Here is a 57,671-nt window from a genome sequence, read left to right on the forward strand (position 1 = left end):
ACAACTATTATATTCTATCAAACTAACCTCCCCTTGTCAAGAATAAAATAACCTTTTCCTCCTCTTTTTTTAAGATCGGCCGGTTTAAGCCCGCTGTTGTCGCGTTTCTAGAGATAAAAAAACAGACGAAGTCATGTCTGTTTGAAAAATATTTACCTCTTACCCTCAAGATAAACCATCAAAATGGAAATATCGGCAGGATTTACTCCTGAAATACGACTGGCTTGGCCCAAAGTCTCAGGATTTATTTTCTTAAATTTTTGTCGCGCTTCTGTCGCAATACTATCTAAGGCATCCCAATTCATATTTTTTGGTATGCGTTTAGCTTCTAAGCGATGCATTTTTTCGACTTGTTCTTTCGCTTTTTTGATGTAACCTTCATAAGTAACTTCAGTCTCAATAAGTTCAATAATAGTACGATCTAGAGCTACAGGCGACTCACCAACAAATCTTATAACGTCCAAATACTTTACTTCTGGACGTTTTAAAAATTCAAGTCCTGTCAAAGCATCCTTGATGGGACCAAATCCCATCATACCTAATTTTTCTTGTGTATCTGGGAGAGGTTTAAGTTTCTCTTTATTGAGACGCGCAATTTCTGTTTGGTAAGAATTTAGTTTTTCTTGGAAAGCCTCCCAGCGCTCATCACCAACCAATCCTATTTCACGACCAATGTGAGTTAAACGCATATCTGCATTATCATGACGTAAAATCAAACGGTATTCAGCACGTGAAGTCAGTAAACGATAAGGTTCTAAAGTTCCTTTGGTTACAAGATCATCAATCATTACACCGATATAGGCATCACTTCGTTTAAGGATAAGCTCTTCTTTACCTTGAACTTTGAGACTCGCATTGATTCCCGCAACTAACCCTTGACCTGCTGCTTCTTCATAACCAGATGTACCATTCGTTTGCCCTGCAGTGAAAAGACCAGAAACAAGTTTCGTCTCCAAGGTTGGACGAAGCTGGTGAGGCAGAACCACATCATATTCGATAGCATATCCAGTCCGCATCATTTTTGCATCTTCTAAACCTGGTATAGAACGTACTAAATCAAACTGAACATCTTCAGGTAAACTTGTGGACAAACCTTGAATATATACTTCTTCCGTGTTCCGTCCTTCGGGTTCCAAGAAAAGTTGATGCCGAGGTTTATCCGCAAAACGTACAACTTTATCTTCTATAGAAGGGCAGTAACGGGGACCAACACCTTTTACAATTCCGGAAAACATCGGAGCACGGTGTAAGTTTTCTTGGATAATCTCATGTGTCGTTTTACTTGTATATGTAAGCCAGCAAGGGATTTGTTCTCTGAGATAATCTTCGTCTTTTGACAAAAAGCTAAAGTGATTGGGCTTTTCATCCCCCGGTTGAATCTCTGTCGCATCATAATTAATACTTGAGGAAAGTACACGTGGTGGAGTTCCCGTTTTGAAACGTCCAATTTCAAAACCAAGCTTGCGTAAATTATCAGCTAAACTTATAGAAGCTAGAGAGTTGTTCGGTCCTGAAGAATATTTAAGCTCCCCAATAATAATCTCACCACGTAAGGCTGTTCCTGTAGTAACAATAACAGCTTGAGCAGCATACTTCGCTCCAGTTGTAATTTTTACTCCCGTTACTTTTTCGTCCTCCACCAGTATTTCTTCTACCATGGCTTGACGCAAGGTCAGATTTTCTTGATTTTCGACTGTATGCTTCATTTCCTGAGAATACAGCGCCTTATCTGCTTGGGCACGTAAAGCACGCACCGCTGGTCCTTTACCCGTATTCAACATCTTCATCTGAATGTAGGTTTTGTCAATATTTCGTCCCATTTCGCCACCTAAGGCATCGATTTCACGGACAACTATCCCCTTAGCTGAACCTCCAATTGACGGATTACAAGGCATAAAAGCAACCATATCTAAGTTAATCGTTAATAAAAGTGTCTTTGTTCCCATGCGGGCGGAAGCGAGTGCTGCTTCTACTCCAGCATGCCCAGCGCCAATTACTATAACATCATATTTTTCTTGGAATTCCATAATTTCTCCATTTTTTCAAAATAAAAAGTCAAAGCCAGTGAAAAATACATGCCAAAAAAGCACATATCTTCCCGAGCCTTGACCATCGAGTTTTTATGTTAGGATTATTTTAACTCTTTTCAATATTTTTTTCAAGAGTATTGGACTAAGAATTTTGATACCGTTCTTCTGTATCCCGATACAAAACCAAGGATTTCAGTTCTTCTACCGTACGTGCTGAACCTTCCATCACTATCCGATCTTTTTCTTTAAAGGTCGGATCATGTTTACCAGTATAGTCGATGCTTCCATCAGCTAACTTAACTGGAATAGCTGTTCCTTTTGGATATATTTCAAATCTTGAGCCATTTTCTGGAGCAATACCTTTAAGGTACATCCACAGGTAAACTTGTCCCGTCTGTTCATTTATACCACCATAACGAAGATTAAAGTTACGCCCATTCTTCGCCACAGCATTTTCTAAAACATGGATTTTTCGGTCAGCAATATCGCTTTCTGGATTCATCCAATACCCATGGATAGATTCAAAATTTTCTACTTGTATTTGTTCAATGTCTATTGGAGTAGTCTGTTCTTCTTTTGGGGTCATCTCTTCTGCCAAAACTGTTGGAGCTATGGCTGGACGTATATCATGGCGAACTGCAAAAATCAAAATGACCGCGGTAAGAACAAGAATAACATCGGTAATGACGAGAAGTTTTTTCATAAAGAACTCCCTTCTTTCCGGATTAAAAAATCATTATAAAATGATTATAGCAAAACAAGCTCTAAATCAATAACATTTTACTAATCCACACATTTTCAATAGACAAAAGAATCCTAGAGAATGCCCAGGATTCTTTTTCATTTTATCTCTCACTCATACCAATGCTTCTTACAAAATTTAGAAGGCAATTCCCCTGATGATCTGCGATAAGCCCAGCGTTTTTTATCAGCTGGAAGCACATGCCAATCCTCCAAAAGCATTAAACTTTGATAGCGTTGGAGATATCCTGCACATTCTTCACACCAGATTTCATCCCCTTTTTTCCAAAACGCTGCCAATAAGTCATCTTGGCTTTTGAACTCTTTGTAGTTTCTTGCCATCTTCAGCCATTCACTCTTGTATTTTTTCAAAGCTTGATAGAAGTTTTCATATTCCTCTACTGATTGAATATCTTTCTGCCAGTCTTCAAAAAACCACCAAGGTTCATCATAGCCTGACATTGTAATTACTCTATACATATTTCCTGCCCAGCTTCTTTTCTCTAATATACATCTCTTGTTATGTATTGTAGCGAAAAAATATACTTTTGAGAAATATTTTGAACTATTTTATGGACGAGTTAATATTTTTAATACAAAATTGGGCAAACTCTTCTAAACGCTCGACCTTTTTCGTTAAATGCAGAAAACCTACAACGGCTTCGAATCCCGTAGATATGCGATAAGTAACAACATCTGTGTTTTTAGCTGTGGTCTTGGAATGTGCATTACGCCCTCTCTTGAAATAAAGAAGCTCTTCTTCTGTAAGAAAGTCGGCGTCTTCCATCTTACGTATAAGCTCTGCTTGTGCCTTAGCAGACACATATTGGACTGCTTGGCGTTGAAGTTCTCTTGGTTTTGTCAAACCCTTATTCAACAAATAATCCCTAATGAAAACCTCATAAACGGCGTCTCCAATATAAGCCAAAGCAATTCCATTAAGTAGTTCGGCATCTTTTTTATTCACGATGCCACCTCACACCTTGAGCAGTATCTTCAAGAATGATACCTTCTGCTTTCAGCTTGTCACGAATCTTGTCTGCTTGAGCAAAATCTCGCGCTGCTCTTGCCGCCTGTCTCGCTTCAATCATTGTTTCAATTTCTTTATCTAATTTTTTATCCCCGTCTTCAAATCTCAAACCAAGAATCAAAAGTACATCCTCAAAAAAGGTCTTAGCTTCTGGACCGCCATTCCCCTTATTTACCCATGTGATAAAATCATAAAAGACTGTCAAGCCGTTAGCAATATTAAAGTCTTCATCCATAGCTGCTTTAAAGTCTGTTTTGAATTGTTCAAGCACGGTTAAATCAGCCGTTCCTGTCTCTTCAAGATTACGGTAGGAATTTTCTATCTTCTTTACATTGTTCGCCGCATCTTGCAAAGCGCTATCTGTAAAATTAACTGGCCGACGATAATGTGTTGTTGCCAAGAAAAAGCGGAGTACTGTTGGATTTACAACTTCAAGCATTTCATGAACAGTTTTAAAATTACCCAAGGACTTGGACATTTTTTCACCACTTACATTAACAAAACCATTATGCATCCAATAATTGACGAATTTTTTCCCAGTTTTTGCTTCAGATTGTGCGATTTCGTTTGTATGATGGGGGAATTCTAAGTCTGCTCCTCCTGCATGAATGTCCAAGGTATCCCCTAAAATATCACTACTCATAACAGAACATTCAATATGCCATCCTGGACGCCCCTGGCCCCAAGGACTCTCCCAAGAGATTTCTCCTTTTTTCGCAGCCTTCCACAACGCAAAATCAGCAGGACTTTCTTTACGCATTGTTTCTTCGTCAATACGCCCAGAGGCGCCTTGCAACAACTCTTCCAGGTTTTTATTTGCTAGTTTTGCGTAGCCTTTTGACTTTGCTACACGGAAGTAAACATCACCTGCTGCTTCATAGGCAAAACCTTTGTCTATCAAATCTTGGATGAACACAATCATTTTATCAATATAATCTGTAGCACGTGGGTTAGCACTGGCTCGTTTTACATTGAGGGCATCAATATCTTGATAAAAGGCTGATATATATTTATCAGACAACTCTAAGGGTGTTAATTGTTCTTCTGCTGCGCCTTTGATAATCTTATCATCGACATCCGTAAAGTTAGAAACATAAGTCACTTCAAAACCACGATATTCCATATACTTGCGAATAAGATCAAAGGCAACAACCGAGCGCGCATTCCCAATATGGATATAGTTATAAACAGTCGGTCCACAGACATACATCTTGACTTTATTTGGCTCAATAGGATGAAACTCCTCGACTTGTCTTGTCAACGTATTATAAATGTGAAGCATGATAGCTGGCCTCCCTTTTTTCTTCTATCGTTGAAATTTTCTCTGAGTCTTTTTTACCTTTAACTCGGACAACCTTGGCTGGAATTCCCACAACTGTAACATCAGCCGGGACATCACTGACCACAACGGCACCTGCACCGACCTTAGCATTTTCTCCGACTTCAATCGGTCCAAGCAACTGTGAATGAGCTGAAATTAAGGCACCTCTGCGTACTGTAGGATGGCGTTTGCCTTTTTCTTTTCCAGTCCCTCCCAAAGTAACACCATGATAAAGTTTCACGTCTGTTTCAACTATAGCTGTCTCTCCAATAACTAGACCAGATCCATGATCAATGAAAACACCATGTGCAATGGTTGCTCCGGGATGAATTTCTATCTGAGTCCAAAAGCGCCAAAACTGTGAGTGCATTCTGGCTAAAAGTTTTAAGTTATGCCGCCAAAGCCAATGACTGAAACGGTGGGCTGCTAAAGCCTTGACTCCGGGATAGGTCAAGAGAACTTCTAGCCCAGTTCGTGCAGCAGGATCATTTTCCTTTGTAACACGGATGGCTTCCTGCCAGAAGCCTCTCTTTTTGTTTTTCATATTTATTCATTATACCAAAAAAGCAGCAAAACTGCTTTTTCCTCAACATAAGGGTGTATCAAAACTCAAGGCATTGGGATTAGTTTACCTGCCACGTAACACGGCTGAGAGAAACTTTTTCTCCCCTTTGCTAGGTCTAGATTTTTGTTCCAATTTTCCCTATTACTCCGGTTTCGTTGTTGATAACTCTGGAAATTCTTCATCGACAACTGTCGTTTTACGTTCAGAACGTTCAAACTTGTGTTGAGTCGACTTTGCATCTTTATCCTTAGAATGTCCGCGACGACCGTGGCCGTTATTTCCTTTCCGGTGCTCACGTGACTTATGTTCCGGTGTGTTATAGTCCTTAGGTTTTTCTGTCAAAATACGCATAGAAGCATCTACACGACCTTTATCATCAATTTTAGTAACCTTGACTTTAACTGTATCTCCAATTTTGACGATGTCTTCCACCTTACTTGTCCGCTCCCATGCCAGTTCTGAAATATGAACCATGGCATCTGTGGTACCAAAGAGATGCACAAATGCACCAAATTTTTCAATTCGAACCACCTGTGCTTCATAGATGTCTCCCACCTTGGCTTCGCGTACCAGTTCTGTAATGATTGCCTTAGCACGATCAATGGCTTCCTGATCAGGCGAGAAGATAGAGCAAAGCCCGTCTTCATCAATATCGATTTTTACGCCAGTTTCTTCAATGATTTTATCAATGGTCTCTCCTCCCTTACCAATAACAATCTTGATTTTATCACTATCAATCTTAATGCTATCGATTTTAGGAGCTGATGGTGCAAGCTCTGAACGAGGCTCCGAGAGAGTTGCTTCAATCACATCTAAAATTTCAAACCGTGCGCGCTTGGCTTGTGCCAAAGCCTCTGCCAAAATCTCAGCTGTAATCCCTGCAATTTTGATATCCATTTGGAGAGCAGTAATCCCCTCTCGTGTTCCTGCCACCTTAAAGTCCATATCGCCAAAATGATCTTCCAAACCTTGGATATCTGTCAAAATGGTATAGTTAGAGCCATCAGAAATCAAGCCCATAGCAATCCCAGCCACAGGTGCCTTGATAGGCACACCACCAGCCATTAAAGCTAATGTCCCGGCGCAGATTGAAGCCTGCGACGAAGAACCGTTAGACTCTAGAACTTCAGCGACCAAACGCACAGCATAGGGAAATTCTTCTAGAGAAGGCATGACTTGCTCAAGTGCACGTTCACCAAGTGCTCCATGTCCAATTTCACGACGTCCTGGCGCCCCATAACGCCCTGTTTCACCTACAGAATATTGCGGAAAATTATAATGATGAACAAAACGTTTTTTATACTCTGGGTCTAGGCCATCAATAACTTGAGCTTCGCCCATTGGTGCCAATGTCAACGTGGATAGCGCTTGTGTTTGCCCACGAGTAAAAAGAGCAGAACCGTGCGTGATTGTATTAGGTGTGAAGTCAATTTCAGCTTCTAAAGGGCGAATCTCATCAACTTTACGTCCGTCAGGCCGAACCTTATCTTCTGTGATAAGACGGCGAACTTCTGTATGCTCCATCCCTTCCAGAATTTCAGATACGTCACGCATAATCCGTTCAAAGTCTTCATGATCAGCATATTTTTCTTCGTATTCTGCCCTCACCCGCTCTTTGACTGCTGAAGTTGCTGCCTCACGCGCAAGTTTTTCCTCTACTTGAACCGCCGCTTGCAAAGCGCCATTGTGCTCAGCAATGATGGAAGCCTTGAGTGTTTCATCTACTTGCAGGAGCTCAACCTCTGCTTTATCTTTACCCACTTTGGCCACGATTTCATTTTGAAAATCAATCAGCTCCTTGATTGCTTCGTGGCCCGCAAGCAAGGCTTCTAACATGACCTCCTCTGAAAGTTCTTTAGCTCCAGACTCGACCATATTGATAGCAGCACTATTTCCTGCCACTGCCAAATCGAGGTCTGAAGCTTGCGCTTGAGTTACATCTGGATTGATTACAACTTGACCGTTTACGTAACCTACTTCGACACCCGCAATAGGGCCATCAAATGGGATATCGGAAATAGCAAGCGCAAGTGAACTCCCAAACATAGCAGCCATACGAGCACTCGCATTTTCATCATAGGAAAGTACCGTGTTTATGACTTGAACTTCATTGCGAAAACCTTCTGCAAACATTGGACGAATCGGGCGATCAATTAAGCGAGCAGCCAGAGTGGCATAAGTCGACGGACGTGCTTCACGTTTATTGAAGCCCCCTGGAAACTTCCCAGCAGCATACATTTTTTCTTCATAGTTGACTTGCAAGGGGAAAAAATCTCCCGTTGACATTTTTTTCGACATTGTTGCCGCAGTAAGAACAGTGGTATCTCCATAACGGACAACCACAGAACCATTAGCTTGTTTCGCGACTTGTCCTGTTTCAACAACCAGCTCACGGCCTGCAAAATTCATTTTAAAAGTTTCTTTTGTCATTTTTTCTCCCACTTTTCGAGACTTTTTGTGCCTGTCTTTTCTATCCAAAAATCAATTTTCTTTTCATAAGGAAACTCATTTTTGTATAGAATAGCACTGTGCTCATTATACTATATTTTTCATGATAAAAAAAGCTTAGAAAGACTCATGTTGCAACCTTCCACACGGCAATACTTCTGAAAAGAAGCGCTTCCTTTGACTTAGCGATTGAACAAAATTTGGTACACTTTTCTGACAAGAAACAGCTGTTTTTGATTTTGCAGGATTACAATTGATGTTTCCTATTCAATAGGGTATGTTATAATGAAAATAATTTTTAAATTTTATCTGAAAAGGAAAATGTGATGCGTGTCGTCAACTCATTACGAAATTCATCTTTTACCGTTATCCAAAAGATAATTGGCTTAATTTTGGGTTTTGTCACTCGAACAGTTTTTATTCATACACTGGGCATTAGTTACCAAGGTCTTAATGGTCTTTTTACCAGCATTCTTTCGATGCTTTCCATCGCCGAGTTGGGTATCGGGAGTGCCATTGTTTTCAATATGTATCGTTATATTGCAGAAAATGATACTGAAACGATGAAATCTCTTATGCGCTTTTATCGTATCGCTTATCAGATAGTTGCTGCTGTCGTCACGATTCTTGGGCTTCTATTACTGCCTTTTTTGAACTTTTTCAGTTCTTATCAAGGAATCCATGACAATATTTTTATCATATATCTTCTCTTTTTGACCAACAGTGTTGCAGGCTACCTTTTTAGTTATAAGCGCAGCATTTTGTATGCCGATCAAAAAAATTATATCGTCAACATCTTCGATACACTCTACACCTTACTTGTTAATATTGCTTATATCTTTGTCCTCTTTGTCTTCCAGAGCTTCATGCTTTATCTTATTGCAGCTTTAGTTCTTTCAATCATTGAAAATATCCTTATTCAGCTTTATGCAGATAAGCGTTACCCTTGGCTTAAAGAAAAAAATATTCAAAAGTTAAACCCTGAAATTTTAAAGCGTTTCAAAAAACAAATCTATGGTATGTTTTATCATAACATCGGAACCTTTGTAGTGATGGGCTCGGACAGCTTGGTTATCACAAAATTTCTTGGACTAACCACGATGGGAATATATTCCAACTATAGTTTAATCACGGGCAACCTTTCTGGACTATTAATGGCTGCTCTTGGCGGTTTGACTGCAAGTATTGGAAATCTTTTGACTGAGAAAAATGTGAATAAGTCCTTTGATGTCTATAAAAATATTAGCTTTGCTACCTTCTGGATTTTTTCAACTTTTTCTGCTGCTATACTTCTTACTATGCAGCCTTTTGTTCTTGTTTGGCTGGGCGATAAATTTACATTGAGTTTTCCTGTTCTTATCATGATTGTGCTGAACTTCTATATCTTAGGGATGCGCAAACCTATTCGACTCTTTCAAGATGCGGCAGGGATTTTCTATGAAAACCGCCATATTCCCGTGATTGGAGCAGTGCTTAATCTCGGACTGTCACTTCTCTTTGTCACTTTTATGGGGCTGACTGGTGTCCTTTTAGGCACTTTTTTAAGCACACTCATCCTATATGGTTATAGCTTTCCAAAATATATCTATTCTCCGCTTTTTGGCCGTCCTATCTCTGATTATGTCGTTGAACAAGTGAAATATCTCAGTGTCTTTGGACTCATTTTAATTTTAACTGGTCTCTCTACTTTGTTGTTAAACCAGATTAGCAACAGTTGGATAGCGCTAGCCCTTAGCTTGCTTTTAGCTCTAATCCTCCCCAACGGATTACTTTTACTCCTTTACCATCATAAGCCTGAGTTCCAATATTTTAAGCAGCTCCTTTATGGTCTAATAAAGCGGGCTTAACTTACACACAGCTCCTTACTCCGAAAAAATGCCTATCAGTGATTGATAAGCATTTTTATTTAAGTCATTACTTCAAATTTCCAATTTATAATACCATTTCAAAAGCTGGTAGTAAGGTAGCGGTAGTTTTAAAAGACGTTGCAGAAAAGCTCCTTTCCAACTTTTTTGAAAATCTTTAAAAAACTCGCGCGGTTTGAAGATATAGGTGAATAATCCCTTTGGTGCGGCCAAAGAGTAGATTTCACCTTCGTTTTCTAAAGTCAGCTGGCCCAAAGCTTTAACTTCTGAAGCACAGGGAAATTTGATTACTTGCTGAAAACCACTGAACCAAAACTTTGCATCCTCTTTATGCCAATACGGACTATTTGCTGGTAATTCTTTTGCAAAATTCTCTACGAATGCTAAAGCCCCTGCTTGAATCGTCAAAAGATTTGTCTGGTCTTGACTTCCTTCCTCGTGAAGAAATTCTTCTAATTTGGGAACGATACGATTTTCTTCTTTTTCGAAACCAATACAGGAACCTTCTTGGGGCTGAAAAAGACGTTCAAAAATAGGAAAATTCAGTCCCATAAATTTATAATATCCTGTGTCATGTTGTCTATCAAAAAGATAGCCTTTGCTGTGCTCTAACACTGCTGTAGACTTTCTAGGTAAAATTCCTGCGTAATAGCCTCTAATACTGGCTATATTCAGCTGATCCTTTAATGAATAAAGAGCAGCTTCTAAGGTTCCATGCCAGCCTATATCAAAAATGGCAATATCTCCTTGAATGTCTTCCTGCTTAAAATAAGCTTGCAAAAGCTCTGCTTCCTGCTGACTGTTTTGAATAATTTGTGGAAAAAAACGACTGAGGACTTTGCAAGCTTCTTGATGAGAGAGGAGTTCTTTTGCATCATTAAATACTGTGTTAAGCAATGACTGAGGCAAGGCTTCCACCTCTTTCTTCGGCACCCCCAACTTCATTAAGGCTTTGCCAAAGTGAGTTTTAAGATAAGGATATTTGATAAAAAGTTCTTCAAGATTTCGACTATCTTTCAAAGTTGGCACAGCAAAACTCCGCCGTGAAGCATAGATATAGCTGCTCTCTACCTTTTCATCTTGAACCTCTTCACCTGAAAAAAGTAAGTCAAACGCTCGTTTGACCATGTAGCCATCTCGCGCTAAAAAGAGAATTCTCTTTAAACCTTTTTTTCTTACTTCTTGGTGAAGCCACGTGCTCATTCCAAAAAGATAGGGACCAAAAGAGCGGTACCCAAACTTGTAGTATTCATCATCTTGGTTCTTCAAATGAAGCGAAATATGTTGTTCCAAGTACGCATCGTACAATGTAGTCCCCCCTATTTTTTGAAAGCAAATAAAACATCGCGCAAACGACCGCTCATACTATCATAGTATTTCCAGTCTTTCACTATTTGTCTAAACACTCCGAAGAATTTGTTATCGCGTGCCATAGCATGACGTTTTACATAAAAGTCATGATAAGCTTTTGCTTTCGGAGCATAGTGTGAGCCTCGTGCACGCAATACTTGATACAGAACATCGTAAAATCCAACAAACTTATACAGTTCATCGACATGAACACGTTTTGATGACCTTATAGTCAAAAGACGCTCTCCTGTAGCATTGCGGTCATGCAATAAATGTGTTCCTACAATACGATTCAGATTATAGCCTGTCCCTGTCAAACTCGAAAGTGCAGCAACAAGCACATCATGTGTGATGTTATATTCTGGCTTCCAATATTTAACAACATCTGCAATAAACTGGCGGCGCATGCCGACAACCCAGCCTACACGGTAAGAAGAATAAGCAAAACGCGGCGGATATTTTGAAAACTCTTGATGCTTATCAAACTCAAAATACTTGAACCAACTCGGCAGGTCGGCAACATCTTCCGAAACTTTTTTGACCTCGATATCTGCTGATAGCACCTCTATTTCTGGATGTCTTTCCATAAGCCGGACTTGCTGGTAATTCTTATCTGAATGCCAAATGTTGTCTTGGTCCGAGAAAAAAGCTATTTCAATATCATATTCCAAACTGTCAACGAGGAGCTGACGAAAATTCAAGCGCCAGCCCATATTTTTATCATTAACTTTAACCACCCAGTTTTTCAGCTTGTATTTTTCAATATACGTCTTTAAAAATTCTACAGTGTTGTCTGTGGAACAATCGTCTCGAAATAGAACAAAATCAGGCCTTAAGTCCTGTTTCCGAATCGTATCCAATTGTCTTTTCAATAGTCTTTCGCCATTATAAGTGGCGACAAGTACAGCAGTTGTCGTCATTTTTTATCTTTCCAATACCAGCGGTAGTAGTTGTGATTGCGAACAGCTTTTTTCTTGGGTGGATTACGCCAATCTCCGTAAAGTTCGCTCAGGTAGACATCGTGATTTTTAATTTTTTTTAGCTTTAAATTTTCAAATTCAGTGTCTTCATATTCTGTGAAGATAGCCTTATCAAAATACCCTGTCTTCTTTGGCGGTGACCAAACAAAATTACAAAACTTCTGATTTTGATTGTTATATTTTTGCATGAGCAAGTCTACTTTCTCAGCTAAAATTTTACTGTGTCCCTTATAATGCAAATGATAGGGCAGCCACAAAAGGGTTTTTGCTATAAAATACAAACGTTTCTCCGAACTGGCATAAGAAAGTCCCTTCGGAGCAGAAGAAACCAAATGTGTAACTGCGGTACGGACTTTTTTCTTAAAACGCTCGCCTTCAATCTTATCCGCAGGCAAGCTATCTAAAGGAAAAATATCAATAAAAATTCCCGTGCCCCTATTCAAAGTATCTAAGTCACTCACAAAATAAGTTCGATTATCATATAATTTAGCAAAGGGAAGGTAGGCAACATGACTCTTATAATATAAAAGGGTAAAATGTTCTGGTAAATCATCCATGAGAGCTGCCATTAAACGCTCATAGTTAGGGCGTGTAAGCATCATATCAATGTCATCATCCCACGGAATATAACCTTTATATTTTACTGAACCAAGTAAGGTTCCAGCGCTAATAGAGTAATCTATTCCCTGCTCACGACAAACTTTATCAATATAAGCCATGAGTTCTAATTGAAGAGCACGTTGCTCCCCTTTTGTTATCTCTTTCATTTTTCCCTATCCTTAGTAGCATTTATCAGCCATTTGACACCTAAGTATAACAAATTTATGATTCTTCCTCAACATTTGTCATGTTGGTGCATATAGCTCATTAAAATAAAAAGCCAAACATTGCAAGCTTCTCATAAATAACCAAAAACCTCAGTTAAATTGACTCCTCAACGTTTATCCTCTCCTAATTCAGCCAGTAAAAACAAAGTGTTAAATGCTTGAAACTATTGCTAGAAGAGGGCTGTTCTCTATTGACTGCATCTCTCTTAAATTTTGTCGTCTCTTATTTGGCTATCGAAAAACTGGAAACATTTGATGCAGGTTTAGAGAACATTTACTTAAACAAAAAGAAGCAAAGAAAGGGAAAGTGCATATCTAATCTCCAAAATCTCATCTTTCTCCTTTCTCAAGTCCTTTCCAAAATTTATGTTTTTTAAGCATATAGTCTAACACGTCTGTCTGGTACACCTGCTTCAAAAACTCTCTGGAGAGTATCTCTTTGGCTCTCCCTTGAGATAAGACTTTTCCCTCCTTTAAAACTAAAATGTTTTCAGAGAAAGAAAGCGCTAAATCAATGTCGTGAAAAACAGCAATTACTGTTTTACTTTGGTCAAAATATTCCTCTAAATACCGCAACATTTCAAGCTGATAATGGATATCCAAATGATTGTTTGGCTCATCCAGTAAAATAATTTCAGGATTTTGCAAAAGTGTACGCGCGAAAAAGACACGTTGTAGCTGTCCTCCAGAAAGTTTAGAGAGTTCTTGATCCCTTATATCATCCAAATCAAGAGCCTCCATTACCTGCAAAACACGGGCTTTGTCTTTTGCTCGCGCAACTGCCATAAACCTTTTTCTCAGTTGTGTATATAAGCCCATCATTAGTGTTTCGTATACAGAGTAAGAAAAATACATTGCCGTATTTTGCGATAAAAGCGCAACTTTTTCGGCTAATTCGATTCTTTTGAAATCTTTTAGTGAGCGGTTGCTAAGAGTGATTTCTCCTCGATATTCTACTAAGCCAGCTAAACTCTTTAAAAGCGTGGACTTCCCACTGCCATTAGGACCTAGTATAGCCAATCTTTGACCAGTTCCAACAGATAAATTTATATCGGTAAGAACTTTCTGCCCCGTGTAAGCAACGCTCAATTTTCTAACTTCTAGCATCCTATTTTTTCCCTTTCCTAAAGAAGATATGACAGAAAAAAGGCACCCCAATCAAGGCAGTCACTGCTCCAATAGGAATTTCCCTTGGGGCGATGATGCTCCTCGCTAAAGTATCTGCAATGACACAAAGAAGTCCTCCTAAAAGAGCCGAACTTGGCAGAACCCATTTGTGAGTTGCTCCAAATAATCGTCGAGCAAGATGTGGTGCAATCAGATCTACAAAGCCAATCACTCCGGTCATTGCTACACTAACTCCAGTTAACAAGCTTGAAAAACCAATTAAAATAAACTTCGTCCGTTTAACTTCAACGCCTTGACTTAAAGCAAACGCATCTCCAAAGCTTAAGATGTCCATTTCTCTATGAAAATAAAACAAGAAAAAGAAACTGAATACCAAGATTGGGGAAAGAAGCCACACATTTTCCCAAGAGGCTCCCGAAAAACTTCCCAATTGCCAGAAAAAGAGGCGTTGCATATAATCAGGAGAAAAAGTCATGATTAGAGTTAAAAATGCATTAACAAACAATGAAAAAACTAGACCAACAAGAATGACTGTCTGATTATCCAAACGGTTAGAATATCGTTGTGCGAAGAGTAAAACCAGAAAAACTGTGATAAGCCCAAAAATAAAACCACCAGCACTCATTGCGATTGTTGGTGTTGCAAAGCTGAGCCCCAGCAGCATAACGATTGAAGCGCCCAAAGAGGCACCAGAGGATACTCCTAAAGTATAAGAAGATGCTAGAGGGTTTTGAAGCAGAGACTGCATTACTGTTCCACTGGCACCTAAAGCAAGGCCAGTAAGAAAGCTTAAAACTATCCGCGGCAATCTTACTTCAAGGATAATGTTCTCTAGAAGTGGCGAAATATTTTTCGACCTTCCTGCAACTGTACTGATTAAGTCATTGAGAGGTATGTGTACACTTCCTAAACTTATACTTATCAACATTGCAACCAAGGCCACAACAAAAAGCAAAAGAATGCGTCGGGCTTTGCTTCTACTCAAGATTCTTGAATACATCTGGATACACCACTTTTGCCATTTCTTTCATCGCCCCAACTATATGTTGATTGGGAAGGGAACTTCTGCCATTATCAATATAATAAACAGCTTTGTCTTTCACTGCCTTGACTTCTTTCCAGGTGTTCATTTTGAGAATATCATCAACTGGATGAGGCACATAGTTAACATTGGTCAAAATCACGTCAGGATTGGATAAAATAGCAGCTTCTTCTGAAATTTTTACTGCACCAGTCTCTTTTGCCATTACATTAGTAGCACCGATAGTTTCAATCATTTCATTGATAAAGGTTTCTTTCCCCATGCTGTAAATCTCCGGTGAGGCAGCAATTTCAAATAATACACTTTTTTTATGACTTATCGTTTCAGCTTGTTTTTTTAAAGCAGTGATATCCTTTTCCATCTGCGAAATGATTGCCTGCCCTTTTTCTTTTTGATTCACAGTCAGTGCTACGAGGCAGATATTATCTTTGATTTCCTTAAAATTCTTTTCCGATGGCAAAACGACAACTGCAATACCTTTTTCCTTAATCTTTTCAATCTTGTCTGAAGATTGAAACATCGTGAGATCCGTCACAAACACTACTTCTGGTTTGAGTGCCATTATTTTTTCGAGATCCAAATTCATCATATCTGACTGTTCCAAGCTTCCCAAATCCTTGACATACTTGGGACTTTGGCTATCAACAGCGACAAGTTTATCTTTTTGTCCAAGGTCATCAATCACTTGTGTAATCGCTGGTGAAAGTGAAACAATTCTGCTGGCATTCCTTGGAATACTTATTTTTTCCCCCTGAACTGTCGTAATCTCAATCTTAGAATGCGAGTTTTCTTTAGACTTCTCATTATGTTTCGCACAGGCTGATAAACTTAAAATTACCAGCAATAATCCAATTTTTAATATTTTATTTTTCATTTTTCTCTTGTCGTACTAGAAAAGTTCCTGCGCGTGTAAGAACTTTTATTTACTTCTCCTGTCTTTATACACACAAAAGAAGAAAAAAATAAGTAAAGCGCTTTAACATTCCTCATTTATTCTTCTTTCCCCAAACTGCTCACTTCGTGCACGGCAGCACAGTAGATGGAGGGATGCGTAAGGGACACTTATTTCCTGATTATAGACTTCTTGAATGACTTCAAATAATCTTCGACTCAACTATCGCTATCATTTTATCATGATTTCCACCTTATTTCTACCTCTTCTCATTTGAGTTTCACTGTAAAAAAACAGATAAAATTTCTCTCCTAATTGCCTTTTGCTTTTAAAAAATTATTATCTCACTTAATAAGGGATGATTTAAAAGTAGCTGCTAGACACTTCTTACCTCTCCCACACCAATGGCAGCGCTTTTGTTTTTTTAAGAGCACATCTTCTAGAAGAACGATAGAAAAACCTTCTCTTTTAGAAAGTAAAGCAAAATATCCGATTTATTATTGTCGCACAACTTTATTTTACGTGAAAAAGTTCACGTAAAATAAAGCTATGAAATCCCCTCCAAATTTGGTAGAATAGACATATCATATATAATAGGAGAAGAATCGTGACTTATTCTGACGCACACCTTAAACTTTTTTCACTGAACTCGAACCCAGAATTGGCCGAGAGAATCAGCAAAATTATGGATGTTCCTTTGGGAAAAGTAACTTCAAAACAATTTTCCGATGGAGAAATCATGATTAACATGGAAGAAAGTGTCCGCAATCATGATGTTTATATCATCCAGTCAACCAGTTATCCTGTTAATGACAACATCTGGGAGTTGTTAATCATGATTGATGCCTGCGTCCGTGCTTCTGCACATTCTGTCAACATTGTTATGCCCTACTTTGGCTATGCACGTCAAGACCGTACAGCTTCAAGTCGTGAACCTATTACAGCTAAACTTATAGCCGACATGCTTGTCAAAGCTGGTGCTGATCGTGTTTTAACTTTGGATCTTCACGCTGTTCAAGTACAGGGCTTCTTTGACATTCCTGTAGATAATCTTTTCACCGTTCCACTTTTCGCAGAATATTACATGAATCAAGGTTTGTCTGGTGACGACGTCGTGGTTGTTGCGCCGAAAAACTCTGGTATCAAGCGCGCACGCAGCCTTGCTGAATACTTGGAATCTCCTATAGCCATCGTTGACTATGAAGACGATGATGCTAAACGTGAAAATGGTTATATCATCGGTAATGTAGAAGGTAAGAAAGTTATTCTTATTGACGATATATTAAACACAGGTGTAACTTTCTCAAACGCTGCCTCTGTCGTTCGAGAAGCTGGCGCAGAAGATGTTTATGCTGTAGCAAGTCATGGTCTCTTCACAAAAACTGCAGCAGACTTGCTTGAAAACTCTGGCATTTGTGAAGTCCTTGTTACAGACTCCGTTGCCACCCAAAATCGAAAACCTAAGAATGTAAAATATCTCAGTGTAGATGATCATATGGCTGATGCAATCCTTCGCATCCACGAAGGCCGTCCTGTATCCCCTCTCTTTCAGTTTGATAAAACTCAGGACTAAAGATTATAGTGAGACAATAAGCTTTGAGACACGAATGCGTAGATTGAATCCAATTGAGCCAATGCTTCTTACGGTTTGATAGAATTATACCAAAATACATTAAATGCTTGTGGGCAATTTTCTGTAAACACAAGTGCTGCTAAAAACGATAAGATTATGATATCTTATCGTTTTTCTGTCCTCCTTATCTTGGGTTAAGCAAATCAGGAGGATTTTTTAATTTTCGTATGTTTGCTGTGATGAATTCTGAGAATCGCTTGCGAAATTTATAAAATTCTGATAGAATGACAGTAGAAGTTAGTTTCGACCACATCTTTTCTAGAGAGCTTGCGATTGCTGGAAGCAAGTAAAGATGCTCTAAACATTCTGCTTCTTGATTTGTTTTTTCTTGTGAAAACAAGAACGTGTTTCTCGCGTTAAGAGAACCAAAGTCCTATTTGTAAGATAGGAAATTTAGGTGGAACCGTGCTTATGGCGCCCTAATTCTTCTTTATGGAGAATTAGGGCTTTTTATTTTATATTTAAAGGAGATTTTATGCTTGATATTAAAAAAATCCGTGCAGATTTTGACGGAGTTGCCGCAAAACTTGAAACTCGTGGTGTAAAAAAAGAAACACTTCAAGAACTTCATGACCTCGACGTACGTCGTCGTGAGTTAATTGTACAATCAGAAAACTTGAAAAAGAAACGTAATACTGTATCTGATGAAATCGCTGGTATTAAACGCGAAAAAGGTGATGCTTCTGAAAAAATAGCTGCCATGAAACAGGTTTCTGAGGATATTAAAGTTATTGATGCCGCGCTTGCGGACATCGAAGAAAAACTCACAGCTTACACAACAACTTTGCCTAACTTGCCACATGATGATGTTCCTGTAGGCGAAGATGAAGAAGACAATGTCGAAATTCGCCGTGTCGGTCAAACGCCTGAGTTTAGCTTTGAACCAAAAGCACATTGGGATTTAGGAGAATCTCTCGGCATTCTGGACTGGGAACGCGGTGGAAAAGTTTCTGGTTCTCGTTTTCTCTTCTATAAAGGAGCAGGTGCTCGTTTAGAACGTGCTGTCTACAACTTCATGTTAGATGAGCATGCAAAAGAAGGCTATACTGAAATGATTCCGCCTTACATCGTTAACCAAGACTCTATGTTTGGCACAGGTCAATACCCTAAATTTAAAGAAGACACGTTTGAACTCAATGACGATCGTGGACTCGTGCTGATTCCAACAGCTGAAGTGCCTTTAACGAACTACTACCGTGGTGAAATCTTGGACAATGCTGAACTTCCGATTTACTTCACAGCAATGTCTCCGTCATTTCGTTCTGAAGCAGGTTCTGCTGGACGTGATACACGTGGGTTGATTCGTCTTCACCAGTTCCACAAGGTAGAGATGGTCAAGTTTGCTCGCCCTGAAAACTCTTATGACGAATTAGAAAAAATGGTTAAAAACGCTGAGAACATTCTTCAAAAATTAGGATTAGCCTATCGCGTAATCGTTCTCTCTACAGGAGACATGGGATTTTCAGCCGCTAAAACTTACGATTTAGAAGTTTGGATTCCTGCCCAAAATACTTATCGTGAAATTTCAAGCTGTTCAAACTGCGAAGACTTTCAAGCACGCCGCGCTCAGATTCGTTATCGCGATGAAGACGGCAAAGTAAGTCTCCTTCATACTCTAAATGGTTCCGGTCTTGCCGTTGGTCGTACAGTAGCAGCTATCCTTGAAAACTATCAAAATGAAGATGGTTCAGTTACTGTCCCTGAAGTTCTTCGTCCTTATATGGGTGGTTTGGACGTTATCAAATAAGATAAATATCAGAAAGCTGGAGGTAAAGCAGTAACTTTTTTCTGATTTATCTCAAAAACAAAAATGCTTAAGCGCGTACATTTACGTACTTCTTAAGCATTTTTTCATTTTTTGGAAGCCAAGCTTTGAAGAAAAGCGCCTAAAGTCCAGACTTTCTTCAACTACAACTCAACAATATTCCCAGATTTAAGGTAAACAATCCATTCACAAAGATTGACCGCATAACCTGTGATACGTTCCAAGAATACAAGGGTCATCAGGTAATCTTTACCTGTCGTAATTGTTTCTGTATTTTCTTTCATGGCATCCAATATTTTCTCTTGGATTTCGCCACTTACATTTTTTACTGTTTGGTACTGATCCGCGATTTCACGTGCCCGTTTATCATTACCTTGGATATAGGCGTTCAATGATGCATCCACGACTGCTTTTACCTTTTCCCCTAAAAGTGAGATATCCTCCTCCACTTCATGGATACGCTCTTCACCTTTCAAGTTAATTGCTGCTTTCGCGATAGAGGTAACATGATCTCCCATACGTTCCAAGTCACTTGAAGCTTTAAGTACGGTGATAATCGTCCGCAAGTCACCTGAAACAGGTTGTTGCAAGGCAATCATTTCCAGTGATTTTGTTTCTAATTTCGTTTCCAGTTGATTAATCATTTCATCGCTTGTGATGACATCTTCTGCCAACTCACGATCATGACTTACAAAGGCACGAACTGCTTTATTCAATTGTGCAGATACTTGTGTTCCCATTGAATAAAATTGGTTGTGAAGTTTGTTGAGTTCTTCTTCAAATTGTGTACGTAACATTTTTTCTCCTCTTAACTAAGCGCAGAGCAATAGGTGCTCCTTTCATCATATCATATTATCCAAACTTACCAGCAATATAATCTTCTGTTTCTTGTTTCTCAGGATTAAGGAAGATTTTTTTCGTGTTATCCATCTCCACCAAATCACCATTGAGCATGAAGGCTGTACGATCTGATATACGTGAGGCTTGTTGCATACTGTGGGTCACAATAGCTAAGGTATAATCTTCTTTTAACTCCAAGAGCGTTTCTTCAACGTGTCCGGCAGAAATAGGGTCCAAAGCGGAGGTTGGCTCGTCCAACAAGATAATCTGAGGATTGACCGCAAGAACACGCGCGATACACACACGCTGCTGCTGACCACCAGATAATCCCAGTGCTGAAGTATGAAGGATATCCTTCACCTCATCCCAGATATTGGCTGCTTTTAAAGAATTTTCGACCACTTCATCAAGCAGGGCTTTATCTTTGACCCCTTTGAGTCGAAGACCATACACAACATTTTCATAGATTGAAAAGGGGAAAGGATTGGGTTGTTGAAAAACCATTCCGATTTCCTTACGCAAGTCTACTGTGTCCACTTTGGGGCTATATATATTATGACCTTTATACATAATGGCACCAGTAATGGTTACTGTCGAAATTAAATCATTCATGCGGTTAATAGAGCGCAAAAGCGTTGATTTACCACATCCAGAAGGGCCGATAAGTGCTGTAATCTCATTAGGATAGAATTCCATATTGATTTGATTGAGCGCTTTTTTCTTACTGTAATACAGCGAAAGGTCGCTGACTGTTAAAATTGCTTCTTTTGTCATATTGTCCTCTCGATTATCCAAAGTGTCCTGAAACGTAGTCTTCTGTAGCTTTGAGGTTGGGTTGCGTGAAGATTTTGCTTGTTTCGTCATATTCAATCAAATCGCCTGAATAGAAGAATGCTGTATAGTCGGACACACGACTGGCTTGTTGCATGTTATGTGTCACTATAATAATCGTATAGTCCTTCTTCAGCTCTGTCATCGTTTCCTCAATTTGCATGGTTGAAATTGGATCTAGGGCTGAGGCAGGTTCATCCATCAAGATAATCTCAGGTTTGACTGAAAGTGCTCGAGCGATACAAAGACGTTGAGCTTGCCCCCCTGAAAGTGCCAAAGCAGACTTGTCTAAACTGTCTTTGACTTGCTCCCATAGAGCTGCTTGCTTGAGAGATTTTTCAACAATTTCGTCTAGTTTTTTCTTGTCTTTAATCCCCTCACGGCGATGGATAAAGGCGATATTTTCATAGATTGATTTTGGGAAAGGATTTGGTCTTTGAAAAACCATCCCAATCTGTTTACGCACTTCGTAAACATTGACTTTAGGATTACTAATATTGACACCTTCATACATGATTTCCCCTGTCACACGGGCACCGTCAATCGTGTCATTCATACGATTGAGAGAACGAAGATAAGTCGATTTACCAGAACCTGATGGTCCGATCAGAGCCGTAATTTGTTTTTTGGGAAATTGCATAGAAACCCCATGAATCGCCTCTTTTGTGCCATTATAGAAGACCCGCAAATCGTTCGTTGAAAGCGCGATATCTTTGTCGAAAGTCAAAATGTGACGTTCGTTCCAATCATAAGTTGCCATATTTTTCTATATTCCTTACTAATTTCCAGATGTGAGTTTCTTATGGAGACGATTTCCAAGGAAACGTGCCCCGAGGTTAAACAAGAGAACAAAGATGATCAAGACTGCAGAAGCTCCTGCAGAAATCTGAGTCGCTGTTGAAATTGTTCCCTCAGTATTCAAAGCCCAGATGTGAACAGCTAATGTTTCCGCCGGTCGGAAAAGGGACAAGGGACTTGTCAATGACATTGGGTTCCAGTTGGCCCAGTTAATCGGCAAGTTAGTTTGACCTGCAGTATAAATCAAAGCAGCCGCCTCACCAAAAACACGCCCTGAGGATAAGATAACCCCAGTCAAGATGCCAGGCACAGCTGCTGGCAAGATAACTTTGGTAGCTGTTTCCCATTTTGATAAGCCCAATGCTAATCCGCCTTCACGCTGCATTGTAGGAATTGCACGTAATGATTCTTCAACATTACGTGTCATCAAAGGAAGGTTGAAAACTGTAAGAGCAAGAGCACCTGATAGCACTGAGAACCCTAACCCAAACTGAATAACAAAGAGCAACATCCCAAAGAGACCGACAACGATTGAAGGAAGTGATGACAATACCTCAATAGCTGAACGAACTGCTCCTGTCAACCAGTGTTTTTGGTTGGCATACTCTGAGAGATAAATACCTGCACCTAGTGATAAAGGGATAGAGATAATCAATGTTACAACTAACAAGTAAACTGAATTAAAAAGCTGAATAGCAATCCCCCCTCCAGTCAATGGATTAGAGGGTGTCGTCAAAAAGTCCCAAGAAACAAAAGGCAGGCCTTTAACTAGAATATAAATCAAGAGAAAAGCAAGTATAGCAACAATAATGCCTGAAAGCGCGTAAAGAACGCCTGTGGCAATTTTATCTGTACGTTTAGCATTCATTATTTAAGGCTTCCTTTCTTAGCAATAGCGCGCATTGCGATGTTGAACAGCAATGACATAAGGAGGAGGAGAAGTCCAAGGGACCAAAGTGCATTCAGTTGGATACCTGGAGTAGCATTTGGAATACCTGATGTCAAAATTGAAGTCAGAGTTGAAGCCGGAGAAACAAGATCTTGCGGCATAGTTACAGCATTTCCGACAACCATCTGAATAGCCAAGGCTTCACCGAAGGCACGCGCCATGCCAAAGATTACAGCGGTCAAAATCCCCGGTGCTGCAGCACGAAGCAAGACACGCCAAATGGTTTGCCAGCGTGTTGCACCTAAACCAAGAGAAGCTTCACGATAATGCGGCGGAATTGCTTTAAGTGCATCTACAGTCATTGAAGTAACTGTAGGTAAAATCATAACAAAGAGAACAAATACCCCTGCCAACAATCCAAGTCCTGTTCCACCAAATGTATTACGGATAAGTGGAACAACAACAGTTAAACCAATGAAACCATAAACAACTGATGGGATACCCACTAAAAGTTCAATAACAGGTTGCAAAATTTTTGCCCCATATTTTGGCGAAATTTCAGTTATATAGATTCCCGCACCAATAGCAAAAGGCGTAGCAACCAATGCTGAAAGCACTGTAACGATTAAAGAACCTGTAAACATTGGCAAAGCCCCAACTGCAGGTTTTCCGTCAGGACCTATAGCTCCAGGTTCCCAATGTGTTCCAAAGAGGAATCGGAAAGGATTGACCCCATCAACAAAGAAAGTTGAAAGTCCTTTCTGAGCAACAAAGACCAAAATGAGTCCAACGACAAAGACAATGATAGCAATACATAAAAACGTCAATGTCTTACCAAATTTTTCCAAGCGCGAATCTTTCGAGCTGGAAAGCAATTTTTCTTTAATTTTTGAATTTTCCATAAATACCCTAGTCATTTATTTAATCGGTGTAACTTTACCCTGATAATCACGATCTACTTTCATTTCTGATATAGGAATAAAACCAAGCTTTTTAATAGTCTCTGTATCATTTTTGACATAACTGATAAAACGATTTTCTACAACATTTTCGTTTTTATTGTTCGTATACATATGCTCATAAGACCAAACTTTCCATTTATTGGTCGTTACATTAGCATCCGAGGGCTCTACCCCATCCAAACGAAGCGGTTTAATACCTGGCTTATTCATATAGGAGAAGGCAACATAACTTATTGCTCCCGGTGTTTGGCTAACCAGTTGCACAACTGAACCTGAAGCATCTTGTGTTGGACCATCAATTTCACGTGCTCCGTTTAAAGCAAAGTTATCAAAGTTCACTCGTGTTCCTGAACCTGATGTACGTCCGATGACGGTAATTTCTTGATCTGGACCACCGACTTCTTTCCAGTTTTTTACTTTACCTGTAAAAATAGCAATAAGCTGTTCTTGCGTTACGCCTGATAAGTCAAGTTCCTTGTTAACAATTGGTGAAAAGCCGATAACTGCAACCTTATTCCCCGTAATCTTAGAAGTATCTATACCTGATTTTTCTTCGGCAAAGATATCTGAATTACCGATTTGGAAAGAGCCTGCTGCCACTTGGGCTAAACCAACTCCTGAACCCCCGCCCTGAACCATGATAATATCTTCTGGATATTTTTTCATATAGTCCAAAGAAATTTGTTCCACCAGTGGTTTTAGAGCCGTTGAGCCACCCACTGTAACCTGATTTGAATTCGGCCCACATGCCGCCAAAGTCACAAGACTCACTGCTGCAAATAAAGCCATTAAAATTTTCTTTTTCATAACCTTATTTTAGCATAAATCAAACCTAAATGACTGAATGCTTAACGCTTACAATGTAAACATTTTGTAAATGAAAGCGCAAAGAGAGTACTTGAAATATTGCTCAAGCACTCCTGCTCCTATCATTTCTGTAAAGAATAAAGTTTCACTTGAAAGAATTAGATACTGGTTTCACTGTCGCTTATTTATTTGTGATTTTCCCTTGTGCATCACGTTCAACTTTCATCTCCGAAATTGGGATATAACCTAGCTTTTTGATTGTTTCAATATCTTCGGTAACATATTTGATAAAATCTTTTTCTACTGCTGTTTCCTTCTCTTTATTTGTATACATATGCTCATATGACCAAACTTTGTAGCTATTATCAGCAACATTTTCCACTGTAGGCTTCACATTGTCAATACTTACTGCCTTGATGTCCTTGCTCTTATCAAGATACGAAAAGGCTACATAAGAGATTGCTCCAGGTGTTTGCCCAACCATAGTGACTGCTGTACCACTTGCATCCTGCGTTGGTCCATCAACTTCCGTTGCTCCACCAAGCGCTAAATTATTAAAGTTTACACGTGTACCTGAACCTGCTGCACGACCGATTACTGTGATTTTCTCATCCGGTCCACCTACTTCTTTCCAATTCTTAACTTTACCTGTGAAAACATCAATCAACTGTTTTGTTGATAAGTTTTCGATATTTATATCCTTATTTACAATTGGAGCAAAGCCAACAACAGCTACTTTATAGTCGTTCAGTTTAGAAGCATCAATGCCTGACTTTTCTTCTGCAAAGATATCCGAATTACCGATTTGAAAGGTTCCTGCTAAGACCTGAGTCAAACCTACACCTGATCCGCCACCCTGTACAGTGATTTGTACTTCTGGATTTTTAGCTGTGTAATCTGTCGAAGCTTGTTGAGCCATTGGCTGTAGAGCTGTCGAACCACCAGCAATGACTTTCCCTGATAAAGCTGATGAATCCGTGTTGTTTGTTGCTGTATCACTGTTTCCACAAGCTGCCAGAGTCAGGAGGGCTGCGCCAGCGATAATTCCAGAAAGTAACTTTTTCTTCATGAGATGTTCTCCAATAATTTCTTTGTCTTTCTCGTAAGCTCTTTTACTTACATAACTATCTTAACATTGGAAAAGATAGTTAAATGTTAATACTTCGTAAATACTAAGTAAATGGTTGGTAAATATGGTTTATTACTCTAATAAAGGCATTAGTAAGCCTCTCTAATGCTATAGTTGATATGCAAGATTATTCAAAAACAAAAAAGAGACTGCTTAGTCTCAATTTTATTTTCTCTTACTCCTATCAACGACGGATAGACTTTGCAACCATCGCAATCGTATGCCGATTGCCTCGAATGGCTTTACTCATAGCCATAATATTTTCTACTGGCGCAATGCCTGAGTAACCTGCATCCCCGATATGCTGAATATCCACACCGCAAATTTTGTTTTGAATCGCTATTTGCTTAATTGTATCCGCATCTGATGATTCTTGACTGGTTCCAATAGCTGACATAACAAGAGCACCAGCTTCATGCACTACTTTCACGACTGCTTTCAAATCTGAAACATCAAATCCCGGAACCGTTCCAACTGCGGGAACTAAAATAACATCTGCTCCAGCTTTCACAAAGGCTTTTACTGCTTCCATAGCCACGACTGCTTCGTCAACACCAGCACCGTGCATCTTCCCTGCGATAATCAAACCACCAAATTCCTCTTTGGCTACAGTAATAGCTTTTACAATCGCTGAATTTGTAACACCTGTTCCCGGATTTCCTGTTAAACATACGAAGTCTAATCCTAGTTTTTTTGCTTCTGCTAAAGTTTCTTTATTGGCTTGACGTCCAAATGAAATAATATCGCGTACTTCAGACATTTCAGCTTCTAAATCCACTGGCTCTAAGTTCGCTCCAACAGGACGTCCAACATATTGGCGTAAAATACGAATCGTTTCTTGAGCTTCGCCTTCAATGGCTGAGACTTGAGGATCAAAAACATCAAAACCATTGAGTAAAATCAAATCAGCCCCAAAAGCTCTGGCAATTTCTGAATTGCTTACCTCTCCAACATTGCTGTCACGTGCCGCTACATTTTCAGAACAAATTACGCGTCCTTCACTTGCCTTAATAGAATTTTTCAACTCTAGGGCATTCATGTCAAAAATCTCTGATACCTGTGCACTAATAAATCTTTTTTTCAAAGTATTCTCCTACTGTTTAAAAGTTTTAAACTTCTTCTTGAGCTTCATTCTTACGGTTTTGACGTTCGACCACATTGAAGAACGGAAGATAAATCAAAACATTAAGAACTAAGCAAATAATTTGGATAATTGAGCCCGAAATATGACCACCTGTTGCCAAGAACCCTGAGACAATTGGAGGCATTGTCCAAGGGATAACCACACCAACAGTGCCATGTACCAAGCCTGTCGCCATCGCAAAGTAGGTCACAACCGCATTGACGACTGGCGCTAGAATAAATGGAATAATCAAGCTGACGTTCAATACGATAGGGAGACCAAACATGGCAGGTTCGTTAATGTTGAAAATACCAGGCGCTAATGTAAGTGGTGCAATCCCTTTTGTCACACGTGATGAGTTCTTTTTGAGGGCTGTAATCACAATGGCAATAACCAATCCTAAGGTAGCCCCTCCGCCACCCATGTAAACAAAACTTTCCATGAAGGGTTGTGTAATAATGTGAGGCAATTCTTCACCCGCTTGGAAAGCGACACGGTTGGCATCTGTATTCATCAACCAAATCGGCATGATTACCGAGTTGACCACGTTTGCCCCATGAATCCCCATAAACCAGAAAGTAGAAACCAAGACGATTGAAATTACTGTTCCACCTAATGTTCCACCAAGAAGTCCTAAAGGTCCACCAAAAATTTGCATGAGCAAATCATGAATATTACCAGAAGCAATGCCTGTTTTTTGAATAATAGCATAAATGACCAACCACATAATAATAATTGAAGCACCTGGAATCAAAGCCGAGAAGCTCTTTGCAACTGCTGGTGGCACACTCTCAGGAAGTTTGATTTGTATATTGTGATTGATAAACCAAGTGAAAATATAAGCTGAGATAATCCCGACAACCATTGCAACGAACAAGCCTTTAGCACCCATATAAGCAACAGGTATACCTGCTCCTGCTTCTTCATTGACAATGTGGGGCGTGAGAATCAAGAAGGATGCGACAGAAATAATCCCTGCTGAAACACCATCTTTATCATATTGCACTGCAAGAGCATGGGCAATACCAAAAGCTGCTACGAGACCCATGATACCAAATGTACCATCTACTCCTTTAATCAAAATATCAACAAGTCCATGTTTTGTTAAAAATTCCACCCAAGCATCAATTGGAAAAGAAGAGATAATCAATAACAGTGAACCCACAATAATAAGAGGCAAGGCAAGCGTGATACCGTTTCGAATAGCTACCAATATCTTGTTTTGTGATACCCGTGCTGCTATAGGCATCATTTTTTCATTAATAAATTCATTCATTTTGTTCTACCTTTTTCTAAGTATTTTACTAAGGAATATCCCAAATGTAGGGTTAACCCTCAATATGACTTCTTTTTAAAACGACTATTTTGTCAATCATCAAATTTCAAATTTAAGTCCTCCTTCCTGTACACTTCGTATTTTTGCTTTTTTCAAGATTATTCTACCAAAATAAAACCCTTACATTTCATTTTTTACAAAAAAAAACGAGCCAATACAGCTCTGTTCAATATCCTGTAAAAATTTACACGTCAGCTTTAATCAGCTCCTGGTTTAAACTTTCCAAATAAGAGCGATAAAGAGAATGCATAATAAGCATCAATGGGGTTTTATCTGTCACATCGTAGTGTCCGTATACCTCACGAGTAGTATAGCAATAAAGATTTACATCCGCAATGTCTGATAAAGTATTCTCTGTCAGATTGGTTAAACTGACCACCTTATGCCCATATTCTTTAGCGAGTCGGGCTAACTTATGAACGGTGGTTGATTCCCCTGACAGCGAAATAAAAAAGAAACAGCTTTTTTGATTATTTTCAATCTGATTTACTAATTCATTTTCATATTGATAGAGCCTAAACTTATCAGATAAAGTATAAAAATGTTCTGTACATGCTTTAGCTATTACCACTGCTTGTTCTAAAGCAAAAAAATTAACTTTTGGATATCTCTGAAATAGCTTCAGCACTTCCAACTCTCGCTGTGCATCAATCAGCTCAAAATTGCGCAAAAATATCCGCTTCGTTTCATTTTCCACCTGTTCTTGAAGCTCATGTTTTAACTCTACTTTTAATTCTGTAAAGCCATCATATCCTAATTTACGACAGAGTCGCATAATCGTGTTGGGTGCTGTATATAACTGCGTAGCCAAGGTTACAATTTTAATAGTTGTTGCTTCTTCTTTATTCTTTAAAATCCATGCCACTATATCTTCTTCAAGTTCTGTAAAGCTATGCCTGCTATTAATGACACGTTGCTCAAAATTCATAAAATGTCCTTTCTATCATAAATAAAAACTCCCAAAGAGAGTTTATTTTTAATTTCACTGGGAGTTAAATCTCATCACGAGCCACTCGTAATTGTCGCCGAAACAATTTGTTTCATCTCCGTTTCTCCATCCACAGTATATTGATTAGGTAACGGCATACTACTCAACGTTTCTGATTTCCAAGTTACTGCAACAATTTTTCCTAGCTCATAGCTATTACTCGAATTATCTGTCCGTTGATAGCTTTGTCTCAACTCAACAGGCATACCAATAAGCCCTAATGTTTCTTCTGGATTACTCAAATCAATGGTCACGTCAGTCAAAATATCAATCGGAGGAGTTATAGGTTTGTTCATTCCTTGACTCCAATTAGGGATTTCATGCGGTCCATCTTCATTATAATTAAACCCGCCTCGCATCATCGTACTATCAATGATTTGACTGGCTCCAAATGAAGTAGGATAGGTGCCACGTGGTCCTGTGGTGTTCCAAAAATAATTCTCACAAAATTGCCAAATTTCAGTCCCTCGAACAATGTAACTCTCCAACAAAATTTTGGCTTCATCATAAAATCCTCGATTAATCAAACCGTGTGTCATTAATGAATTTGGCGCCCATTTGAGAACTGGATAACCGCAAAGTGACAGAGCTGGATTAATAATATCCAATGTAAACTGTTCCAATTGTTGTGCCTGTTCTGTCGGTAAATCTGGCAGAATCAAACCACTAGACAACATATTGGGCAAATCTGTTGTACTGCGAGGTACAGGTGGCTCAGAGAGATGCGAATTCCTTGCATGAATATACTTGTCTATATCATTATTATTTGGATCTACATCAACACAACCTAAGAAAATATATTGCCAAATTCCTCGTTGATAATTATTATCTGGAAGATTTGCACCATTTCTTAGCACTTTCCTATTGATTTCTTGATTGGTACTATTTTGTGGATAAGAATATAAAGCTTCATGTGAAAGTGGATCACATGAAAGTGGATCACAAAACATCCAATCCGCATAATTTTTTAAATTAAACGCGTATAACTCTTGCCAATACGAAATTTCTGTCGCATATTCATTTCCCAGTAGCTCACAGATTTTTATCATATACTGGGTATCATTCATGACAGAAATCATAAATTCTGAATCCACTTCATTCTCAACATCTGTACTCTCGTAAATCCATCTTGGATGTTCAAATTTCCATTCCAGATGTCGTTTCAATGCTGGATAAAGTGCACCCAAGCGTGATAAATCTGGAGAAATATTGTGAATCATCCAGAGTGTTTGACCCATACGAACAGGCAATACTTCTCCCGAAAGGAAGCCGTTAGCATCCACCATAGACATAAACCCTTCCATCCCACTCCAAGCAATAGATGGATTAATATACATCAAATCTTGAATTTGGAGTAAGCCTTCCCATGAGTTATTAGGTGGAGTCATAGCTGCACCTGCACATTGACGACTTGGTTTACCCAAGGCTTGTTGGGTAAAGGCATATCCTGTTTCTGGAGTAGGTGCTAAAATATTACAGATGAGATGCGTCCAAGCTGCGTAATACAAAATGCGGTGTTTCTCTGGTGTCACAACTTCACTGTGGTAAACAAAAGAACTTTCCAATCCCCATTCACTTGAAACAGGAACTTTAGATAACAAGTTGTCCCAATAAGTTTTACGTGAATTATAATGCGCAGTAATTGTTGTAGAAGCTTCACCAAGACCAACACCATTTAGGGCACGGATAATAGCTTGTTCTTCTCCCTCTTCACGGTTTGCATAACCTACTGCTAAACCAATAGAGGAAATAGAGGTTGGTATCCTGTATTTTCCAATACCACTAACAAAAGTTGGTGGAATAATTTGTGCAGTTGCTTCTGTATCAATAGAGCCGTCTTCCGTAAGAGCAACCACTTTTATAGCTGTAATAAATAAATTTTGATTCCAGTCGCTATGCTGGGTATCTGTTTTCAAGACAACTTCGTTCACATCATCCCAGTAACACTTCAAATTATTGGTGTTATAATCCGTTGATGAGGTTGTTGAGTCGCGAAGCTCTATTTCTAAATATGAACCTGTTGCTTCGGATAAGCTAATGAGTCGTCCCAGCGTACTTTCATCAACAAAAAAGTCCGTAGTTGCTATCTTTCCAAGACCTTCAACACTTCCAGACAACTCCACTTTATGAGGAAACCAAGCTGACGTAATCGTGCTGCCTGATGCTTGTACATCATCTATTTTCATAATAGCATTAAAACTGGAATCTTGGAAACCTGACTTCTTCTCTCTTAAATTCACGCCATTGTCACTTGTCCTGTTTGCGTTACCTTTAATGCCATAGTAAGCCCCAAAACGTAAATCCATTGAGGGCTCAACAGGAGTAATCGCCTGATTATCAAAGTTATATTCAGGATTAGTTACCAAGCGACTAAAAGGAAGGGATAAATTTCGATATTCTTTTAAATTTGAGATATTGGTCGGATCATCATTTTTTAAAGTATCGACATCAACCGTAGGATCTCCATCAAAATTAATTCCTCCGATGTTCCCTTGTACACTTGAAGGGAGAGCTTGGGTAATTTCATAATTTGGCTCACTACAAGTTAACACTCCTAAAGTAATAAATTGTCCGACATCACCTTTAAAGTTCATCGTAAGTGTAAATGTCTTACTCTCAAGGGTTGAATCGTTCCAATCTGACAAAGGTTCTGTTCCAGCAATCCCTTTTAAAGAATAGCTAAAAGCCTCTCCAAAACTACTATTTTGTGCTTGGCTTTCTGGTTGAATTGTAATAAGTTGGGCATTTTCCGCCTCACCTTGAACAAGTAACTCCCACGAAAGCTCAGCTGTAATCTGTGCAATTTTGATATTCAAATCTGAATATTTCCATGTTGCATATGCAAAGTTTTTAGATAGGGTTGCAGAGGTTCCACTTAGCGTTAAGGTTCCACCTAACGTGTCATAATTCATTGTGCCGCCTGAAATCAGCCAGCCATTATCTTGCTTAAAATCATCAAGAATGATTTCATCTAAAGGAGCTTGTACTCCTGCCGGTTGCATATCACTTCTTACATCAAAAAAAGTATTTTGAAACATAAAACTGCCTTTCTTTATTAAGGTCTAAAACATGGCAACTCACAACTTGTTTGTTTTTGAATCTCCTTTCTTGATTAAAAAATCAACTTTCAATTTTTTATATTACCTGCATTGTAGCCATATCAAATGACCCGCAACTCCTACTTTCTCCCCTTTCTTTTTTCATCTATTTTTGAAGCTGCTAATGCAAAATTCCCTATTGTCGCAGAACCGTTATTTTCTACACTCGGTAGTGTGATGTAATCATCTATCCCACAAGGTAAGCTTACGTAACCATTAAGCAATTCTATAAAATGTCTCTGAACTTTTTCGAGCATTAAGGGCTGTGACATGACACCGCCTCCAAGAATAATACGCTCAGGCACTAAGGTCAAAGTGGCATTTACAGCTGCTTGTGCAATATAATAAGCAATCAATTCCCATACTTCATGATTCGCTTCAACTTCTTCACCACGTTTCTGAAGACGTGCAGCGATTGTCGGTCCAGAAGCGAGACCTTCCAAACAATCATTATGGAAAGGACAGATACCTTCAAAATTCGTATCTTTTGGATGGCGTTTAACTGTTTGGTGCCCCATTTCAGCATGTCCACGCCCTCCAATAAAGCTTCTTTTTTGAGTTGCGCCTCCTCCAATACCTGTACCTATCGTAAAATAAACGACATCTTGAAGCCCTGTTTTAACCATCTCACCATAAGCAGAAGCATTGACATCTGTCGTAAAAGCAACCGGAACATTTAATTCATCACTAATCTTGCCAAGAAGATTTATGCCTCCCCAATCTGGTTTAGGTGTCGTGGTGATATAACCATAAGTTGGACTATCAACGTTAATATCGAGTGGTCCAAATGAACCTAAGCCAATTGCTTCAACAGGATTCTCCTTAAAAAACGCGATTGTCTTACTTATTGTTTCTTCAGGATGTGTTGTAGGAATCTGATGTGTTTTAATGATTCCATAATCTTCATCACCAACAGCAAGTACAAATTTTGTTCCGCCTGCTTCAATTGACCCATAATATTTTGACATTTTTTTTATTTCCTCAAATCTAAAAAAAAATTTGTACACTTCCTTATTTAAATTAAGTATAACAAATTCGTTTGCGCTTACATACTAATATGACATAGAATACAATAATTGTAAAAACTGTCACAAAAAAATCATTTTGGATAAACAAAAAGCCAGAAGCACTTCTGCTTACTGACTTGTCTAACGGTTATATGCCTTAAGCTGGCGAGCTATATCACGGTTTTGCTCTTTACGTTTTAAGGTTTCACGCTTATCGTATTGTTTTTTACCGCGAGCTAGGCCCATAAGCACTTTAGCAAAACCGTTTTTGAGATAAACTTTCAGGGGAATAAAAGTAATTCCTGTCCCTGCGAGTTCTTTCTCAATTTTGGCAATTTCTTTTTTATGGAACAAAAGTTTACGAGTACGTAACTCATCTACATTAAAAATATTTCCCTGCTCAAAAGGAGCAATATGAACGTTAGAAAGCCAAACTTCTCCGTTTCTTACACGCGCAAAGCCATCCTTTAGCTGTATTTTGGCTTGACGAACCGACTTAATCTCTGTTCCTGTTAAAACGATGCCTGCCTCAAAAGTCTCAAAAATTTCATAATCATGCCGCGCTTTTTTATTTTGCGCTAAGGGCTTGTCTACTGTGTTTTTTACCATGATTTTATTATAACAGAAAAATAGAGAAGGTGCTTTTCATCAATTTATTATGACAGTCTCCCTCAAAAAATACCGTTTTTGAAGGAAACCCAACAAGAGGTTTACCTTTTAGGTGCAATGAGAACAGCCCATAATAGCAGAAAAGGAGACTTGCTGTATTTCCTCCCAAAAGCGAAGCTGTTATTAAGCACTCATTTATCCATCAATCATTGCTCAAATCTTGACCATTCGAAGCGATGACTTTTTTGTACCAGTTAAAGGATTTTTTCGGTGTACGTTTTAAGCTGCCCTTTCCTTGATCGTCACGGTCCACATAGATAAATCCGTAGCGCTTAGACATTTCTCCAGTCGATGCTGAAACCAAGTCGATACAGCCCCAAGAAGTATAGCCCAAGAGTTCAACGCCATCAAGCTCGACTGCTTTGACCATCTCGGCGATATGATCAGCCAGATAGGCGATGCGATAATCGTCAACAACATAACCGTCTGCATCAGGTTTATCCACAGCTCCTAAGCCGTTTTCAACGATGAAAAGTGGTTTTTGATAACGGTCGTAGAGAGTATTCATGGTTGTGCGTAAACCGACAGGATCAATCTGCCAGCCCCATTCTGAGGCTTTGAGATATGGGTTTTTAACAGAGGCAAAGATATTACCAGAAGTTTCCTCATCCCCTTCTTCTAAAACTTTTGCGACACGGCTAGAATAATAAGAGAAGGATACAAAATCAACGGTATTTTGGGCAAGGAGTTCTTCGTCTCCCTCCACTATTGGTAAAGAAATTCCCTCACGTTCTAGCTGCTTCAAGAAGTAATTTGGATATTTACCACGCGCTTGCACATCAATCAAGAAAAGGTTCTCACGATTTTTATCAAGAGCTTCACGAACATTTTCTGGTTTTGAATCCCATGGGTAGTAATCTCCGGCTGCTACCATGCAACCAATTTTATTTTCTGGATCTATTTGATGCGCAATTTTTGTTGCTAATGCTGAGGCGACAAGTTCATGATGTGCCGCAGTAAAGAGAACTTCATCACGGTTTTCACCTTCTTCAATATAGACCCCTGCACCCATGAAAGGTGCATGCAAGAGCACGTTGATTTCGTTAAAGGTAAGCCAGTACTTGACCAAGCCTTTATAACGAGTGAACAAGACCGTCACTAAGTTTTTATAAAAATCAATCATCTTACGGTTGCGCCAGCCACCGTACTCTGTCACCAAATGCATTGGAATGTCAAAGTGTGTGATAGTTACCAGAGGTTCAATTTCATACTTGCGCAGCTCTTTAAATATTTTTTCATAAAAGAGAAGCCCTTCTTCATTAGGCTGGCTTTCATCACCTTTTGGGAAAATCCGTGACCAAGCAATAGACATCCGGAAAGTTTTAAAGCCCATTTCCGCGAATAATGCAATATCTTCTTGCCAATGGTTGTAGAAATCAACCGCTTCATGACCTGGATAGAAGAGTCCTTCTTCTGGTTGCAGATGTTTTTCAAGCCCTAAAATAATCGCTTCTCGGCGCTCACCATGTGGTGCCAAATCCACATTTGCAAGCCCACGACCGCCTTGATTCCAGCCGCCTTCATATTGATTGGCAGCTGTTGCACCACCCCAGAGAAAATCTTTAGACAATGGCATATTAACGCTCCTTTGTGTAAGTTGTATTTTGCTGCATACATTCTTTTTTTGAAATGTATGCGTTATCAATACCTCTATTATACCAAAAACAAGTTTACAAAGTTGAGGAAAGTCTGACAGTTTTGTTCCTATTTTCTGAAACAAAAGCTTCAAAAAAAGAAAGATACTAACTTTTAAATATCTCTCAAAGCCTGAAATAGCACTGTTTCAAAAGCTTCATTTACACAAGAGAAAGCCTTCTGATAACGTTTGCATCTGTTTCTTGAAAAGGGTATAATGAAACCACAAATTTTAAAAAAGAGGTATTTACATTATGGCAGATAAAGTTATCGCGCTCGCCTGTGCTGCAGGACTGTCCACATCATTATTGGTTTCAAAAATGCAAAAAGCGGCCGAAGCTTCAGGCAAAAACTACGAGATTTTTGCAAAATCAACAGCCGACATTGATAACATGTTAACAGCTAATCCTAAACCAGATGTGCTCCTCTTAGGACCACAAGTTGCTTTCATGAAGGCAGAAGTACAGAAAAAAGCGGAAGCAGCCGGTGTACCGATGGATGTAATCAATATGCAGGACTACGGCATGATGCGCGGCGATAATGTCTTAGCCAATGCTGAGAACTTAATGAAATAGGCACTATAGTCAGAAAGAGAAGAAAATGAACGAAGAATATATGAATGTTGTCATGGGCATTATCATGCATGGCGGTAATGCAAAAGGCTTAGCTTATCAAGCCATCCAACAGGCTAAAGAGGGAAATTTTGACACAGCACACGAATCTTTGCAACAAGCCAACGATGAGTTACGCGAGGCACACGATGTCCAAACAGATCTTTTAACACGTGTGGCTCAAGGCGAAGTGATTGAGCTAAATCTTTATATGGTACATGCCCAAGATCATCTCATGACAGCCATTGCTTTTAAAGACATGGCTACCGAATTCATCGGTCAAGAGGAACGTCTCCAAGCTTTGGAAGAAAAGTAAAAAAGCTGTTATGTCAAGCTCCAAGTAAAATAGACAGTTAAGAAAAGCCTATTTAGTTTTGATGTTCAATAAGGTATGCACTCCGATATTCCATAGGAGTCATGCCTTTTAATTTTTCTTGTGGACGGTCATAATTGTACCAACAGATGAAAGCATCCACCTATTTCAATAAAGCTTGTTCATTTTCAGGAACATGGAGTTCCAATGACTCACTCTTGAGATGTGAAAAGAAATTCTCACAAGGCGCATTGTCATAACAGTTCCCTTTACGAGAATGGGAAGTCATGACATTATGCCTATATAATTTCTTGATATAAGTACGGTTGGTATATTGAAAGCCTTGGTCAGAGTGTAAAATGCAAGGGAGTTCGGTCTTCCATTGTGTATCAAAAACCAAGTCTAAGTTATCAAAGACCAGCTTATTATCATTGAAACGAGAAATTGTATATGCTAGAATAGAGTTATCATAAAGGTCTTTAATGACGCTGAGGAAGCATCGACCGCTTTTATGATAAATATAGCTGACGTCCGTGACTAACTTCTCGTTAGGCCTTGTGGCGACAAAGTTTTGAGCAAGGGCGTTTGGCATAACGACTCTTGCTTTTTCATTTCTTTCTTGTTTGGTGCAGGAAGTAAAGCGTTTCTTGCGAATGGGCGATTTTAAGCCAAGAATTTGCATATAACGTAGTACGGTCTTTGGATTGAGAAACACACCCTGAAGTCGTTTAAATTGCATGGTAATGTAACGATAACCTTTCTCATGTGCTTCAAAAATCTCTTTGATGAGTATTGCTATGTCCTGTTTGTAGGCTTTGTATAAAGGTTTTCCATTATTTATCTAGGCATAGAATCCACTTCTAGAAACATTGAAATAGCGACAAAGTAAGCTTACACTATAAACAAGTTTTAGTTCGTCAATCACATGAAATTTCAGCGCTCGTTCAATGTTTTGAGGAGCGCTTGGTATTTTTTTAGGATATCATTCTCCATGCGTAAGAATTTATTCTGATCTTCGAGAGACATTTCGTTAAGCTTGATATTTTCTTTGTAGAGAGCAAGCCATTTTTTCAGTTGGGTCACCGAGCGGATACCTAGATTAAGGCATGTCTGTCTCTGACTTCCATATTCTCCGCTGAGATATTTTTCTACTGCTTTAAGTTTAAATTTATAGTCATATTTCTTGAATTGACTTCCTTTTTGAGCCATAACAAAAGAACCTCCTAAAATAGATTACCATAGCCTTTTCTATAGTGTCTATTTTACTTGGAGCTTGACATAGGAGCTTTTTTTAATCATAACAAACCAACTTTTAATCCGTATCCAGAATTATTAGCATAACTTTTTAAGGACTTCAAGTTACACATTCAAATATTAGGAAACTCTCTCGGGACAGCATTTCTGTTGTATCCCGTGGGGCAGTCAACGTTACAGATATCTTACGTAAAACCAAGGAGTTCTTCTTCCCTACCTCACTTAATTCTGTTCTTGTATCGGCAATGGTAATGCTAGTAACTACTTGTTTTTGCTGCAGCTCTTTCAGCTTTATTCTTCAAACTTTTCATTGACTACCCCATTTAAAAAAGCGACTTTCTTTAAAGAAAACCGCTTTTAAATGTCTTGCCCTTTTCACTATTATTTTTATTTTTTTCTTGCCGAAAACTATGTGTTCGATGCGCCAGCCGTTCCAAAAGGGCAACAACAGGTAACTGTGTCGTCAGCTGCCCCAAAGCATGTACTTTAGAGCTTTCGGCTGCTACATTATAAGGGATAGCAACATCTGCCATATTAGACAAAGTATTATTCATTTCATTAGTAATCGAAATGACTTTTACACCATCTCTTTTATAAGACGCAACAGAGCCAATTATGAAGTTGGTTTTCCCTGAGATAGAAAGAGCAACAACTGTCATCGATTGAGCATTATTCGTCATCAAGGGCTGGTAAGGATCGGTCACTTCAAACGCAGGAAGTCCTGCATTATTAAAATACTTTGTACCGTAGTCAGCTAGAGCTCCAGAGGTTCCGACACCGATAAAAACAGTATATTCAGTTTCCTCCAAGAGCTTTGCGGCTTCATCGATGAGTTTCAAATACTCTGGATTCCGTAAACGTTTCGTAAAAAGTTCAAAGGCGAGAAGATTATCATATTCTGCAGCATCTGCTTTCAGCGAAACTTTGTCTCTTTGAGCACGCAGATACCCCTTCATCTCATTCCAGCCTGAAAAGCCTAACTTACGTGTCATACGTACAATCGTAGTTGGAGAAACATGAACAGAAGAAGCAAATTCACGAATAGTCATTTTCATAATGCATTCAGGTTCTTTTAACACTTGTTCAAAAACCATACTTTCAAGATCGTTAAGCTTATTTAAGTGACTGTCTTCAATCATTCATTTCTCCTTATCAACTGTTTTTGGTTACTTCAGTATATCATATACGTTACAGAATACGATAAAAGGTGATTATAACAGAATTTTTGTCTTTTATAAAGATATATGATACGAACATAACAATAAAAAATGGCTGATATTTTATCTCTAAATCGCTAACCCTTCTTTAGCCACACTGTCGCAAAGTCAAAAAAGTCTTTTCGCTCCATTTTAATCTTCTGCGAAAAGACTTTATTTTTTATTCCAATATTATTTGTGGGCTATTTTAGCGCCTACATTTTCGATAAGTTCAGGAATGCCAGCTGCGTTTGCTCCTCCAGCCATAGCCATATCTGGTTTACCACCACCACGGCCATCGATGTAAGGCGCAAGTTCTTTAATCAAGTTTCCTGCCTTAACGTCAGCTGTTTTGCTTGCCACAAGAAGGCTCACTTTTTCGCCAATCTTAGCGACGAGCACGAGCACATCTGACAAATCTTTCTGTTTCCATATATCTGCAAGATTTCGAAGACCTTTTACATCAGGAACTGTTACTTGACTTGCAATAAAGCTTGTATCTGCCGCCATAAGAACATTTTTAAAGACTTCTTCAGATTGACTGGCTGCCAATTTACCTGCTAAAACTTCATTTTCTTTTTGAGCTGCTTTTAGTTCTTCTTGGAGAGCTGTTACTTTAGCTACAACTTGTGCCGCTTGAGGTGCTTTGACAACAGCAGCAACTTCGTTCAAGGTATTTTCAGCATTTTTAAATGCTTCATAGGCTTTTTGGCCTGTTACGGCAACAATACGGCGTACGCCAGATCCGATACCTTCTTCTTTGATAATCTTGAAGAGACCAATCTCACTTGTCGTCGCTGTGTGTGTACCGCCACAAAGCTCAATAGAGTAATCGCCGATTTTGACAACACGAACATTTTTGCCGTATTTTTCACCAAAGAGAGCCATTGCACCCATTTCTTTCGCTGTTTCAATATCTGTTTCGATTGTTTCAACAGGCAATGATTGCCAAATGACTTCGTTAACTTGATGCTCAATATCTGCTAATTCTTCCTTGCTTACAGGTGCAAAGTGCGTAAAGTCAAAGCGGAGGAATTCTACCTCATTAAGTGAGCCTGCTTGCAGTGCGTGTTCCCCCACAATATTATGCAAAGCGGCATGAAGTACGTGAGTGGCCGTATGATTTTTGACAATGCCATGACGGCGCTCTGTATCAATTTCCAGTGTGTATGTCTCACCAACGGCAAGAGTCGAAAGGATATCGACCATATGTAGATTTTGACCGTTTGGTGCATGTTGGACATCTTTGACTTCCGCTACTACTTTACCTGCTGCATTTTTGATTACACCGTGGTCGGCAACTTGTCCCCCCATTTCAGCATAGAAAGGTGTTTTGTCAAAAATAAGTTGAGCCTCACCACTTGCAGTATTTACCTTCTCATCATCTTTAACAGCAACAAGGAGTTTTGCATCATATTTTTCCACATCATAGAGAAATTCTGATTCTTCCTTAATTGATTGAAGTGTTTCATTCTGAGCGCCCATCGAACCACCTTTTACCGCTGCCGCACGCGCACGGTCTTGTTGCTTCTTCATAGCTGCCTTAAAACCTTCATGATCAATCTTAAAACCAGCATCTTCTGCCAATTCTTCCGTCAATTCTACAGGAAAACCATATGTATCATAAAGGCGGAAGATATCTTGACCTTCAAGTGTTGTCTTTCCTTCTTCTTTAAGTTTGGCAAGCAATTCATCAAGGAGCTTGCTTCCTTCATCAATTGTACGACCAAAAGCTTCTTCTTCACGGTCGATAATTTGCATGATAAAATCTTGTTTTTCGAGTACTTCTGGATAGTAAGATTCCATGATTTGCCCGACAATAGGAACAAGTTGAGCCAAGAATTTACCTTCAATGCCCAGCTTTTTACCATGCATTACGGCACGGCGGAGAAGACGGCGAAGAACATAGCCGCGTCCCTCATTTCCCGGTAGGGCACCGTCTCCAATGGCAAAGCTAAGCGCACGGATGTGGTCAGCAATGACTTTAAAGCTCATGTTATCGCCATCCGGATTATAGGTTTTACCAGAGATACGCTCAATTTCGCGAATAATAGGGAGGAAAAGATCTGTATCAAAGTTTGTTTTACCTTCTTGGATGATACAAACCATACGTTCAAGTCCCATACCTGTATCAATATTCTTCTGTGGCAATTCTTTGTATTCGCTACGTGGGACAGCTGGATCGGCGTTAAACTGCGACAAGACAATATTATAGATTTCGATATAACGATCGTTTTCAATATCTTCAGCTAAAAGTTTTAAGCCGATGTTTTCAGGATCATAAGCTTCACCACGATCGTAAAAAATTTCTGTATCAGGTCCTGATGGTCCCGCACCAATCTCCCAAAAGTTATCTTCAATTGGTACCAAATGACTTGCATCTACACCTAACTCAATCCAGCGGTTAAATGTATCTTTATCATCCGGATAGTAGGTAATATAAAGCTTTTCTGCTGGAAAGTCAAAATATTCACTGCTTGTGAGCAGTTCCCATGCGTAAGCTAATGCTTCGTCACGGAAATAGTCCCCGATAGAAAAGTTACCTAGCATTTCAAACATTGTATGATGGCGTGCTGTCTTGCCCACATTTTCGATATCATTTGTACGAATCGATTTTTGCGCATTGGTGATGCGCGGATTTTCAGGAACAACTGAACCGTCAAAGTAAGGCTTCAACGTGGCAACCCCTGAGTTAATCCAAAGCAAGGTAGGGTCATTGACAGGAACCAATGATTGTGAAGGTTCGATAGAGTGTCCTTTTGATTGAAAGAAATCAAGGAACATTTGGCGCACTTCTGTAGAAGTCATTTTTTTCATAATTACTCTCCTAATAAAATAGCTTTCATATATTTTATGTGAATATTCACACAATATAAAAACAAAAAATCCATCGCAAACGAGGGGCGTTACTTACGCGGTACCACCCTCATTCACGATGAATACATCGTCTTTATTTTGCTTGATAAAGCAGTTTTCCCTGCTGAATAAAAATCCTTAGATTTTAAGCACACTGACTTGTCGACTTTCACCTCGCATCGACTCTCTGTAAAGTCACTTATTTTTCATTATTTAGATGATGAACCTGATGTGAATTGTGAGAAGATTGTTGAAAAGGCTTCTTCTTTAACAGTAACATTGTGTGCCTTGAGATATTCTCCAATCACACCCGCAACATATGTTGTATCTGCCATTTTTTCTGCTTTGATTACATTTTTAAGTTGATCTTTGTACTTGTTCATGTCTGAACCTTTATCTGATGTTTTAATCATCTTCACAACATAATAGCTTGTTGTTCCAGTAGAAGCATTTGTTGCCTCAATAACCTCAGAAACTTCGCCGTTTTTCAACTTGAAAGCTGCTGTTTGTACCTCTTTAGGAATAGTGGTGCTTGTTGAGTCAAACTTCTGTTTGTTCTTGCTATTATCTTCTTCAAATTTTGCTGCATCTGACTTAGCAGACTCAATAGCTTTCGTCGCTGCATCTTTGGTTGTTTCTGGTACAACAATCGCTTCAACTTCTGGATGGAAGTCTGCCCAAGCTGCTTTCAAGTTAGCTTCTGTGTATTGTGTATCTTCAATCTTTTTCTCAATTGCATATTCCTGCAACAGTTGAAGACGAACGTAGGCTTTGTAGCTACTTTCAGTGAACCCTTGTTGTTGCAAGGCTGCAGCAAACTGTTCGCCCATCTGTTTTTTAGTCTCATCAAACTTCGCTTGAACGTCTTTATCTGAAACCTTATCACCAAAGTCTTTTTCAAACATTTTTGACATTGTCAAGTTTTGTAAGAGAGCTGTGGCTGGCATGTTGGGAAAAGTTTTAGCCTCACCATAGAAGTCACTAACATTAATAGTATCACCCTTCATTGTGATAATGTTGGCACCTGTCGAATTATTATTTCCACACGCTGAAAGTGTGACAAGGCCTACAGCCGCAACAGCCGTTGCAAGCAAGATGTTCAATTTTTTAAATTTCAAAGTGTTCTCCTCACGAGGGTCATCTAAACCCTAAGTAAATATTAGTTATTGTAACATTATTATAACACAAAATATTAAATAAACCTAAACTGCATTTCAGCTATATATTTTATTATTAAGACAGTATCTACTGTAAAATTTTAATAAAAAACCTTGTATTAGCGCGAAAAAATCCTAAGTATGCACCATCTTTTTTACAGACGTACCTGCATTTTTTCTAGAAGAAAATATTTAGTTTAAAAGTCTTAGTTTTGGATACTTCTTTCACAAAAAATATCCAGCTAAGATGCCCAATTAGGAGCACGCAAATAAAACCAATCGCATGCTCAGATGTCTGATTGGTTTTACTTGTTTTCTAAAAGTTTCTTAAAAGCAGTTTTTAGTTATCGCTTTTATTTGACTTCAACAAAGAGAGAAGCAGCATTATCAGGAGTCCATGATGCATCGCCATAGTTAAAGTGTGTTACCAAAACTTTGTAGAGTTTACCTTTGTAGGCAATTTCTTCATTAGCAGAGTAGACTTCAGGGGCAGTGAAGCTTCCCAACTTGAACTCACGTACATCACCTGGAAGTTCACCTCCACCTTCTTCTTTCAAGGTTGTAGCTGACAAAGTATTACTGAATTCTGAAGTTGTTTCAGTATTTGAAACAGCTCTTACTCGGAAATCAAAGGTTGTGCCAGAAGCCAGTCCTTTAACCATAAATGAAGTTTTATTTGTTTCAGCAATTTTTACACCATTTTGGAAGATTTCATAATGTTTAATTCCTTCTGAGTGTGAAGCTGCTTGCCACATAAGGTCAACAGATGATGTTGTCTCACCCATCGAATGAAGATTCTTTGGTGCTGTCGGGAATTCTACCACTCCTTCAGCATCCGTTTTAACTGTTATTGCTTTAGACTTTTCAGAGACCATGCCGTTAGTACCTTTTGCTGCAACTTGGAACTCATAAGTAGTGTTAGCTTTCAAGCCTTTTGCTTCATAATTCCCAGATTCAACATCTGCGACTTGTTCACCATCCTTGTAAACGAGATAGCTTGAAGCATCTGTTTGGAGATTCCATGACAAGCTTGCTGAAGTTTTTGTCACTTCATCTGCTTTTAAGCCTGTTGGTGCTTCTGGTGCTTGAGGTAAAGTTGGTCCTGTAAAGTCTGATTCAACATTAACGTCAATAACATTATAGAAAGCATTTGGCGTATCTGCTATGTCCCACACAGCAAGAACAACATGGTAACCTTTACGGTCTTCAGGGATTTTTATATCATGGCTAAGATCCATATCAGCTGTAAGGCCTTTACCATCAACTTCACCGATTTTCTCGAGCATATCACGTCTCAACGGTGCATTTTGATTCCAACCAACTTTTGTAATATAATAGTGCCATTTAGCTGTTTTATGTGGTGCTGTATAATGCCAAGTAAATGTATTTACTCCTGTTGTGACATCTTGTTTCTTCCAGCGGTCTGGCGATTGCAAATCAAGCACGAAATCTCCAATTTGACCAAGTCCACCTTCAGCAGAAGCAATTTTGCCATCTGCTGGACCAGCTTGAGGGAAGCCTTTAGCTGTTTCTAGTGATTGTGGATTAGTAATAACATTACCATAAAGGTTGAAAGCTGGTGTCCAGCCCAATTTATCTTTATCCAATTGACCTTGATATCCTCGTGCTGCTGGGCTTTTTACATAGCCATGTGCTTGTGCTTCTTGAGCAGTCATTCCAAAAGAGAGTGCTGTAAGCAACATAGCTGCTGAGGTAATCAAAAGTTTCTTTTTCATTTTTATGTCTCCATAGTTCTTTTATTTTTGTAACTTTTATAACTTACAAGACTTATTTTAATATTTTTATTTGGCTTTTATTTTTTTATTTTTAAATCCTCGTTTATTTTTTTTTATTATTTTTCAGCGATATTCTGTCTAATTAATTTTTAAGCTCACAAATAAAAAAGCACTATAGAGTGCGTTTGAATTTATGTATCTTGTTTATTGCCTCCCGCATACGTCCCCAGTCGGTAAGCTTAGGTATTTTAGACATTGTCACAACATGCGCTTCTGTTTTTAAACTCTCATTTAATGGGAAGTTTGAAACAATTAGGCATGGTCCAAATTGATTAATCTCTCTCTGTGTCACTGGTTCGTCCAAATAAAATTTAATAGCAGAATCCTGAGGGAGGACATCTTTAGCAACATCTATAATATATTGTTCCAAGCCTGGCTGGCCTTGCAAAGCAACAACAATATGAATTTCATCCAAATCATTCATATATGTTTTTCTTTCAAAGTTTGCCTGAATTAAAGCCAAACTAGCCGCAACATCTTCTTTGTGTTCAAAATAAAATACTGTTTCCTCTTGTTGTTGGCTCAATACATCTAACCAATAAATAAACTTCTCTTGGTGGCTGAGCTTGATTGCTTTTTTCAGAGACGGAAGAATACGTTCATAATTTCTCGTCATCGTTCCTAAAACCATAATATTATATAAGTAGAGAGAAAGGATAGATTTTTCCTCACCATCTTCTTGGTCCTTTAATAGGAGGTTTAGAGACTCCTTAAATACCTTAGATTTTGATTTGGCCGGATAATCTGGAATAGCATCTCCCTCCTTTACAACATAGGAGGTATGGTATAAAGCTGAAATCCAAATCCAATATTTTTCTGTCTCTGGAATGGTCGCAGCATTAGCGTGAGGATAAAGTCTCTTGTAAATCTGCTCAACGATTTGTGAAGCTTCCACATAATCCTCACATGCTTTAAATTCAGCGACCGCTTCATCAGGTAACTCTATATAACATTGATTTCTCCAGCGTAAAGCTGTGATTGCAAGGTGGATAGAGAGGTTAGAATAGTTTAAATTTAAAGGCTGTATAAACCTTTTTTTCTGCTCCTTAATCATATAGTCTGCCAATGCTGCACTTTCTGCATAAAGACTATTCCCATCACTTAAGAAAGAAAAAAAGACAAAATAAACAAAACGTATATCTGCCTCACGTCCTTCAAGCGTGAGGTTTTTCAAAGAAATGTGGACATCAAATCGGCTGAGTTGTGTATTCATATGTTCTAGTACAGACATAAGTTTAGTTCGAGAAACTTGATAAAGCACTGTCGCCTTATTTATATCCATCTCCCGTCCCATCACTGCGTTTTCCATGATAATATAAGGGAGTTCATTCATATTCAACAAATTACACAGCAAGTCTGAATTGAACCAATCAGGGTATTCCAGTTTATATCTGTCATCCTCCGAAAGAATCTGCACCTGACGTGGTGCCAGCTCTCGTCTTAGATGCTTAATATCCGCGACAATTGTGACTTTAGATACCTCTAATGTTTCCGAGATTTCCCGCACCGCAAGTCCTTCTGGCTCCGAATCCAGCATTTGGAGTATACTTATCCGACGACAATGTGACTTACTTGAATTCATAGCATAAAGTAGGTTCGTAATCATAATACACCTCATATCTCTATAGATAATAACTGTTTTTACATTTAGATAATCTCAACTTAAACTCAGGCTGCTATTTTTATTTCTATAATTCTATTTTAAAGTACTACTTGAGGACTTCAAAGTAATATGCAATAGCGAAACAGTCCAGGAATGCGTTTACACCCTTGATGTGAAACGAAATTTCTGCAATTACAGTTTTAAATTCGGAAAGTAAAAATAAAAAGAAACTGATTTCCTACCAAGGTTTACAAACAAAAAAAATGCTTAATCCCAGCATTGAGTGATAGGACTTTCGTCTTCTTTCATCTTTGGGCCCTTTCCCAGACTTACAGCTTCCCGTTTGAAACCTGTGCTTAATGTCTCACACGTTGTAGATTTTTCAAGTAAGTCAATGGAAACAAAAAAAGTAAGCATTCTAATCAAAATCCTTACTTTTCTCTTATCATTCGCTATATCCCTGTCTGAATCTCGTGTTCTCTCTTCTTAATCATTAGGACACCATCTCCTAAAGGAAGGATGCTTGTATGGTACTTTGGATTGTCTAAAACCTCATCAAACAGGCGCCGTAACCCACGTTCAAGCGCACGTTGATTACGCTTGATTTCCATAATAGGAATAAGAATTTCTCCTCCCTGAAAAATATCATCCATGATAATCACGCCATTTTCAGAAAGTAGCTCCATTGCCTTTGGCAAAAACTCAACATACTTGGATTTAGCGGAATCCATAAAGATAAAGTCAAACTCTCCCTCTAAGCTGGGTAAAAGCTCTGCTGCATCTCCTTCTAAAAGAGTGATTTGTTTTTTTGTATCATATGTCGCCAAATTCTCTTTAGCTAGAGCAATCATCTCTGGATTACGGTCAATCGTGATAATTTCTGCTTCAGATGCTGCTTCAGCCATCATCAGTGCGGAGAAACCAATAGCGGTACCTATCTCTAGAATTCTCTTAGGTTTCATGAGATCCAACAGCAATTGAAAATAAACAACTGTCTCATGTGGGATAATGGGAATATTGTTTTCGTGAGCGAATGTCTCAACATTTTTTAGTGGACCTGTAATTTGTGTTTGACGTTCTCGCATAAAGTCTACAATTTCTTTCTTTACAACAGGTCGGTTCATCATAGGGTTGCTTGTTCTCTTGTATGTTAAAACCATTATAAATGAGCCCCGCTTTCAACCATTTTTTCAAGCTCATCCAATCGCTTTTCAAAGACAGCAAAAGCTGACTCCAAATACGCACCACTTTCCATATCTACACCTGCTTGAGCAATTACAGCCAATGGATAATCACTCGAGCCCGCTTTCAAGTATGTCAAATACTTTTCACGCGCCTCTCCGTTCTCATGTAGAATCGTTTCTGCAAGATAGCTGGCTGCAGCAAAGCCTGTGGCGTATTGGAAAACATAGTAGTTGTAATAAAAATGAGGAATTCGCGCCCATTCATACTGAATTTCAGGATTTTCTTCAGCAGATAAGCCGTAATATTTTTCGTTGAGTTCAGCATAAAGTTGATTCATAAAAGCACTGGTCAGAACCACTCCTTCTTGGTCAGCTTTATGAATCTCATGTTCAAACTCGGCAAATTGGCTCTGACGGAAAACCGTGCCTCGGAAACCGTCAAGCCAGTGGTTCAAAATAGCAAAACGTTCTTTTTCATCTTCCGTGTCGGCCAAAAGACGTTCTGTTAATATATTTTCGTTTGTCGTTGAGGCAATTTCTGCAAGAAATATCGGATAATCACCATAAACATAGGGCTGGTTTTCCCTTGTAAATGTTGAATGTATACTATGTCCCATCTCATGAACCAAAGTAAACAGGTCATCTAAAGTTTCATGCCAGTTCAACAGCATGAAAGCATTGGTGTCGTAGCTCCCCCCGGAATATGCACCAGAACGCTTCCCAATATTTTCTGCAACATCTATCCAACGCTCCTTAAACGCTCTTTCTACATGAGCAGCATACTCTGTTCCATAAACTTTAAGAACTTCTTGTGATTTTTGGATAGCTTCTGCATAACTAAACTTATAATCAAGGTTAGATAATGGCGTATAAACATCGTACATCTTCAAATCGCCTTCTAAACCTAGGATTTTTCCACGAAGTTTCATGTATCGATGCAGGAGGGGTAAATGTTTATTTACAGTCTCCAACAGCTTATCGTAAACTTTTTCGGGAATAAAATCACTGGCTAAGGCTGCTTGACGTGCTGAACTATAGCCTCGCACCTTGGCCTTAAAATTGTGAACCTTGACATTCGTTTGAAGCGTTTTAGCGTAAGTATGTTGGTATTGTTCATAGTTGCTGTAAAGGGCTTGATAAGCCGCCTTACGGACCTCACGCTCCTTGCTTTCCATGAGTGAGGTATAATTGCCATGTGTGAGCTGGATTTCTCGCTCTTTTTCATCCTTAATCATCGGGAGCTTAATGTCCGCATTGTCAAAAATTTCAAACGTTTCTGCTGCTGCACCAAAAATTTCACTTGCCGCAGCCAACATCTTCTCCTCTTTCTGGCTCAAGATATGCGCTTTCTTAGCAAGAAGGCGCTCAAACATATGTGAAAATTGTTCAAGCTTTGGTTCTTCTGATTTAAATTTTTTATAATCTTCTGGGGACAGTTCGAGAAATTCTGGTTCGTAGAAGGCAAATTTTTCTTCAAGTGTTGCGTACAACTGAGTGGCTTTGGCCTCATACTCTTGATAAAGGCTCACCTGAGTATCTTGGTCATGTTTCATTGACGCATAAACATAGACTTTTTCAACTGCACGTGAAAACTCTAGTTCTGCTTCTGTGATTTTTAGTAAACTTTGAGCGCTATCCAAAAGATGTCCCTCAAAATGATCTACTTCTCCCAACTCTTTCTGAAGTTTTTTCAACTCTAATTCCCAAGCTTCGTCACTTTCAAAGATTGTCGTCAAATCCCAAGTCAACGCTTCAGCTATCTCGTCACGCTTTTTGACCATTCTTCTTCCTATCTTCCTTTTCATTTTTACCCTTAATTATAGCATAGAAACGCGGTGCATGCAGTGTTTCAAGCTCTTTTGCTGAAAAGTTTTCATAGAAATTTCGATAGTAATTTTCTAAGGAATGTTCTAATTGATAAAAATGTTGTTTTTCTTCCTTTTTCAAGGCATAGGTCAACAAATTCAGTCCTGGTGGGCTCCAGTACCCTTTATCCAAATCCAATGTTAATAAGTTTTCGCCTACTTCATAGTATTCTCCTTGTATCTTAAGCCATTTCGGGACTTGATGATAAAGCTGTCTCTGAATAAAAGACTGCATGCCTTTGCTTTGAGGAACTTTTAAACACAGATCTAATGTTTCCTTAAAGGGCAAACGAAGCACTTCCAAAAGCTCGCCTTGAAACCAGTCAAATTCTTCCGTGAGATAAATAAGTCGGCCACGTAAGTCTTGATGTATCAAAGACTTCAAGCGTACTTTCTCTCTTTCCAAGTCTAACTCCCAAAAGTAAAAACCTCTGTTTTCAGAGTAATAGAGCAAACTTTCTTGTAAAGCAGTCAAAGAATTTTTCAGCCATAGGTCCTTTCCCTGAAGCCAAAGAACATAGTAACCATTGGCTCTGTAGCTTAGTGTACGCTCTTTCAACCTTTGTAATGAGAGAGGGGAGCACTGTATTTCAATAGCTAATTTGTCGTTCACTAATAGATCTGCTGTTTGCTGTATCTGCGGTAAATACTTTTCAATTTCAACTTTTTCCTTTTGACGGAGCCACTGATACAGACCAAGTTTCAACTCCAAATGTTGAACAGATTCATTTTCAGACCAGGAAGAACAATTTTGTAAGGAGACATGAGCAAAGTGCGAAATTTTTATCTTGCCCTTTTTTAAACGCACGGGTGATTTGCAGGCTGGACAATAAAAGGGTTCTTTCAAGTTATTGTTCTCTAGTATATTCACGGTTTGTCCATTTTTATCTAAGGCTATCAACATACTTTCTAACACGTAAATGCGTTTCATAAATCACCTTTTATTACAGATAAAGCAAAAAAACTCGCGGAAAGCGAGTTTCGTCATAACATATTTTTAAGGATTGAACACAAGATGCTCCATAAATAAAACGAAGAGAGAAAAAGCAATAAAGATACCTGTGATTAATCCCACCCAGAAAATGTGTTTGCGACGTTGACTATTCATGACCGCAATAAACTCCCGGATGAATGCTGGAAGCCGAAAATATAGTGGCGTCTTCCCTCCGGTACCACCTTGAGCATTTAAACCCTGTTGAGCGGCGAAGAGAGCCGCGCGGAAAACATGATAGTCGGAGGAAAAAAATAGGAATTCTTCATTTTCTTTGTTTTCAGCTTTATCGATTAAGATGGAAGAAAACTTCAAGTTTTCAAAAGTTGTACTTGATTGATCCTCAACCATCGTACGTTCTTCCGGAAAGCCAAGCTCCTCAATCGCATATTTTTGCATGGCCAAGCCCTCAGGAAGTTTTTCGTCCTTACCCTGCCCACCTGAAAAAACAAGAATTGTTTCCGGGCTAGCTAACGCTATCCCTGCACGGATTCGATTTGCCAAAAGCGGACTTACATGTTGACCCTTGATTAATCCTGAGCCTAAAATCACATGATATTTAGCGGACTTTTTACGAAAACGGCGGCCATAGGTCCAGCTTGAAAAGAAGAAAACAATGAATTGCCAAAGCAAGTAAAAAGCAAGAATAGGATAAATATAACTTAAAAGTTGCAACCAAAGCCAGCCTTCTGTTAGAGAAGATACGCGAATATAAATCCAATCTACCAGAAAGAAAACAAGTATGATTGCGGGGAGAATCAAATTTGCAAGACTGTGAGATTCACGCCGCCACATTTTAACGGTTAAAATAACAATGCCAATCGGAACGACAAAACTAATCATAAATGCTGGAATCAAAAAAAGTGCAAGCTCAATAACAACTATGGCCACGATGACTTCCCTATGGTAATTATAGTTCGCAGCAAAAATAATTCCCATAATACCATTAAACAGGATAAAAAGACTCGCCAAGAACCCAATGGTCAGTCGCCCCAAACGTAAGGTTCTTAAGTCCTTCAAACGGTGAGACTTTGTATAAAAAATAACAGTTAGAATTAGTGCTAAAAAACTAATCACCGAAAAAATAACAATAAATAGTGTTTCCATAAACTCATTTTAACATAAACATCCGCTTTAAAAGCGGATGTTTATTTCCTATAAATAAAACTATAATATAGACTTTTAGAGAATAGCCAATACTGCAAAATTCAATGCAAAAGCAATGGCTACAATCCAAATAATTGGTTTAACTTCCTTAATCTTACCTGTGAAAAGTTTCGCGAAAATATACGTAATAAACCCAGCAGCGATACCATATGAAATAGAGTAACCCAATCCCATAAATACAGAAGCGAAGAAAGCTGGGATAGCTTCACTCAACTCAGACCAATTGATTTCTTTAAAGGAACCCAACATCATCATACCTACGATAATCAAGATTGGTGCTGTTGCTTGTGTTGGAACGATAGCTAGTAAAGGTAAAAATAGGCTAGAGATTGCGAACATTCCCGCAACAACAATTGAGGTTAAACCTGTACGTCCACCTGCACCAATACCTGCTGCTGATTCTACATATACAGTTGTGTTTGATGTACCGAAAATCGCCCCAATTGGTGTGGCAATCATGTCAGCAAAGAGTGCTTTATCCATCTTAGAGGAGAAACCTTTGCTGTTAGCCATGTCTTCAAAATCTTGATCAGAGAAAATCCCTGTACTGCGCCCTGTACCAATGAAAGTACCGATAGGATCAAAGATAGAAGTCAGAGAAAACGCTAGAATCGTCATCAGCACCTCAATGATACGTGAGGAGTCAGAAAACAGACTGCCTAAACCTTGTGAGCCGAGCGCAGCACCAAATGTGGTCCCCATCTCATTTATAGCTGTTCCAAGATTGTTATCTGAGAAAAGTGTATTCATATCAACCTTCGTAACACCTGTTAGGAGTGCAAGAACAGTAGTCACTACGATTGAAAGGAGAATCCCAGCCTTCCATTTACGCAGAACAAAGAACATTGTTACTACGATACCTACAAGAGCGATTAAGACCCCTGGGTTATCAAATTTCACAAGCCCTGGAACAATCGTCGCATCCGCTGTAATCGTCCCATGATTATCTGAATAAGTTCCTGGTGAAGCAATAAATTCCAAAATGCCTGCATTTTTGATACCAATGTAAGCGATGAAAATACCAATACCTCCACCAATAGCATGTTGTAGACTTTCTGGAATCCCTAAAACAATGGCTTTACGGATGGAAGTAAAGGTAATAATAATATTGACAATACCACAGATAAAGACCATGGCCAAGGCTTCTTGCCAAGTATAACCCAGAGAGATAACGACTGTATAAGCAAAAAAGGCATTGATACCCATACCTGGCGCAAGAGCATACGGGACATTAGCAATTAAACCAATAGCTACGGAGCCAACAATTGAAGCCAAGATAGTGGCTAAGAAGACTGCTTGAACTGGCATACCTGTTGATCCTAAAACATCAGGATTAACAAATAAAATGTAGCTCATAGCAAAGAAGGTTGTAATACCTGCCATAATTTCACGGCTAACTGTTGTGCCGTTTTCTTCAAGTTTAAAGAACTTGTTCACGAGGATAATCTCCCTTTTTCTAATGTTAAAAAATAATTATTTCTACATTCCTATTCTAATGTCTTTCAAGTTCACTTTCAATTCATTTTAAGACATTTTTCAGATTAGTTGCAAGAACATTCGGAAATAGCTAATTTTAAAAAATTAAATCTCTTTTTATTAAGCCATTTACGATTATGTTATAATATCTCTAGCACTAATTGTAAATGGAAGGTAAGGGGATTACTCTTCATTAAAAATATTATGGCATCAAAATTCAAAGGTGATATTTTTTGAATTTCTACAGATAAGCTATCCTCATCTGTGCCGTTATGATAACAGTGTACTATGTTTAGAAAGCAGAACAACTTCTATGGACAAGAACAATCAAAAGCTCATTGCCATCGATCTTGACGGAACGACACTTCACAGTGATGGCAAAACTATTAGCCGCTATACAAAGTATGTCTTTAAACGTGTCGAAGAATTGGGGCACATTATCTGTATCTCGACAGGTCGTCCTTTTCGTATGTCCTTAGATATTTATCGTGAATTAGAACTTAAAAGTCCCATGATTAACTTTAACGGTGCCTTGATTTCTATGCCGGATAACCGTAATTGGGAGCACACGAAAGGGCACTACATTGATCGCTCATTTGTATTTGATTTTTTACGCCATCAACAAAATTTTGATTTGGAGTTTTTTGCTGTCGAATACCGTCGAAAGTTTTTCCTCAACAGCTTTCGATATGTTGAGCCAAAATTATTTGGTGTAGAAAAATTTCATCCTTATAACCGTCTTCGTGCTGATCGTCTGGATGACAATCCTCATGCAGTTCTTCTTTCAACGCGTGTCAAGGACAAGTTTCGTCTCGCCAAGCAAATCCAAGATCACTATAATGGAAAAGTCAGTGTAAGCGGTTGGGGAGGACCAAATGGCATTCTTGAAATTGTCCCTAAGGGTGTGAGCAAAGCCTCTGGCCTCAAACATCTCCTTAAAGTTTTAGATATTCCTAAAGAAAATTTGATTGCTTTTGGTGATGAACACAATGATATTGAGATGTTTAAACTAGCAGAGGAAGCTTACGCAATGAAAAATGCTTCTTCCCGCCTCACCCCCTATGCCACCGAAATTATTCCTTGGACCAATGATGAAGATGGTGTTGCCAGAAAGCTTGAAGAACTCTTTTTGAAATAGCACTTTCCATCCGTATCTTCTTCAAAGAAATTTATTTTGAAATAAAAAAAACTTTATCATTTCTGATAAAGCCATTGTGGACAAGATCTTGAGATTTTGTCTTTTTTCTATGAATAAATGCTAGGATAGGCCTAAGGAAAACAGAGACAAGAAAAGTCAGACTCAAACGCATAAAGGAACTACTGGAAGACAAATGCCTTCCATCCTTGGAGGATAAGGGCAAAGCCCTGCCCCAATCTTTATTTTTAATCCGAAACTCGAAGATCAGATAGAACACATGCTGGAGGCAACCCTGAATAAAAAGAGACAAGGACAAAAGTGTCCCTGTCTCTTTTTGCTATTCATTAATCACGACTGCTTCCCATGATTCCGAAAATTCTCAAAAGTGAGAGGAAAAGGTTGATAAAGTCAAGATACAGTGACAAGGCCATACTAACTGCCCAGCCATTGCTTACATTACCATTGTTTTGACGATATATTTGCTCGATTTTTTGGTTGTCCCACGCAATCAAACCGCTGAAAACAAGTACACTGATGATTGATGAGACAAAGACAACCATTGGACTTCTCAAAAAGATGTTAATAACACCTGCGATAATCAAACCAATCAGCATTCCCATCATAGCTCGTCCCATGCCTGACAAGTCACGTTTAGTTGTTCGCCCATAAACGGAAAGACCAAAGAACATACCCGCAGTGGAAACAAAGGCCAGAGTAACATCAGAAGCTGTATAAGCAGCAATCGTAAAGCTCATCATAAAGCCCATCATTACCGAGAAACCGATAAACATTGGTAAAGCGGTAGGTTTATTTTTCATGGCTGCGTTTTGCATTGGGAAAATGAGGATAAGTGGCAGGAACCAAATAACAAGCATTCCAAATCCTGCACGCTGCACCAAGTTCTGGGCTACTTCCCAGAAAACATTAATTGTCAAAAAAGATGTGAGCGCTGAAACGGCAACTCCAATCCCCACAATTCCATAAATGCGTGCAAAAAACTGATTTAACGACACTTGACTACTGTTATGATTATTTATAAATGGATTTTCCATAATTTCTCCTTTTTAGTTATATCACTAGGACTATTTTACCAAAATTTTCTAGGACTGTCATCCGTCTCGCGCCCTATTTTCTAACTTTCTTCATCCTCTTCTTATTTTGACCAATCTATTCCTGTTTGACCTGTTTGCTCTAAAAATGCATTAGCTCTTGAAAAGGGACGAGAGCCAAAAAAGCCACGCGAAGCAGACAAAGGAGAAGGATGGGCAGACTCAATAATCAAATGCTTATCCGAGTCAATAAGTCTGGCTTTCTTTCGCGCATCGCCTCCCCACAGTAAAAAGACTTTAGGACGGTCATCATCTGAAGCAATTTTGATAATCTCATCTGTCAAAGGTTCCCATATTTTTCCCTTATGGGCATTGGACTTTAATTTAGGAACCGTTAAAACAGCATTAAGAAGTAATACCCCTTGCTCAGCCCAAGGAGTCAAATCTGAATCTCGTTTATCAAAACCTTCACTTTGAAGTTCTTTCTGAATGTTAACAATAGAATCTGGGCGATAGACAGCAAATGAAGCTGGATATGAAAAGCTTAATCCCTGTGCTTTTCCAGGCTGCGGATAGGGATCTTGTCCAACAAGAACAACTTTTACCTCCGCTAAAGAAGTAAGTTCAATGGCTCGAAAAATCTTATCCTCAGGCGGATAAACTTCTCCTTGGGAATAAACATGATTAATGAAAGCTACTATCTTTTGAAAATACTCCTCAGGCAATCGCTCTCTTAAAGGACGACTCCAGTCTGTTTTTTTCATTGTTCAACCTCCTCGTAGTAAATAACCTATGGCCAAGTCAAAAATACTCACACTTGGATATTTTTCTTCTATTTTAACTTATTTTTATATTATCGGGTAGCTCCCACCAGTAGAAACCTTTCTTTTAGTCTATTTTGTACTTTATTTGCAACGCTGTAAATTTTTCTCTTTTACCAATCACTTTGACGATTATAGAAAAATCCTAATTAGAGTTCCCTGCTTTATTAATATAAAGCTGTTCTTATGCATCTAGACCTCATCTATCCAGAGGGAAGCTGTTTATATTTTCTCCTCTTCTTCTTTAACTCTGGCATACTGCCGCAGCACTGTTTTTAACTTTTCTGGTGCAGTCTTTCTAAAATCGCTGAGATAAATCTCACGATGATGATAGGCTCTGTGAATGAGTTGAAGCCCTTCGGAAGCTGCAAATTCTTCCATCTGAGCAAAAGTCTGCGCCTCTTCGTCAAAAGAGCCTTTATGTAGAGCCTGCACACAAAAACCATCTTCTATTTTTTCATATTTTACATGAGAAAAATCCTGTTTCTTTTTTCGTTCTGCTTCTTCTTTGGCCCATTCTACAACTTCCTTAGTAACAAACTCTGGCATTCTCAGCATCACTTTCCAAACAAAGTCCTCCTTTTTTAAGGGCTCGTCTTTTTTTGGAACAGTTTTACTCGTCCATAGTCCTTCCAAAGGGGGCACAACAAAGCGGTAAAAATTAGGAATTTTATAATCTTCCTTTTTATAAGACATGGAAATCGCATAAGCAACAGGGTAAAGAGAAGCAATCGCTTTCTGAAAAGTCTCTCCTGCAGGTTCCCCCGCTCCTGAGACTGTTAAATAGGTCATCTCTGGAACAGTAATTACCTCTACCTTTTTCGGATAATAAAACTTTCTCTCCGTCTTTTTAAAGTCAACTTTCTCTGTCTCAAACGTCATTTAATTTTTGGAAACGGTGCGCCAAAGTAGACACCATATGTTTTACTTTTGCACACCGCTTCCCTCTCCTTCTCTTTTTGCTTTCTCGCGTATTTTCTTTTCAAAAACGATAACTCTTAACTCATTATAGCATTTATCTTTTCTTATCCAACAACAGTTACTATTATAAATTTTAATAGAAGGATTGTCTATTTTACGCTGATATTTTTGCTAGAAAAAAGAGGTTGTCATCACCTCTTTGATCAAATATGAATAGAGCAGCAACTCAGTATGAGCGACCAAATGTTTACTTTTTAACTCGCCTGAATTTTAAATTTACCCCCAAGAGCAATACTGCGGATGCTTTCACTGGCATTAGCCATCTCTACACGACGCACTGTTCTTGGTAGGAACTTACGAATGTCATCCTCGTTATAACCAACTTGAAGGCATTTATCATTGACAATCAAGGGGCGGCGTAGGACGGAACGATTCTCATCTATAAAGCGAACGAGTTCCCCTAAGGAAAGTTCATCTAGCCGCGTTGCAATTTTTTTATAAATTCGGCTGCGCTTTGAAAGTATTTCCCCTGTTCCTTCTTCTG

Annotated in this window: 50 protein-coding genes (1 of these 50 running past the window's edge); 6 read left to right on the forward strand and 44 right to left on the reverse strand. The window is 38.9% G+C overall.

From position 1 onward, the window contains the following. Positions 1–152: 152 nt before the first annotated feature. The 7 genes from mnmG to pnp form a co-directional block, all read right to left on the reverse strand. A complete protein-coding gene (mnmG, locus tag NFR51_RS02875) occupies positions 153–2,027 on the reverse strand; it encodes a tRNA uridine-5-carboxymethylaminomethyl(34) synthesis enzyme MnmG (RefSeq protein WP_251712244.1) in 1,875 nt (624 codons plus the stop codon). 145 nt (positions 2,028–2,172) lie between these two features. Beyond that, complete coding sequence (locus NFR51_RS02880; RefSeq protein WP_251712245.1) at positions 2,173–2,733, reverse strand: hypothetical protein; 561 nt, start codon at positions 2,731–2,733, stop codon at positions 2,173–2,175. Between the two features lie 149 nt (positions 2,734–2,882). Beyond that, positions 2,883–3,251 carry a DUF1033 family protein gene (locus NFR51_RS02885; protein WP_251712246.1) on the reverse strand — a complete coding sequence of 123 codons (369 nt, stop codon included), beginning with the start codon at positions 3,249–3,251 and terminating at the stop codon, positions 2,883–2,885. Positions 3,252–3,336: 85 nt separating this feature from the next. Then, positions 3,337–3,738, reverse strand: coding sequence for a Mini-ribonuclease 3 (locus NFR51_RS02890; protein ID WP_251712247.1), 402 nt, complete (start codon positions 3,736–3,738; stop codon positions 3,337–3,339). After that, positions 3,731–5,083: a cysteine--tRNA ligase gene (gene cysS / locus NFR51_RS02895; protein WP_251712248.1), complete on the reverse strand. Its 1,353-nt coding sequence runs from the start codon at positions 5,081–5,083 to the stop codon at positions 3,731–3,733. Before cysS ends, NFR51_RS02890 begins: the two co-directional genes overlap by 8 nt. Continuing rightward, positions 5,067–5,666, reverse strand: a complete 600-nt coding sequence (gene cysE / locus NFR51_RS02900) for a serine O-acetyltransferase (protein ID WP_251712249.1) — start codon at positions 5,664–5,666, stop codon at positions 5,067–5,069. The genes cysS and cysE overlap by 17 nt, the downstream gene beginning before the upstream one ends. A gap of 162 nt (positions 5,667–5,828) precedes the next feature. Then, a complete protein-coding gene (pnp, locus tag NFR51_RS02905; RefSeq protein WP_251712250.1) occupies positions 5,829–8,117 on the reverse strand; it encodes a polyribonucleotide nucleotidyltransferase in 2,289 nt (762 codons plus the stop codon). Positions 8,118–8,461: 344 nt separating this feature from the next. Here pnp and NFR51_RS02910 point away from each other — a divergent pair, with 344 nt between their 5' ends. Next, positions 8,462–9,982 (forward strand): lipopolysaccharide biosynthesis protein, encoded by a 1,521-nt coding sequence (locus NFR51_RS02910; protein ID WP_251712251.1) that lies wholly within the window; start codon positions 8,462–8,464, stop codon positions 9,980–9,982. A gap of 72 nt (positions 9,983–10,054) precedes the next feature. Here NFR51_RS02910 and NFR51_RS02915 read toward each other — a convergent pair whose 3' ends face one another. From NFR51_RS02915 to NFR51_RS02940, 6 genes are all read right to left on the reverse strand, one after another. Continuing rightward, on the reverse strand, positions 10,055–11,308 hold the full coding sequence (locus NFR51_RS02915; RefSeq protein WP_251712252.1) for a glycosyl transferase: 1,254 nt from the start codon (positions 11,306–11,308) through the stop codon (positions 10,055–10,057). A gap of 11 nt (positions 11,309–11,319) precedes the next feature. Then, positions 11,320–12,270 (reverse strand): glycosyltransferase, encoded by a 951-nt coding sequence (locus NFR51_RS02920; RefSeq protein ID WP_251712253.1) that lies wholly within the window; start codon positions 12,268–12,270, stop codon positions 11,320–11,322. Next, a complete protein-coding gene (locus tag NFR51_RS02925; RefSeq protein WP_251712254.1) occupies positions 12,267–13,097 on the reverse strand; it encodes a LicD family protein in 831 nt (276 codons plus the stop codon). The genes NFR51_RS02920 and NFR51_RS02925 overlap by 4 nt, the downstream gene beginning before the upstream one ends. Positions 13,098–13,487: 390 nt before the next feature. After that, the gene (locus NFR51_RS02930) at positions 13,488–14,264 is read right to left on the reverse strand and encodes an ABC transporter ATP-binding protein (protein ID WP_251712255.1); all 777 of its coding nucleotides are present in this window, start codon (positions 14,262–14,264) and stop codon (positions 13,488–13,490) included. A 1-nt stretch (position 14,265) separates the two neighbouring features. Continuing rightward, positions 14,266–15,285 (reverse strand): FecCD family ABC transporter permease, encoded by a 1,020-nt coding sequence (locus tag NFR51_RS02935; RefSeq protein WP_251712256.1) that lies wholly within the window; start codon positions 15,283–15,285, stop codon positions 14,266–14,268. Continuing rightward, complete coding sequence (locus NFR51_RS02940; protein WP_251712257.1) at positions 15,263–16,201, reverse strand: ABC transporter substrate-binding protein; 939 nt, start codon at positions 16,199–16,201, stop codon at positions 15,263–15,265. Before NFR51_RS02940 ends, NFR51_RS02935 begins: the two co-directional genes overlap by 23 nt. A gap of 625 nt (positions 16,202–16,826) precedes the next feature. On the opposite strand from NFR51_RS02940, the gene NFR51_RS02945 reads away from it, so the two are divergent. After that, a complete protein-coding gene (locus NFR51_RS02945; protein ID WP_251712258.1) occupies positions 16,827–17,792 on the forward strand; it encodes a ribose-phosphate diphosphokinase in 966 nt (321 codons plus the stop codon). 535 nt (positions 17,793–18,327) lie between these two features. Continuing rightward, complete coding sequence (gene serS / locus NFR51_RS02950) at positions 18,328–19,599, forward strand: serine--tRNA ligase (protein WP_251712259.1); 1,272 nt, start codon at positions 18,328–18,330, stop codon at positions 19,597–19,599. Positions 19,600–19,760: 161 nt separating this feature from the next. Here the strand turns inward: serS and phoU are convergent, their stop codons facing one another. The 14 genes from phoU to NFR51_RS03020 form a co-directional block, all read right to left on the reverse strand. Beyond that, entirely contained in the window at positions 19,761–20,414 is a 654-nt protein-coding gene (gene phoU / locus NFR51_RS02955) for a phosphate signaling complex protein PhoU (RefSeq protein ID WP_202230587.1), read from the reverse strand. A gap of 55 nt (positions 20,415–20,469) precedes the next feature. Then, on the reverse strand, positions 20,470–21,231 hold the full coding sequence (gene pstB, locus NFR51_RS02960; RefSeq protein ID WP_237459950.1) for a phosphate ABC transporter ATP-binding protein PstB: 762 nt from the start codon (positions 21,229–21,231) through the stop codon (positions 20,470–20,472). A 13-nt stretch (positions 21,232–21,244) separates the two neighbouring features. Next, positions 21,245–22,048 (reverse strand): phosphate ABC transporter ATP-binding protein PstB, encoded by an 804-nt coding sequence (gene pstB, locus NFR51_RS02965; protein ID WP_251712260.1) that lies wholly within the window; start codon positions 22,046–22,048, stop codon positions 21,245–21,247. A gap of 18 nt (positions 22,049–22,066) precedes the next feature. Then, on the reverse strand, positions 22,067–22,954 hold the full coding sequence (gene pstA, locus NFR51_RS02970) for a phosphate ABC transporter permease PstA (protein WP_202230589.1): 888 nt from the start codon (positions 22,952–22,954) through the stop codon (positions 22,067–22,069). Beyond that, positions 22,954–23,877: a phosphate ABC transporter permease subunit PstC gene (gene pstC / locus NFR51_RS02975; protein ID WP_251712261.1), complete on the reverse strand. Its 924-nt coding sequence runs from the start codon at positions 23,875–23,877 to the stop codon at positions 22,954–22,956. The genes pstA and pstC overlap by 1 nt, the downstream gene beginning before the upstream one ends. A gap of 15 nt (positions 23,878–23,892) precedes the next feature. Further along, complete coding sequence (locus NFR51_RS02980; RefSeq protein ID WP_251712262.1) at positions 23,893–24,744, reverse strand: phosphate ABC transporter substrate-binding protein; 852 nt, start codon at positions 24,742–24,744, stop codon at positions 23,893–23,895. A gap of 181 nt (positions 24,745–24,925) precedes the next feature. Next, positions 24,926–25,813 carry a phosphate ABC transporter substrate-binding protein gene (locus tag NFR51_RS02985; RefSeq protein ID WP_251712263.1) on the reverse strand — a complete coding sequence of 296 codons (888 nt, stop codon included), beginning with the start codon at positions 25,811–25,813 and terminating at the stop codon, positions 24,926–24,928. A gap of 244 nt (positions 25,814–26,057) precedes the next feature. After that, positions 26,058–26,957, reverse strand: coding sequence for a DUF7916 family protein (locus NFR51_RS02990; protein WP_251712264.1), 900 nt, complete (start codon positions 26,955–26,957; stop codon positions 26,058–26,060). Between the two features lie 25 nt (positions 26,958–26,982). After that, on the reverse strand, positions 26,983–28,272 hold the full coding sequence (gene celB / locus NFR51_RS02995) for a PTS cellobiose transporter subunit IIC (protein WP_251712265.1): 1,290 nt from the start codon (positions 28,270–28,272) through the stop codon (positions 26,983–26,985). 244 nt (positions 28,273–28,516) lie between these two features. After that, the gene (locus NFR51_RS03000) at positions 28,517–29,260 is read right to left on the reverse strand and encodes a MurR/RpiR family transcriptional regulator (protein ID WP_251712266.1); all 744 of its coding nucleotides are present in this window, start codon (positions 29,258–29,260) and stop codon (positions 28,517–28,519) included. 74 nt (positions 29,261–29,334) lie between these two features. Continuing rightward, positions 29,335–32,322, reverse strand: a complete 2,988-nt coding sequence (locus tag NFR51_RS03005) for a hypothetical protein (RefSeq protein ID WP_251712267.1) — start codon at positions 32,320–32,322, stop codon at positions 29,335–29,337. A gap of 176 nt (positions 32,323–32,498) precedes the next feature. Then, on the reverse strand, positions 32,499–33,386 hold the full coding sequence (gene scrK, locus NFR51_RS03010) for a fructokinase ScrK (protein WP_251712268.1): 888 nt from the start codon (positions 33,384–33,386) through the stop codon (positions 32,499–32,501). A gap of 180 nt (positions 33,387–33,566) precedes the next feature. Next, positions 33,567–34,034, reverse strand: coding sequence for an SsrA-binding protein SmpB (smpB, locus tag NFR51_RS03015; RefSeq protein ID WP_251712269.1), 468 nt, complete (start codon positions 34,032–34,034; stop codon positions 33,567–33,569). A gap of 202 nt (positions 34,035–34,236) precedes the next feature. Continuing rightward, positions 34,237–35,670: a 6-phospho-beta-glucosidase gene (locus NFR51_RS03020; RefSeq protein ID WP_251712270.1), complete on the reverse strand. Its 1,434-nt coding sequence runs from the start codon at positions 35,668–35,670 to the stop codon at positions 34,237–34,239. A 313-nt stretch (positions 35,671–35,983) separates the two neighbouring features. Between NFR51_RS03020 and NFR51_RS03025 the strand changes: the two genes are divergently transcribed. Both NFR51_RS03025 and NFR51_RS03030 read left to right on the forward strand, forming a co-directional pair. Then, positions 35,984–36,304 (forward strand): PTS sugar transporter subunit IIB, encoded by a 321-nt coding sequence (locus NFR51_RS03025; protein ID WP_251712271.1) that lies wholly within the window; start codon positions 35,984–35,986, stop codon positions 36,302–36,304. A gap of 25 nt (positions 36,305–36,329) precedes the next feature. Then, positions 36,330–36,656, forward strand: coding sequence for a PTS lactose/cellobiose transporter subunit IIA (locus tag NFR51_RS03030; protein ID WP_202230601.1), 327 nt, complete (start codon positions 36,330–36,332; stop codon positions 36,654–36,656). Positions 36,657–36,708: 52 nt separating this feature from the next. On the opposite strand, the gene NFR51_RS03035 is transcribed toward NFR51_RS03030, so the two are convergent. The 13 genes from NFR51_RS03035 to NFR51_RS03095 all read right to left on the reverse strand — a co-directional run bounded on the left by NFR51_RS03035 (position 36,709) and on the right by NFR51_RS03095 (position 53,159). Beyond that, on the reverse strand, positions 36,709–36,816 hold the full coding sequence (locus NFR51_RS03035; RefSeq protein WP_251712272.1) for an IS3 family transposase: 108 nt from the start codon (positions 36,814–36,816) through the stop codon (positions 36,709–36,711). After that, a complete protein-coding gene (locus NFR51_RS03040; protein ID WP_338147367.1) occupies positions 36,817–37,494 on the reverse strand; it encodes an IS3 family transposase in 678 nt (225 codons plus the stop codon). A gap of 92 nt (positions 37,495–37,586) precedes the next feature. After that, positions 37,587–37,862 (reverse strand): helix-turn-helix domain-containing protein, encoded by a 276-nt coding sequence (locus NFR51_RS03045; protein ID WP_251712273.1) that lies wholly within the window; start codon positions 37,860–37,862, stop codon positions 37,587–37,589. A gap of 386 nt (positions 37,863–38,248) precedes the next feature. Further along, the gene (locus tag NFR51_RS03050; protein ID WP_251712274.1) at positions 38,249–39,046 is read right to left on the reverse strand and encodes a MurR/RpiR family transcriptional regulator; all 798 of its coding nucleotides are present in this window, start codon (positions 39,044–39,046) and stop codon (positions 38,249–38,251) included. 249 nt (positions 39,047–39,295) lie between these two features. Further along, positions 39,296–41,920, reverse strand: coding sequence for an alanine--tRNA ligase (gene alaS, locus NFR51_RS03055; RefSeq protein WP_251712275.1), 2,625 nt, complete (start codon positions 41,918–41,920; stop codon positions 39,296–39,298). A 248-nt stretch (positions 41,921–42,168) separates the two neighbouring features. Continuing rightward, on the reverse strand, positions 42,169–43,077 hold the full coding sequence (locus NFR51_RS03060; protein WP_251712276.1) for a peptidyl-prolyl cis-trans isomerase: 909 nt from the start codon (positions 43,075–43,077) through the stop codon (positions 42,169–42,171). Between the two features lie 392 nt (positions 43,078–43,469). Next, positions 43,470–44,852, reverse strand: coding sequence for a lytic polysaccharide monooxygenase (locus NFR51_RS03065; protein WP_251712277.1), 1,383 nt, complete (start codon positions 44,850–44,852; stop codon positions 43,470–43,472). Between the two features lie 172 nt (positions 44,853–45,024). Further along, entirely contained in the window at positions 45,025–46,518 is a 1,494-nt protein-coding gene (locus NFR51_RS03070; RefSeq protein WP_251712278.1) for a helix-turn-helix domain-containing protein, read from the reverse strand. A gap of 449 nt (positions 46,519–46,967) precedes the next feature. Continuing rightward, positions 46,968–47,675 (reverse strand): O-methyltransferase, encoded by a 708-nt coding sequence (locus NFR51_RS03075; RefSeq protein WP_251712279.1) that lies wholly within the window; start codon positions 47,673–47,675, stop codon positions 46,968–46,970. After that, entirely contained in the window at positions 47,675–49,480 is a 1,806-nt protein-coding gene (gene pepF / locus NFR51_RS03080; RefSeq protein ID WP_251712280.1) for an oligoendopeptidase F, read from the reverse strand. Before pepF ends, NFR51_RS03075 begins: the two co-directional genes overlap by 1 nt. Next, positions 49,464–50,468, reverse strand: coding sequence for a competence protein CoiA (locus NFR51_RS03085; RefSeq protein ID WP_251712366.1), 1,005 nt, complete (start codon positions 50,466–50,468; stop codon positions 49,464–49,466). The genes pepF and NFR51_RS03085 overlap by 17 nt, the downstream gene beginning before the upstream one ends. Before the next feature lie 93 nt (positions 50,469–50,561). Next, positions 50,562–51,662 (reverse strand): YdcF family protein, encoded by a 1,101-nt coding sequence (locus NFR51_RS03090; protein ID WP_251712281.1) that lies wholly within the window; start codon positions 51,660–51,662, stop codon positions 50,562–50,564. Positions 51,663–51,737: 75 nt separating this feature from the next. After that, entirely contained in the window at positions 51,738–53,159 is a 1,422-nt protein-coding gene (locus tag NFR51_RS03095; protein ID WP_251712282.1) for an NCS2 family permease, read from the reverse strand. 352 nt (positions 53,160–53,511) lie between these two features. Here NFR51_RS03095 and NFR51_RS03100 point away from each other — a divergent pair, with 352 nt between their 5' ends. Next, entirely contained in the window at positions 53,512–54,336 is an 825-nt protein-coding gene (locus NFR51_RS03100; RefSeq protein ID WP_251712283.1) for an HAD family hydrolase, read from the forward strand. Between the two features lie 344 nt (positions 54,337–54,680). Here NFR51_RS03100 and NFR51_RS03105 read toward each other — a convergent pair whose 3' ends face one another. From NFR51_RS03105 to NFR51_RS03120, 4 genes are all read right to left on the reverse strand, one after another. After that, entirely contained in the window at positions 54,681–55,388 is a 708-nt protein-coding gene (locus tag NFR51_RS03105; protein WP_251712284.1) for a Bax inhibitor-1/YccA family protein, read from the reverse strand. A 101-nt stretch (positions 55,389–55,489) separates the two neighbouring features. Continuing rightward, positions 55,490–56,149 (reverse strand): uracil-DNA glycosylase, encoded by a 660-nt coding sequence (locus NFR51_RS03110; protein WP_251712285.1) that lies wholly within the window; start codon positions 56,147–56,149, stop codon positions 55,490–55,492. Positions 56,150–56,428: 279 nt separating this feature from the next. Next, positions 56,429–57,088, reverse strand: coding sequence for a GyrI-like domain-containing protein (locus NFR51_RS03115; protein ID WP_251712286.1), 660 nt, complete (start codon positions 57,086–57,088; stop codon positions 56,429–56,431). A 293-nt stretch (positions 57,089–57,381) separates the two neighbouring features. Beyond that, a protein-coding gene (locus NFR51_RS03120) for a Spx/MgsR family RNA polymerase-binding regulatory protein (protein WP_202230911.1) crosses the window boundary here: on the reverse strand, positions 57,382–57,671 show its 3' portion. The gene runs 145 nt beyond the window's last position; 290 of the gene's 435 nt are visible here — the last part of the coding sequence; its start codon lies beyond the right edge, outside the window — the gene reads right to left on this strand; its stop codon occupies positions 57,382–57,384.

This window comes from Lactococcus ileimucosae (assembly GCF_943193185.1).
Taxonomy (GTDB): Bacteria; Bacillota; Bacilli; order Lactobacillales; family Streptococcaceae; genus Lactococcus; species Lactococcus ileimucosae.

What these genes read in the sequence shown, in the direction of transcription:
- mnmG (WP_251712244.1), bottom strand. Translation starts at nt 2,027, where the DNA reads ATGGAATTCCAAGAAAAATATGATGTTATAGTAATTGGCGCTGGGCAT.
- NFR51_RS02880 (WP_251712245.1), bottom strand. Translation starts at nt 2,733, where the DNA reads ATGAAAAAACTTCTCGTCATTACCGATGTTATTCTTGTTCTTACCGCG.
- NFR51_RS02885 (WP_251712246.1), bottom strand. Translation starts at nt 3,251, where the DNA reads ATGTATAGAGTAATTACAATGTCAGGCTATGATGAACCTTGGTGGTTT.
- cysS (WP_251712248.1), bottom strand. Translation starts at nt 5,083, where the DNA reads ATGCTTCACATTTATAATACGTTGACAAGACAAGTCGAGGAGTTTCAT.
- cysE (WP_251712249.1), bottom strand. Translation starts at nt 5,666, where the DNA reads ATGAAAAACAAAAAGAGAGGCTTCTGGCAGGAAGCCATCCGTGTTACA.
- pnp (WP_251712250.1), bottom strand. Translation starts at nt 8,117, where the DNA reads ATGACAAAAGAAACTTTTAAAATGAATTTTGCAGGCCGTGAGCTGGTT.
- NFR51_RS02910 (WP_251712251.1), top strand. Translation starts at nt 8,462, where the DNA reads ATGCGTGTCGTCAACTCATTACGAAATTCATCTTTTACCGTTATCCAA.
- NFR51_RS02920 (WP_251712253.1), bottom strand. Translation starts at nt 12,270, where the DNA reads ATGACGACAACTGCTGTACTTGTCGCCACTTATAATGGCGAAAGACTA.
- NFR51_RS02925 (WP_251712254.1), bottom strand. Translation starts at nt 13,097, where the DNA reads ATGAAAGAGATAACAAAAGGGGAGCAACGTGCTCTTCAATTAGAACTC.
- NFR51_RS02930 (WP_251712255.1), bottom strand. Translation starts at nt 14,264, where the DNA reads ATGCTAGAAGTTAGAAAATTGAGCGTTGCTTACACGGGGCAGAAAGTT.
- NFR51_RS02935 (WP_251712256.1), bottom strand. Translation starts at nt 15,285, where the DNA reads ATGTATTCAAGAATCTTGAGTAGAAGCAAAGCCCGACGCATTCTTTTG.
- NFR51_RS02940 (WP_251712257.1), bottom strand. Translation starts at nt 16,201, where the DNA reads ATGAAAAATAAAATATTAAAAATTGGATTATTGCTGGTAATTTTAAGT.
- serS (WP_251712259.1), top strand. Translation starts at nt 18,328, where the DNA reads ATGCTTGATATTAAAAAAATCCGTGCAGATTTTGACGGAGTTGCCGCA.
- phoU (WP_202230587.1), bottom strand. Translation starts at nt 20,414, where the DNA reads ATGTTACGTACACAATTTGAAGAAGAACTCAACAAACTTCACAACCAA.
- pstB (WP_237459950.1), bottom strand. Translation starts at nt 21,231, where the DNA reads ATGACAAAAGAAGCAATTTTAACAGTCAGCGACCTTTCGCTGTATTAC.
- pstB (WP_251712260.1), bottom strand. Translation starts at nt 22,048, where the DNA reads ATGGCAACTTATGATTGGAACGAACGTCACATTTTGACTTTCGACAAA.
- pstA (WP_202230589.1), bottom strand. Translation starts at nt 22,954, where the DNA reads ATGAATGCTAAACGTACAGATAAAATTGCCACAGGCGTTCTTTACGCG.
- pstC (WP_251712261.1), bottom strand. Translation starts at nt 23,877, where the DNA reads ATGGAAAATTCAAAAATTAAAGAAAAATTGCTTTCCAGCTCGAAAGAT.
- NFR51_RS02980 (WP_251712262.1), bottom strand. Translation starts at nt 24,744, where the DNA reads ATGAAAAAGAAAATTTTAATGGCTTTATTTGCAGCAGTGAGTCTTGTG.
- NFR51_RS02985 (WP_251712263.1), bottom strand. Translation starts at nt 25,813, where the DNA reads ATGAAGAAAAAGTTACTTTCTGGAATTATCGCTGGCGCAGCCCTCCTG.
- celB (WP_251712265.1), bottom strand. Translation starts at nt 28,272, where the DNA reads ATGAATGAATTTATTAATGAAAAAATGATGCCTATAGCAGCACGGGTA.
- NFR51_RS03000 (WP_251712266.1), bottom strand. Translation starts at nt 29,260, where the DNA reads ATGAATTTTGAGCAACGTGTCATTAATAGCAGGCATAGCTTTACAGAA.
- NFR51_RS03005 (WP_251712267.1), bottom strand. Translation starts at nt 32,322, where the DNA reads ATGCAACCGGCAGGAGTACAAGCTCCTTTAGATGAAATCATTCTTGAT.
- scrK (WP_251712268.1), bottom strand. Translation starts at nt 33,386, where the DNA reads ATGTCAAAATATTATGGGTCAATTGAAGCAGGCGGAACAAAATTTGTA.
- smpB (WP_251712269.1), bottom strand. Translation starts at nt 34,034, where the DNA reads ATGGTAAAAAACACAGTAGACAAGCCCTTAGCGCAAAATAAAAAAGCG.
- NFR51_RS03020 (WP_251712270.1), bottom strand. Translation starts at nt 35,670, where the DNA reads ATGCCATTGTCTAAAGATTTTCTCTGGGGTGGTGCAACAGCTGCCAAT.
- NFR51_RS03025 (WP_251712271.1), top strand. Translation starts at nt 35,984, where the DNA reads ATGGCAGATAAAGTTATCGCGCTCGCCTGTGCTGCAGGACTGTCCACA.
- NFR51_RS03030 (WP_202230601.1), top strand. Translation starts at nt 36,330, where the DNA reads ATGAACGAAGAATATATGAATGTTGTCATGGGCATTATCATGCATGGC.
- NFR51_RS03045 (WP_251712273.1), bottom strand. Translation starts at nt 37,862, where the DNA reads ATGGCTCAAAAAGGAAGTCAATTCAAGAAATATGACTATAAATTTAAA.
- NFR51_RS03050 (WP_251712274.1), bottom strand. Translation starts at nt 39,046, where the DNA reads ATGATTGAAGACAGTCACTTAAATAAGCTTAACGATCTTGAAAGTATG.
- alaS (WP_251712275.1), bottom strand. Translation starts at nt 41,920, where the DNA reads ATGAAAAAAATGACTTCTACAGAAGTGCGCCAAATGTTCCTTGATTTC.
- NFR51_RS03065 (WP_251712277.1), bottom strand. Translation starts at nt 44,852, where the DNA reads ATGAAAAAGAAACTTTTGATTACCTCAGCAGCTATGTTGCTTACAGCA.
- NFR51_RS03070 (WP_251712278.1), bottom strand. Translation starts at nt 46,518, where the DNA reads ATGATTACGAACCTACTTTATGCTATGAATTCAAGTAAGTCACATTGT.
- NFR51_RS03075 (WP_251712279.1), bottom strand. Translation starts at nt 47,675, where the DNA reads ATGGTTTTAACATACAAGAGAACAAGCAACCCTATGATGAACCGACCT.
- pepF (WP_251712280.1), bottom strand. Translation starts at nt 49,480, where the DNA reads ATGGTCAAAAAGCGTGACGAGATAGCTGAAGCGTTGACTTGGGATTTG.
- NFR51_RS03085 (WP_251712366.1), bottom strand. Translation starts at nt 50,468, where the DNA reads ATGTTGATAGCCTTAGATAAAAATGGACAAACCGTGAATATACTAGAG.
- NFR51_RS03090 (WP_251712281.1), bottom strand. Translation starts at nt 51,662, where the DNA reads ATGGAAACACTATTTATTGTTATTTTTTCGGTGATTAGTTTTTTAGCA.
- NFR51_RS03100 (WP_251712283.1), top strand. Translation starts at nt 53,512, where the DNA reads ATGGACAAGAACAATCAAAAGCTCATTGCCATCGATCTTGACGGAACG.
- NFR51_RS03105 (WP_251712284.1), bottom strand. Translation starts at nt 55,388, where the DNA reads ATGGAAAATCCATTTATAAATAATCATAACAGTAGTCAAGTGTCGTTA.
- NFR51_RS03110 (WP_251712285.1), bottom strand. Translation starts at nt 56,149, where the DNA reads ATGAAAAAAACAGACTGGAGTCGTCCTTTAAGAGAGCGATTGCCTGAG.
- NFR51_RS03115 (WP_251712286.1), bottom strand. Translation starts at nt 57,088, where the DNA reads ATGACGTTTGAGACAGAGAAAGTTGACTTTAAAAAGACGGAGAGAAAG.